The 49,187-nt window shown below is 65.0% G+C and carries 35 protein-coding genes and 2 pseudogenes; 18 read left to right on the top strand and 19 right to left on the bottom strand.

Annotated elements, in window-relative coordinates:
* Positions 1-933, top strand: a pseudogene (locus tag ACIP21_RS28130) (hypothetical protein); the annotation flags it as partial.
* Positions 930-1,718 carry a DUF6708 domain-containing protein gene (locus tag ACIP21_RS28125; RefSeq protein ID WP_400694789.1) on the top strand — a complete coding sequence of 263 codons (789 nt, stop codon included), beginning with the start codon at positions 930-932 and terminating at the stop codon, positions 1,716-1,718. The pseudogene ACIP21_RS28130 and the gene ACIP21_RS28125, both read left to right, overlap by 4 nt.
* Before the next feature lie 85 nt (positions 1,719-1,803).
* Here the strand turns inward: ACIP21_RS28125 and ACIP21_RS28120 are convergent, their stop codons facing one another.
* Positions 1,804-8,148 (bottom strand): amino acid adenylation domain-containing protein, encoded by a 6,345-nt coding sequence (locus tag ACIP21_RS28120; RefSeq protein ID WP_400694788.1) that lies wholly within the window; start codon positions 8,146-8,148, stop codon positions 1,804-1,806.
* 417 nt (positions 8,149-8,565) lie between these two features.
* Here ACIP21_RS28120 and ACIP21_RS28115 point away from each other — a divergent pair, with 417 nt between their 5' ends.
* From ACIP21_RS28115 to ACIP21_RS28100, 4 genes are all read left to right on the top strand, one after another.
* Positions 8,566-9,336 (top strand): LuxR C-terminal-related transcriptional regulator, encoded by a 771-nt coding sequence (locus ACIP21_RS28115; protein WP_400694787.1) that lies wholly within the window; start codon positions 8,566-8,568, stop codon positions 9,334-9,336.
* A 17-nt stretch (positions 9,337-9,353) separates the two neighbouring features.
* Positions 9,354-10,832: an efflux transporter outer membrane subunit gene (locus ACIP21_RS28110; protein ID WP_400694785.1), complete on the top strand. Its 1,479-nt coding sequence runs from the start codon at positions 9,354-9,356 to the stop codon at positions 10,830-10,832.
* Between the two features lie 54 nt (positions 10,833-10,886).
* A complete protein-coding gene (locus ACIP21_RS28105) occupies positions 10,887-11,777 on the top strand; it encodes a universal stress protein (protein WP_400694784.1) in 891 nt (296 codons plus the stop codon).
* Positions 11,778-11,995: 218 nt separating this feature from the next.
* The gene (locus ACIP21_RS28100) at positions 11,996-14,131 is read left to right on the top strand and encodes a TonB-dependent siderophore receptor (RefSeq protein WP_400694782.1); all 2,136 of its coding nucleotides are present in this window, start codon (positions 11,996-11,998) and stop codon (positions 14,129-14,131) included.
* Between the two features lie 99 nt (positions 14,132-14,230).
* On the opposite strand, the gene ACIP21_RS28095 is transcribed toward ACIP21_RS28100, so the two are convergent.
* On the bottom strand, positions 14,231-14,752 hold the full coding sequence (locus ACIP21_RS28095) for an acyloxyacyl hydrolase (protein ID WP_400694780.1): 522 nt from the start codon (positions 14,750-14,752) through the stop codon (positions 14,231-14,233).
* A 217-nt stretch (positions 14,753-14,969) separates the two neighbouring features.
* Positions 14,970-15,836, bottom strand: a complete 867-nt coding sequence (locus tag ACIP21_RS28090) for a LysR family transcriptional regulator (protein WP_400694793.1) — start codon at positions 15,834-15,836, stop codon at positions 14,970-14,972.
* Between the two features lie 107 nt (positions 15,837-15,943).
* Here ACIP21_RS28090 and ACIP21_RS28085 point away from each other — a divergent pair, with 107 nt between their 5' ends.
* A complete protein-coding gene (locus ACIP21_RS28085) occupies positions 15,944-17,329 on the top strand; it encodes an aldehyde dehydrogenase family protein (RefSeq protein ID WP_400694778.1) in 1,386 nt (461 codons plus the stop codon).
* A gap of 122 nt (positions 17,330-17,451) precedes the next feature.
* Here the strand turns inward: ACIP21_RS28085 and ACIP21_RS28080 are convergent, their stop codons facing one another.
* On the bottom strand, positions 17,452-19,365 hold the full coding sequence (locus tag ACIP21_RS28080) for a hypothetical protein (protein WP_400694777.1): 1,914 nt from the start codon (positions 19,363-19,365) through the stop codon (positions 17,452-17,454).
* A gap of 182 nt (positions 19,366-19,547) precedes the next feature.
* The gene (locus ACIP21_RS28075; RefSeq protein ID WP_400694776.1) at positions 19,548-20,447 is read right to left on the bottom strand and encodes a helix-turn-helix domain-containing protein; all 900 of its coding nucleotides are present in this window, start codon (positions 20,445-20,447) and stop codon (positions 19,548-19,550) included.
* Positions 20,448-20,598: 151 nt separating this feature from the next.
* Between ACIP21_RS28075 and ACIP21_RS28070 the strand changes: the two genes are divergently transcribed.
* The 6 genes from ACIP21_RS28070 to ACIP21_RS28045 all read left to right on the top strand — a co-directional run bounded on the left by ACIP21_RS28070 (position 20,599) and on the right by ACIP21_RS28045 (position 26,925).
* The gene (locus ACIP21_RS28070) at positions 20,599-21,957 is read left to right on the top strand and encodes a glutamine synthetase family protein (protein ID WP_400694775.1); all 1,359 of its coding nucleotides are present in this window, start codon (positions 20,599-20,601) and stop codon (positions 21,955-21,957) included.
* 187 nt (positions 21,958-22,144) lie between these two features.
* Complete coding sequence (locus tag ACIP21_RS28065; RefSeq protein ID WP_400694774.1) at positions 22,145-23,233, top strand: polyamine ABC transporter substrate-binding protein; 1,089 nt, start codon at positions 22,145-22,147, stop codon at positions 23,231-23,233.
* Positions 23,234-23,247: 14 nt separating this feature from the next.
* The gene (locus tag ACIP21_RS28060) at positions 23,248-24,543 is read left to right on the top strand and encodes an NAD(P)/FAD-dependent oxidoreductase (RefSeq protein ID WP_400694772.1); all 1,296 of its coding nucleotides are present in this window, start codon (positions 23,248-23,250) and stop codon (positions 24,541-24,543) included.
* Positions 24,544-24,943: 400 nt separating this feature from the next.
* A complete protein-coding gene (locus ACIP21_RS28055; protein WP_400694770.1) occupies positions 24,944-25,621 on the top strand; it encodes a DUF3313 domain-containing protein in 678 nt (225 codons plus the stop codon).
* Between the two features lie 249 nt (positions 25,622-25,870).
* Positions 25,871-26,452, top strand: coding sequence for a DUF1842 domain-containing protein (locus ACIP21_RS28050; protein WP_400694768.1), 582 nt, complete (start codon positions 25,871-25,873; stop codon positions 26,450-26,452).
* Positions 26,453-26,469: 17 nt separating this feature from the next.
* Positions 26,470-26,925, top strand: a complete 456-nt coding sequence (locus ACIP21_RS28045) for a DUF1842 domain-containing protein (RefSeq protein WP_400694767.1) — start codon at positions 26,470-26,472, stop codon at positions 26,923-26,925.
* A 45-nt stretch (positions 26,926-26,970) separates the two neighbouring features.
* Here ACIP21_RS28045 and ACIP21_RS28040 read toward each other — a convergent pair whose 3' ends face one another.
* Positions 26,971-28,347 carry an L-serine ammonia-lyase gene (locus tag ACIP21_RS28040; RefSeq protein ID WP_400694766.1) on the bottom strand — a complete coding sequence of 459 codons (1,377 nt, stop codon included), beginning with the start codon at positions 28,345-28,347 and terminating at the stop codon, positions 26,971-26,973.
* A 146-nt stretch (positions 28,348-28,493) separates the two neighbouring features.
* Here ACIP21_RS28040 and ACIP21_RS28035 point away from each other — a divergent pair, with 146 nt between their 5' ends.
* Positions 28,494-29,444, top strand: a complete 951-nt coding sequence (locus ACIP21_RS28035; RefSeq protein ID WP_400694764.1) for a LysR substrate-binding domain-containing protein — start codon at positions 28,494-28,496, stop codon at positions 29,442-29,444.
* Here the strand turns inward: ACIP21_RS28035 and ACIP21_RS28030 are convergent.
* The 13 genes and pseudogenes from ACIP21_RS28030 to ACIP21_RS27970 all read right to left on the bottom strand — a co-directional run bounded on the left by ACIP21_RS28030 (position 29,438) and on the right by ACIP21_RS27970 (position 43,569).
* Positions 29,438-30,859 carry an undecaprenyl-phosphate glucose phosphotransferase gene (locus ACIP21_RS28030; protein WP_400694763.1) on the bottom strand — a complete coding sequence of 474 codons (1,422 nt, stop codon included), beginning with the start codon at positions 30,857-30,859 and terminating at the stop codon, positions 29,438-29,440. The two genes, ACIP21_RS28035 and ACIP21_RS28030, sit on opposite strands and share 7 nt — an antisense overlap.
* 167 nt (positions 30,860-31,026) lie before the next feature.
* Entirely contained in the window at positions 31,027-31,812 is a 786-nt protein-coding gene (locus ACIP21_RS28025) for a WecB/TagA/CpsF family glycosyltransferase (protein WP_400694761.1), read from the bottom strand.
* Positions 31,812-32,999 (bottom strand): glycosyltransferase family 2 protein, encoded by a 1,188-nt coding sequence (locus ACIP21_RS28020; protein ID WP_400694760.1) that lies wholly within the window; start codon positions 32,997-32,999, stop codon positions 31,812-31,814. Before ACIP21_RS28020 ends, ACIP21_RS28025 begins: the two co-directional genes overlap by 1 nt.
* Complete coding sequence (locus tag ACIP21_RS28015; protein ID WP_400694758.1) at positions 32,996-34,198, bottom strand: glycosyltransferase family 4 protein; 1,203 nt, start codon at positions 34,196-34,198, stop codon at positions 32,996-32,998. The genes ACIP21_RS28020 and ACIP21_RS28015 overlap by 4 nt, the downstream gene beginning before the upstream one ends.
* Positions 34,199-34,210: 12 nt before the next feature.
* Positions 34,211-35,596: a glycosyltransferase family 4 protein gene (locus ACIP21_RS28010; RefSeq protein ID WP_400694791.1), complete on the bottom strand. Its 1,386-nt coding sequence runs from the start codon at positions 35,594-35,596 to the stop codon at positions 34,211-34,213.
* 722 nt (positions 35,597-36,318) lie between these two features.
* A pseudogene (locus tag ACIP21_RS28005) lies at positions 36,319-37,234 on the bottom strand (DUF535 family protein); the annotation flags it as partial.
* A 7-nt stretch (positions 37,235-37,241) separates the two neighbouring features.
* Entirely contained in the window at positions 37,242-38,219 is a 978-nt protein-coding gene (locus tag ACIP21_RS28000; RefSeq protein WP_400694756.1) for a glycosyltransferase family 2 protein, read from the bottom strand.
* Positions 38,220-38,224: 5 nt separating this feature from the next.
* Positions 38,225-38,761, bottom strand: coding sequence for a serine O-acetyltransferase (locus tag ACIP21_RS27995; RefSeq protein WP_400694754.1), 537 nt, complete (start codon positions 38,759-38,761; stop codon positions 38,225-38,227).
* A 7-nt stretch (positions 38,762-38,768) separates the two neighbouring features.
* Entirely contained in the window at positions 38,769-39,725 is a 957-nt protein-coding gene (locus ACIP21_RS27990; protein WP_400694752.1) for a glycosyltransferase family 2 protein, read from the bottom strand.
* Positions 39,718-40,335, bottom strand: a complete 618-nt coding sequence (locus ACIP21_RS27985) for an acyltransferase (RefSeq protein ID WP_400694751.1) — start codon at positions 40,333-40,335, stop codon at positions 39,718-39,720. The genes ACIP21_RS27990 and ACIP21_RS27985 overlap by 8 nt, the downstream gene beginning before the upstream one ends.
* A 101-nt stretch (positions 40,336-40,436) precedes the next feature.
* The gene (locus ACIP21_RS27980) at positions 40,437-41,903 is read right to left on the bottom strand and encodes a GMC oxidoreductase (RefSeq protein ID WP_400694749.1); all 1,467 of its coding nucleotides are present in this window, start codon (positions 41,901-41,903) and stop codon (positions 40,437-40,439) included.
* Complete coding sequence (locus ACIP21_RS27975) at positions 41,900-42,094, bottom strand: twin-arginine translocation signal domain-containing protein (protein WP_400694747.1); 195 nt, start codon at positions 42,092-42,094, stop codon at positions 41,900-41,902. The genes ACIP21_RS27980 and ACIP21_RS27975 overlap by 4 nt, the downstream gene beginning before the upstream one ends.
* Positions 42,095-42,192: 98 nt before the next feature.
* A complete protein-coding gene (locus ACIP21_RS27970) occupies positions 42,193-43,569 on the bottom strand; it encodes an oligosaccharide flippase family protein (protein ID WP_400694745.1) in 1,377 nt (458 codons plus the stop codon).
* Between the two features lie 97 nt (positions 43,570-43,666).
* Here ACIP21_RS27970 and ACIP21_RS27965 point away from each other — a divergent pair, with 97 nt between their 5' ends.
* From ACIP21_RS27965 to ACIP21_RS27950, 4 genes are all read left to right on the top strand, one after another.
* Positions 43,667-45,193 (top strand): O-antigen ligase family protein, encoded by a 1,527-nt coding sequence (locus ACIP21_RS27965; RefSeq protein ID WP_400694744.1) that lies wholly within the window; start codon positions 43,667-43,669, stop codon positions 45,191-45,193.
* A 5-nt stretch (positions 45,194-45,198) separates the two neighbouring features.
* The gene (locus ACIP21_RS27960) at positions 45,199-47,787 is read left to right on the top strand and encodes a glycosyl hydrolase family 5 (RefSeq protein WP_400694742.1); all 2,589 of its coding nucleotides are present in this window, start codon (positions 45,199-45,201) and stop codon (positions 47,785-47,787) included.
* A 65-nt stretch (positions 47,788-47,852) separates the two neighbouring features.
* Positions 47,853-48,815 carry a UDP-glucose 4-epimerase GalE gene (gene galE, locus ACIP21_RS27955; protein ID WP_400694740.1) on the top strand — a complete coding sequence of 321 codons (963 nt, stop codon included), beginning with the start codon at positions 47,853-47,855 and terminating at the stop codon, positions 48,813-48,815.
* 115 nt (positions 48,816-48,930) lie between these two features.
* Positions 48,931-49,187 (top strand): transposase (locus tag ACIP21_RS27950; RefSeq protein ID WP_400694738.1); only part of this gene is annotated, 257 nt, incomplete at its 3' end.

The raw sequence follows: 49,187 nt of genomic DNA, 5'->3' as shown, positions 1-49,187 counted from the left end.
CAGCTGTTACGGCCCCCGGAAGTGCTGCCGGGAGGGCCTGCGACCACTTCGATAGGGGGGCAATTCGCAAGATATGGGGGTGTCGTTGCGTCACTCGCGTTTGCGATGGATGCGAAGCAGTACCAAAACGCTGGCCGAAGGAGTTCACAGCAAGGTGATTCCAATTCTGCGTTAGCTTATTATTTCGCGGGTTCAGTAAGTGCATTTAATGTACTGTTCGCTGGACATGCTGCATTATTCACGAGCGCTCTCATAGGAACACTAGGTATTGCTATCACCTTAGGCTTGATAGCCTACGGCCTAGCCGCACTGGCAAAAAAAATGGAGTCTACCCTTCTTGAGTTATGGGCTCGCCAAAGCAGATGGGGTTTACCTGTAGACCGACGTCATTGGACTAAGCAAGATCATATCGACGAAGCGATCGGCGCGTTAAATGCTGCGGTGCTCGGAGTTGATGCCAGCGCAAAAATCAACATTACGTTTCAAAACACAAACACTATCCGAACCAGAACATCTATCGGTTCCATCTTTCACGCCGATGCAGCGGTGCCTGCCGGTTTCACATTAGATTACAACCTCACCCTACCTAATTTTGACCCCAAGGTGTCGCGGTACAGTTGGCAACTGACAGTCTTTACTTCCACTGCGGGCGGTGCCATCACATTAATTTCAGCGAACGATTCCGACGCAACCCCACGCCTGATTGCGAACACAACAACAAAGGATATTTTTCCGAGCGAAGTGAATGAGCCGCCAACTATAAAGCTAAGTGGCGACACGCTTAGAATTAACGGCTCCATTCTTCTATTCGATGACCACATCATCAACGCCATCGAAATCACACTGACTTACTGGCCGGACGCAGATGACGAGAACGGGTACGCACAAGTCACTAGCCGAGAAGACAAGATAAGTAAGGTAAGGCAGTTATGAACACGCCACTGCTGAACCCACCCTGCCCTGGCTGGCAGGAAGATTTACCGCCCCCCTTTACACCCCCTCTAATTGCAGCAAGCCTTGGCAAGCACAACCCAAACCATCAAGACGATATATACTTGGAAATCCCGCGAAGCCAACTTCGAGCTCGTGGAATATTATTGCTCCTTTCATTATTTCCAGCAGGAGTGGTTCTAGCGTCACCCTGGTTGATTTTAGATAGCATCAAACTCGGAATGCCTTGGTTTACTTTGCTGGGCATCGGAATCTTACTGTTAGGTATATCGACCACAACGCTTGGCATCCGCACCGACACCGCTTTACCACGCGACGAACCGATAAGGTTCAACCGCGCGCGTCAAAAAATATATGCCTACAACTTCCGGTGCCAATGGTGGAAGCCATTTGGAAAATGGCAAGTCGTCCCAGTGTCCTACGACTGGAGCCAAGTCCGCGCCGAACGCTGGTGGCAACACGGCGGCTCCATCTTCCAATGGGGCGTGATGCTCTCCATCGTCGAACCCGGCACCCACAATGTGATCGACCGCTTCAACTTGACGTTCATGGGCGCCGACGCACACGCCTGGGCCTATGTCTGCACTTACATGCAAAAGGGGCCCTCCGCTCTTCCAGCACCCGGCCCACCGAAAGATCACAACGACGTCCTCTGGTGCGAATTCGCGCTACGTCTGGCCCCAAAAGTCGAGTGGCCTGCAGACATGGACCGGGAGTCCAGGTCTGCGCCTTCCGCAATCGAGGCAGGATGGCGGCCCTTTTGCTAGGCCTGGCGCCGCTCGCGCGGCGCATCGCGAGCAAGGCTCGCTCCTACGGGAGGGTCGCCAGGGGGCGTGTGGCATCGGCACGCGTTTAAATTCTCCGGCGCTTGCCAAGGCTCGGGATGGTGGTCTGCGCAATCTCTACCTTCACCTGCTCACGGCTGGTACTCGCCGCCAATCCGGCCAAGGTCGGCTGGCTGAACAAGGTCCGCGCATCCACATGCAACCCCGCCTGACGCATGCGCGCCACCAGGCTCACCGCCAGCAACGAATGCCCACCCAGTTCGAAGAAGTTGTCTTCACGCCCAACCTGCTCGATCTTCAGCACCTCCGTCCAGATCTCGGCCAGCGCGCGCTCCAGGTCGCCCTGCGGCGCCTGGTAGACGCGACTGATCACCGACTCGGCACCCGGCTCGGGCAACGCCTGGCGATCGAGCTTGCCGTTCGGGCTCAGCGGCCAGTGCGCCAGGGTCACGAACGCCTGGGGCACCATGTACTCCGGCATGCGCGCCAGCACGTGGCTGCGCAGCGTTTCCAGTGCCGGTGCCGGACAACCTTCACGGCAAGTGAAATAGGCCACCAGGCGCTCTTCGCGCATCAACACCACGCTTTGCCCGATGGCCGGATGTGCCACAAGCGCCGCCTCGATCTCGCCCAGTTCGACCCGCAGCCCCCGCAACTTGACCTGGAAGTCGTTACGGCCGAGAAACTCCAGCTCACCGTCCTGGCGGTACCGCACCAGGTCACCCGTGCGATACAGCCGGTCGCCCTCGACAAAGGGACTGGCGATGAAGCGTTCGGCCTGCAACACCGGCAACCCCAGATACCCCCGCGCGACACCGACACCGCCAATGTGCAACTGCCCCACGGCACACAGTGGCACCGGGCGGTCATGGGCATCGAGCACGTACAGCCGCGTATTGGCGATCGGCCGACCGATCGGTGGCGCCTGTTCGGGCAGCGGCTCATCGGGCTGCAAGGTCCAGGCGGTGCTGTCGACCGTGGCCTCGGTGGGCCCGTAGACGTTGTGCACGCGCACCCTGGGCAGGCGCTGGCGAACAGCCTGGAGCAAGGCCAGGGTCAGCTCGCCACCCCCGCAGAAGATATCGGTCAGGCTGGTGCAGTGGACCACGCCCGGCACTTCGAGAAATGCATGCAGCAGCGCTGGCACGAACTTGACCGTGCTCACCCGGTGATCCTGGATCAGTTGCACGAGATACGCCGGATCGCGGTGCCCGTCGGGACGCGCCAACACCAGGCGCAGGCCGGCGGTGAGTGGCCAGAACAGCTCCCACACCGAACCGTCGAAACTGAACGGCGCCCGCTGCAGCAAGGCATCGCCCGGTTGCGGCGGGCAGAGCGTCGAGCCCCAGTGCATCAGGTTGCACAGGCCACGGTGCTCGATCATCACGCCTTTTGGGGTGCCGGTGGAGCCGGAGGTATACATCACGTAGGCCAGTTGCGAGGGGCCCAGGCCTGCCACCTGCGGGTTTTCCGTGCCGTTCGCCTGCCAGTCACCGCAATCGAGGTCGAGCAGCGGCGCGTTCATGCCATCGAACAGGCCCCGCGTGGCGCCATGGCTGAGGACCACCCTCGGCGTGCTGTCGGCCAGCATGAAGCGCAGGCGCTCGGCCGGATAACCGGGGTCGAGGGGTACATAGGCAGCGCCGGCCTTGAGCGTCCCGAGCAGCGCGATCATCATCGCCACGCCCCGCTCGACACAGATCGCCACCCGCGCACCGGGGCCGACGCCCAGGCCGATCAGATGGTGGGCCAGGCGGTTGGCCTGGGCATTGAGTGTGTAGTAATCGAGGCTGGCGTCCTGCGCCTGCAAGGCGATTGCCAGCGGCGTACGCTGCACCTGGGCTTCGAACAGTGCAGGCAATGTGCTGGCCAATGGGCTTTGCGAGTCTTCGGTCTGGTTGAAGGTAAGCAGCAGGCGCTGCGATTCGTCGGCCGGCAGGCTGCACAGCGCGGTCAACTCGATATCCGCCCCTTCGGCGAACTGGCCCAAGGTCGTCAGCAGGTAGGCCAACACCCGCGCCGCGCCGATCGCACGCGGCGCGCGCAGGCCCAATTGCAGGGTATCGCCCTGATCGTCGACGCTCAGCACCAGGCCATGGCTCAGCACCTCGCTGGCCTCGAGCAAGGTCACGCCCGGCAGCACCTCGCCCTGGGGCAAGCTGCCCTGGCGGAAGTTGATCAGGCTATGGAACAGCGGTGTGGCGGCGGGCAGGCCACTGCAGCGCTGGGCCAGCAGCAGCGGCGCGTCTTCGTGGCCCAGCAAGGCGGCAAGGCGCTTGTGGGTCTCGGCCAGCGCATCAGCCACGGTGAGCCCGGCCAGATCGATGCGCAGCGGCAGGCTGTTGATGAACATGCCCATGGCCCGGTCGGCGCCCTTGCCGGCCATGGCCCGGCCCAGCAGCACCGTGCCCAGCACCACCTCGTCGCGGCCGGACAGGCTGCCAAGCACTTGGGCCCAGGCCAGGTGCAGCAGGCTGGCGAGGCTCGCGCCCTGTTGCCGGGCCAGGCGTCGCAGCCGCGCGCTCAACCGGCTGTCGAGCACCACGGTGTGGCTGTGCAGGTCGCGTTCGTCGACCACGGTGCCACCCAGCCCAGGGATCGGCGCAGGCGCTTCGACCCCGGCGAATTGCGCGCGGAAGAAGGCCTCATGGCGGGCCTGGCGTCCGGCGTCGCTGCTCAGCGCCACATAATCCCGATACGCCACCGGCGCGGGCAACTGCTCGCCACGCCCTTGCATGAAGGCCTGCAACTCGCCCAGCAATACTTGCAGCGAGACCGCGTCATTGACCAGGTGATGGAAACGCAGCAGGCCCAGCCAACGACCCTCAGGGGCGTCTTCGGCAGTGACCAGCGCCATCATCGGTGCCCGGCGCAGGTCCAGCGGCTCGCGTTGCGGGTCATAGGCCTTGCACAGCTGCGCGGCCAGACCGTTCCTGGGTGAGCGTGCGGCCCACTGCTCGACGAGCAGCGTGGCGTGGCGCCAGACCACCTGATGGGGCTGCGCCAGCCCTTCCCAGGCCAGGCTGGTACGCAAGATGTCGTGACGGTCGATCACCTGCTGCAAGGCATCGGTGAAAGCCTGCAGTTGCCTGCGACAGCTGAAGGCGAACAATACCCTTTGCTGGTAAGGGTCCTGGGCATCGGTCACATGGTGGTACAGCAACCCTTGCTGCAAAGGTGCCAGCGGGTAGATTTCCTGCACGTTGGCGGCACCGCCCGGTACCGTTGCGACGATCTGGTCGATTGCCGCCTGGTCAAGCTCGGTGAGCGGCAGCATCTGCGGCGTGATGCGCTGGCAGCCCGGCACCACGCCATTGGCTGGGACCTGCGCTGCGTCGCCGACTATCACGGCGGCTGCCAGGCTGGCCAGGGTCGACTGGCCGAACAGCACCTGAACGTCGGCCTGCAGGCCCTGCTGGCGCATGCGCTCGATCAGTTGCACGGCCAGCAGCGAGTGGCCGCCCAGTTCGAAGAAGTGGTCTTGGCGCCCTACCCGTTCGACCTGCAGCAGTTCCGCCCAGAGCGCTGCCAGGCGCTGTTCGGTCTCGCCCTGCGGCGCCTCATGTTGCTGGCGCACCTTGGCCGTTGCGTCTGCGGCCGGCAAGGCGCGGCGGTCGAGCTTGCCGTTGGCCGTGAGCGGCCAGCCGGCCAGCCTGATGTAGGCAGCCGGGAGCAAGGCGCTGGGCAGGCGCTCGCGCAGGTGTTCGTGCAGCGCGCGCGGCGTCAGTTCGGCGGCGCCGATGTACCAGGCCTGCAACTGCTGGTCGCGCAGCAGCACCAGCGACTCGCGCACGCCGACATGGCTGCACAAGGCCGCCTCGATTTCGGCAAGTTCCACCCGCACGCCGCGGATCTTCACCTGGTCGTCGTTGCGCCCCAGGTATTCCAGGGTGCCGTCGGCGAGCCAGCGCACCAGGTCGCCGCTGCGGTACATGCGCGCGCCGGGTATCTGGCTGAACGGGTCATCGAGAAAGCGCTCGGCAGTCAGTTCCGGACGTTTCAGATAACCACGGGCCACACCGCTGCCGCCGATGTACAGCTCGCCAACGGCGCCGATCGGCAGCAGTTGCCGCTGTTCGTCCAGCACGTACAGCCGGGTGTTGGCGACCGGCCCACCGATATGCAGCGGCTGGCCGGCCTGTACCTCGCCGGAGGTGGCGACCACCGTGGCTTCGGTGGGGCCGTAGTTGTTGATCACCCGATAGCGCCGCTCACGGGCCAGGCGGCGCAAGCGGTCGCCGCCGATCAGCAGGGTCTTGAGGGTCGGGTGCAACTCGCCCTGGGCAAAGGCATGCTCGGCCACCGGCGTGGGCAGGAAACTCACGTCCAGCGGCTGGGCACGCCACCAGCGCAACAGGGCGTCGATGTCCTCGCCACCGTCATGTACCGGCGCCAGGTGCAGGGTCGCGCCGCTGCACAGGGCTGGCCAGATTTCCCAGGCCATGGCGTCGAAACCGAACCCGGCCAGGCTCGACTGCTGGCGCCCCGGGCCGAGGTCGAAGGCTTCGCAGTGCCAGTCGACCAGGTTGGCCAGCATCCGGTGCTCGACCATCACGCCCTTGGGCAGGCCGGTGGAACCGGAAGTGTAGATGACGTAGGCCAGGTTGTGCGGGGCGACCTCGACCACGGCGCTGCCCGCCCCGTGCCAGTCCAGGCGGTCCAGCTCCAGCTGCGGCAGCCCGTGGGCTGGCAGGCGCGCGCTCAACCGGGAAAGCGTCAGCACGGCGACCGGCGCGCTGTCTTCAAGCAGGTAGGCCAGGCGTTCCGGCGGGTGCGCCGGGTCGATCGGCACATAGGCGGCACCGGCCTTGAGCACCGCCAGCAGGCCGACCAAGGTGCTCAAGCCGCGCTGGGCGACCACCGCGACACGTTGCTCGGGGCCCGCGCCCAGGCCGACCAGGCGCTGGGCCAGCAGGTTGGCGCGACGGTCCAGTTCGCCATAGCTGAGGCGTTCGCCGGCATGCAGTGCAGCCAGCGCTTCGGGATGCAGCCTGGCCTGGGCCTCGACCCGTCGGTGGATCCGTTGCTCGCCTCGCGCCGGCGCAAGGGCGGCGCGGTTCCATTGCTGCAACCGGGCGTGTTCGCCAGCCGTTGCCAGGTCGAAGGCGGCAATGCCCAGGCCGGGGTTTTCCAGGCCTTGCTGCAACACATGCAGGAGGCGTTCGGCCAACGCGGCGACTTCGGCCTCGCTGAACCAGGCCAGGCTGTGCACCAGGTGCAGCCAGGCCTTGCCGCTGTTCGGGTTGCTGCGCAGGTGCAGGCTCAGGGGCGTGGGTTCATGGCGGTTGCAGACCATCACCGTATGGCCGCAGGCGTCATCGAAGCGCAGCGCATTGCTGTCCTCTTCGTAGGACACCATCAGCTCGAACAGTTGCGGCCGCGCCTCGCGCAGGGCGCCAAGCGTGCGGTTCAGCTCGCTGAGGGCGAAGCGCTGGTGGCGGAAGTCGCGCTTGAGCGCGTCGCCGATGCCACGCACCAGTTCGGCGAAGGACAGGCTGCGGGCAAAGTCCATGTGCAGGGCACTGACCTGGGTGAACAACCCCAGGGTCGACTTGAAACGTGCGTTGGCGCGGTTGCGCACCGGCAACCCGACCACCCACGCGTCGCGCTGCCAGGTGCGCGTACAGCACACATGCAGGGCCGCCAGCAGCACGTGGTAGGCCGAGGCCTGCAGCTCGCGCCCCAGATCGTGCATGCGCGCCAGCAGTCTGGTGTCGAATGGCAGGTCGAGCACCGCGCTCGGCTCGCCAGCGGTCGCACTCCCCCGTTCACGCGGTGCCAGCAAGGCATCGGGCAGTTGCCGATACTGGGCCAGCCAGTAATCGCGGTCGCGGCCATGGCGGGAGGAACCCTGGTACTGGGCGTCGTCCTCGATGAAGGCGCGGTAGCCCGGTGCCGCATCAGGCAAAGGCAGCCCCTGGCCCAGGCAGCCATAGTAGTCGGCAATCTGCTTGAACCACAGGTCGACACCCCAGCCGTCCAGCACCAGGTGATGGGCCTGCAGGGCCAGCAGGTAGCGTTGCTCACCCAGGCGGAGCAACTGCGTCCCCCACAAAGCGCCACCGTCCAGGGCAAAGGTTTCTTGCATCCGCGCCTTGATCATGGCCTGGGCCGTTGCCAAGGGGGCCGCTTCATGACGCAGGTCATGCTCGCTCAATGCGACGTCCAGCGTGTCGGCGAAGTATTGCCGCGGCACACCGCCGCCGCCATCGACCGCCACCAGCACCGTACGCAACCCTTCGTGCAGCGCGATCAGGTGCGCAAGCGCCTGGCGCATCCGCGCCACATCCACCGCGCCGTCGATTTCCACATAGGCGCCAATGTTGTAGAGCGGCGAATCGCCGTGGCTGATCTGGTCCAGCCAGATATCGCGCTGGGCAACGGTCAGGGCAAAGGTTTCGACGGCAGGCATGGCAGGTGAGGTCCTTCTGAGCTTGATCCTCCGCGGATTCAAGCACCGCCGCCCGACCCTGTATGGCCCGTTAAACCCGGACAACCGCGCTGCGCATCAATAGCTGCTGAAAAATCTGTAGGAAATCCACCATAGATGGGTGCCCGAGATGGCGTACCTCGGTACCACTCAGTCGAGAAATGACGCGATCCGTCAGGGTAATGACGTCAAAGACTGACCATCGACCGCTGTCGAGGCTGAGGCGCGCTCAACAAGCCCGACTTACCAGGTAGGAATCGATGGCATTTTCTGTCCCGGTTTTCCATTACAGACGCGCCACTGCAAGCGGGCTTGAATAGCGCCACCCCTTATCCGCCCATCGGAGGACTCGACCGCGAGACCACCCGCCGTAACGCTTTGAATCAAGGAAGACAGGATATGAAGCTGACCGACAGCCTCGCACACCGACCCGACCCTCAGCTGTACCTGCAACTGGGCGAACTGGTCGCCAGCACCGGCGCTCAAGGGTTTGCCGAGCAGATGTGGCGCCTGGTCGATGCCCTGATGCCGATCCACAGGCTCGACCTCAGCGAATGGACACTCGACCCGCGCCTGGCCTGCGTCAGCCGCATCCGCGTGCTCGGCAGCGCCGGCCTGGCGCAGCCGTTACCGGCCAATGACAACCTGCGCCATCCCCTGTTGCAAAGCATCATGCAGATGGATGACCCACTGCTGATCGAATTCAAGGCGCCGCTGGACGCCCAGCAGCCTCACCAGTGCCACCTGGTGTCCTGCAGCGGCGACCGGCGTTGGCTGATCTGCTTCCATCGGTTGCCCGAGCAACGGGCATTTTCGCTGGCCGAACTGTCGCAGCTCAAGAGCCTGTCCGACACCCTGCTGCCGTTGGTCGAACACCATGGCCAGCTGCTGGGTCAAGGGCTCACGCGGCGCTTCGGCTCGCCCCTGGCGGACCCAGAAGCCGGCACCTTGCGCCAGTCGTTCGGCGAGCGCCTGGCGCAGGAGGAGGTGCGGCTGTCCACCCGCGAGCAGGAAGTGTGCCTGGGCCTGCTGACCGGTGGCACCGTGCCGGAGATGGCGGTGAAGCTGAACGTGAAGAACAGTTCGATCGAAACCTACCTCAAGCGCGCCACCGCCAAGCTGGGCGTCAGTGGCCGCCACGGCCTGGCCAAATGGATGGCTGGCGCCTGACTGCACGAGACTGCGAAATGCCGCGACATGCCCTTACCCTGTGCGCCGTGCTGTTGTGCGGCTGTACCCTCGCCCCCGATTACCAGCGCCCCGCCGCGCCGGTACCCGGCCAGTTTCCGCAGGGCCCGGCCTATCAGGGGGATAGCCATGCACACCAAGGCGCGCAGGACTGGCGTCAGGTGTTTCAGGACCCGCTGCTGCGCCAACTGATCGACAGCGCCCTGCTCAACAACCGCGACCTGCGCACGGCGGCGCTGAACGTCGAGGGCTACCGCGCCCAGTACCGCATCCAGCGCGCCGATCTGTGGCCGAAGGTATCGGCCGATGCCCAGGGCAAGCGCCAATACCTGCCACGCAGCATGACCGGCACGGGGGACGGCGTGATCTCCTCGACCTACGCCGCGACCCTGGGCGTCAGCGCCTACGAGCTGGATCTGTTCGGCAGGCTGCGCAGCCTCAGCGACCAGGCGTTGCTGACCTACCTGGGCAGCGAAGCAGCCCGGCGCAGCACCCAGCTGAGCCTGGTGGCCAGCGTCGCCAGCGCCTACCTGACCTGGCGCGCCGACCAGGAACTGCTGGTGCTGGCGCAGGAAACCCTGGCCTCCGACGAACGCAGCCTGCGCCTGACCCGCGGCCAGCGTCGCGCCGGCACGGTCTCGGCGCTGGACCAGATCCAGGCGCAGACCAGCGTCGACAGCACCCGGGCGGCGGTGGCGCGCTACAAGCGCCAAGTGGCCCAGGACCTCAACCAACTGACCCTGCTGGTGGGCGCGCCGGTGGCCGATGACCTGGCCGCGCTGCCCCTGGCCGCCGAGCAGATCGCCGGGCTGCCGGCGGGATTGCCTTCGGACCTGCTGCGCCGCCGTCCGGACATCGCCCAGGCCGAATACCAGTTGCGTGCGGCCAATGCCAACATCGGCGCGGCACGGGCGGCGTTCTTCCCGAGCATCAGCCTGACGGCCAATGCCGGCAGCACCAGCCCCGAACTGAGCGGTCTGTTCGATGCCGGCAGCGGTACCTGGCTGTTCCAGCCGCAGATCAGCCTGCCGATCTTCACCGCCGGCAGCCTGCGGGCGAGCCTGGACTACGCGAGGCTGCAGCAGGACATCGAGGTGGCGCAATACGAGAAGGCCATCCAGGCCGCCTTCCAGGAGGTGGCCGACGGGCTCGCGGCGCGGGCGACCTATCAGCGCCAGTTGCAGGCCCAGGGCGATCTGGTGGCGTCGAGCCAGCGGTACTACGACCTGGCCGAGCACCGTTACCGGATCGGCGTGGACAGCAGCCTGACCTTTCTCGATGCGCAGCGTTCGCTGTTCACCGCGCAGCAGGGGTTGATCAGCGACCGGCTGGCCCAGCTGGTGGCGGAGGTGAACCTGTACGCGGCGTTGGGTGGAGGGTGGCAGGAGACCGGGGAACCCGGCGGGGACGCACATCAGGCTGGGCCCGCTCCTGCAGCCATTACCGTGGGAATGGGCGGCAAAGCGGGTCTAGACTGAACAGACCAGATCACATGGCATGGACCGGGGGGCTGCCACACGTGGAGGTGTGCGATGAGCCAGTTCAAGCGTCTGTTCGTCATGCTCGGCCCGCAGATGCGCCATACCCCGGCGCTGCAGCGCGCGGCGGCGCTGGCCGAGTCCAGTGGAGCCCTGCTGGATATCAACGTGTTGGTCGACGATGTCGACACCTTTGGCCTGATGAGCGATGGCCACGAGCGCGAGCGGCTGCTCGCTGACAACCGCCAGTGGCTCGCCGACGCAGCCGAGCAGCTGGGCAACGCCGGGCTGGATGTGTCGACCGAACTGTTGCTGACCCGCACGCCGCTGGGCAGCGCCCTCGAACGCATCGAGCAACTGGGCTGCGACCTGCTGGTCAAGGATGTGCAGCACGAACCGGTGCTCAAGCGCCTGCTGGTCACGCCGCTGGACTGGCAGCTGCTCAAGGAAAGCCCGGTGGCGGTGCACCTGGTCAGCGATATCCGCCTGCCGCTGCCCCGGCAGATCGCTGCAGCGGTGGACCTCAACTGCGTCGGTGTCGGCGAGCACCTGGACGACCCGGTGATCCATTGCGCCCATGCCCTGGCCTTGCAATGCAACGCCGAGCTGCATTTGCTGCACGTGTGTGACGCGGCCAGGACCCACATCGCCGACTTCGGCGCCGGCACGGTGACCATGCCGGGTTTCGAGGGCAGCGTGCGCACGGCCCAGCGGGCGGCGTTCAACCGGCTTGGCGACCACCACCAGATCCCCCTGGAACGGCGCCATTTCGTCGAGGGCGCGGCAGTGCGGGCGATTGCCCAGTTCGTCAGCCATAGCCGCATGGACGTGATAGTCATGGGCAACCACCGGCATGATGCGATGCAGACATTCCTGGGCGGGACCACGGCGCATGTACTGGAGCATCCGCTCTGCAACGTGCTGGCGATCAAGGCGGTTCGCTAACCTGGGCGGGCCTCTTCGCGGGTAAACCCGTTCCCACAGGGATCTTGTGCAGCTCCTGCAGGAGCGGGTTTACCCGCGAACAGGCCGGCACTGTCGACCTCTTGGTATCTGGTACACCAGTACCGCTTAAAAAGAATGCATTTGATAATAATTCGTAGTAACTTCGCAACGTTCCGCCACCCTCTCCTTCAGCACCCCATTCCAGGACCGTACCGTCGATGCGTCGCACATTCGTCTCGCTTTGTGTGCTTCATGCTGTCTCCCCGCTGGCCTTCGCCGAGCCGGAATCGCCCAGCGACCCGGCCCGGATCGAACTCCAGGCCCTGAACATCAACGGCAGCGCCGACAGCGAGCGCGCCGATGGCCCGGTCGAGGGCTACAAGGCCAACCGTTCGGCCAGCGCCACGCGCACCGACACTGCCCTGCACGAGACCCCGCAGTCGGTCAGCGTGGTGCCCAAGGATGTGCTCGAGGACACTGGCGCCACGCGCCTGCAGGACGGCCTGGACTATGCCGGCGGGGTTGGCCGTGCCAACAACTTCGGCGGCCAGGGCCTGACCACCTTCACCGTGCGCGGCTTCACCACCGGCGAGTTCTACCGCAACGGCTTCCCGATCAACCGCGGCTACCCCAACGCCCCCGACGCCAATACCGTCGAGCGCCTGGAAGTGATCCGCGGCCCGGCCACCAGCCTGTACGGCCGTGGCGACCCCGGCGGCACCTTCAACGTGGTCAGCAAGCAGCCGCTGAGCGAGCCCAAGGTCACCCTCGGCAGCCAGTTCGACGACCAGGGCATGCACCGCGCCACCCTCGACGCCACCGGGCCGCTCAACAGCGACGGCTCGCTGGCCTATCGCCTGAACGTGCTGGGTGAAGGCGGCGACAGCTTCCGCGATGATGTCGAAAGCGAGCGCTACGACGTCGCACCCGTGATCAGCTGGCAGGTCAACGACGCCACGAAGGTCATCTTCGAGGGCGACTTCATGCGCAACAACCACCCGCTCGACCGTGGCCTGACCCGCCTGCCCGGCCAGCGCGGCAGCGCCTCGCGCGACACCAACATCTGGGAAAAAGGCAGCGACAACCTGCTGCACAACGACAACGACATGGCCCAGCTGCGTTTCGAGCACCAGCTCAACGACGACTGGACCCTGGGCGGCGGCATGCAATGGCTTGACGGCACGCTCAAGGGCAACGCCGTGGAAGCCAACGGCCTGCAGGCCGACGGCCGCACCCTGGGGCGCAACTTCAACTACCGCAAGCTGGAGTGGACCGACCGCGACTACCAGCTCAACCTCACCGGCCACTTCGACACCGGCGGTTTCGCCCACACCCTGCTGACCGGCATCGAGTACGAAGACTACGACTACAACTCGATCATCCAGCGCTCGGCTGCCGGCAACGCTGCCTACCCGATCGACCTCTTCGACCCGGTACTTGGCCAGGCGCGCCCTGCCCTGACCCGTACCACCACCCACGACAAGGAAAACCTCAAGACCTGGGCAGCCTTCGTCCAGGACCAGGTGGCCCTCACCGAGCGCCTGAAGGTCCTGGCCGGTGTGCGCTTCGAGCGTTTCGAGCATGACTACGACAACAAGCTCAACAATGCCGGCGACTTCAACAAGGGCGAGAATGGCGTGACCCCGCGCTTTGGCCTGCTCTACGACCTGACCGACACCGTGGCCGTGTACGCCAACACCGCCCGTTCGTTCAAGCCCAACAGCGGCGCCAGCCTGCAAGGTAGCGGCTTCGACCCGGAAAAAGGCAAGTCATACGAACTGGGTGTGAAGTGGGAGGCGCTCGACCGCCAGCTGAGCATCGACGCGGCGATCTACCACATCGTCAAGGAAAACGTGCTGACCCGCGATCCGAACGACCCGACCGGCACCTACAGCGTGGCGGCGGGCGAAGTCCGCAGCCGTGGCCTGGACATCAACATTGCCGGTAACCTGACCCCGCAATGGCGGATGATCGGTGGCTATGCCTATGTCGATGCCGAGGTGACCAAGGACAACACCCTGCCCACTGGCACGCGCCTGGCGAACATCCCGCGCAGCAGCTTCAGCCTGCTGAACACCTACGAGTTCCAGGACGGGCTGGCCAAGGGGCTGGGCCTGGGAGTTGGCGTGAAGTATGTGGATGACCGCGCCGGGCAGACCGCGGCGAGCACCTACACCATGGAGCGCTACAGCGTGGTCGACCTGCTCAGTTACTACAAGGTCAACGAGCATGTGCGCTTGAACCTGGACGTGAAGAACCTGTTCAACAAGGGGTATGACGAGGGCGCGTTCAACACCTACGTGTATCCGGGGGCGCCTCGGACGGTGCAGGCTGGGGTTTCCTATACCTTCTGAATGGGCGGGGCCGCTTGGCGGCCCAATCGCGACCAAGGGTCGCTCCTGTGGGGGAGCGAGCCTTGGTCGCGATTGGGCTGCAGGGCAGCCCTCGAATCCTCAGAAGCCCTTGCTGTAGAACAGCGAGTACGACTCGATACCGTCGTTCGGCTGCTTGATGCCGGCGTTGGAGTAGTGGATCGCCCGGATCCCGACCTTCTGCTCACCCGGCAGCTTCAGACCGAAGCCGATGCGGTCCTCGAAGTTGAACGATGAGCCGAGGCGCTGGTCACCCACCTCGGTCTTGGAGAACGCCGCGATGCCGATGCCGGCCTCGAGGTACGGGGTGTAGGTGAAGCCGCTGAACTCATAGGTAAACACCGGGCTGAAGGACAGCGAGTGGGCGCCGCTGGCGTCGCCGCCTTCCCAATAGGTGTAACCGGCATCCCAGTAGCCGCTGAGGAAACCGGTACTGCTTTCCAGCCATTTCTTGTCCCAGTCGAACGACATGCCGATACGGTAGGTCATGTCGCCTTGGCTGGTGGCACCCACGGCACCGGAAATCTGCGCAGCCTGGGCCAGGTCGGTCCCGGTGCAGGCCAGCACGATAGCGGCCAGCGAAGCAGCTAGACGGGTTTTCATCAATGACTTCTCCTGATGGTCAACACCGGCATGCCATCGCACCAGAGCGATGGCGTGCCGGTAAGTGGGGGCTCGGGCCCCTCGATTTTTACGGGTGACCAGTACATCCATCTGGTCACAAGACGTAATACTTTTCTGATTATTGTCCAGAAAATCAGAAAGATGAAAGTTAATTGCCACTAATGGCCAATTTCCCCTGCACAGGCCCAGCTGTCGCTCAGCCCGCTCGACGCTCTTCGAGAAGCTTCACGAACATGCTCAGGCTGCGTGACACGGTGCCCCGGCGCCACACCAGCCAGGTCTTGAGGTAGCGGAAGTCTTCCTGCATGGGCCAGGCGCTGACCGTGCTGCAACCGGGCATGTTGTCGAGCATGCTGCGCGGCAGCATGGCCAGGCCGGCGCCGGCGCTGACACAGGCAAGCATGCCGTGGTACGACTCCATCTCGTGGATCTTGCCCGGCACCGCCTGGTCCTGGACGAACCAGTTCTCGAAGTGGTGGCGGTACGAGCAGTTGGCGCGGAAGGCGTAGATGCTCGCGCCGTTGACGTCCTGGGCACGGGTCACCGGGGCATGGTTGAGCGGCGAGATGACCACCATCTCTTCCTCGAACACCGGCATGCCTTCGAGCGTCGGGTGCAGCAGCGGGCCATCGACGAACGCAGCGACCAGGCGCCCGGACAGCACGCCTTCGAGCATGGTGCCCGATGGGCCGGTCGAGAGGTCCAGGTCGACCTTGGGATAGCGCTGGTTGTAGGCCGCGAGCAGGGCCGGGATACGCACCGCCGCGGTACTTTCCAGCGAGCCCAGGGCGAAGGTGCCCTGGGGGTCCTCACCTGCCACGGTCAGCCGCGCCTCGTGCACCAGGTCGAGAATGCGCCGGGTGTACTCGAGAAAGTTCCAGCCAGCAGGCGACAGGCGCAGGCGGCTTTTCTCACGGATGAACAACTCGACGCCAAGGTCTTCCTCCAACTGCTTGATCCGCGTGGTCAGGTTCGACGGTACCCGGTGGATGTGCTGGGCGGCAGCACTGATGCTGCCCTGCTCGGCCACGGCCTTGAAGATTTCCAGTTGCACCAGGTCCACAGTCATTCTCCAAACGTGAATGTTTCGCTCATTATTATTCAGTTTTCAATAAACCCATAGCCCACTAGTCTGGCGTCACTGATGAACAACAACGAGAGTGCCTTGCCATGAGTGCGATCAGCAGCCTGACCCACGCCATCTCCCTCGACCCGCACAGCGGCGAGCAGATCGGCGCCTACCCGTTCGACACCGACGCCGCACTGGAAGCGGCGCTGCAACGCGCCAAGGTCGGCTACCGCCAGTGGCGCCAGGTGTCGCTGGGTCAGCGCAGCGAGTACCTGCTCGCCCTGGCCAGCACCCTCGAAACCAAGGCCGAAGCCTTCGCCCAGATGATCAGCCGGGAGATCGGCAAGCCGATCAGCCAGGCCCGTGGCGAAGTCGCCAAGTGCGTCGGCCTGTGCCGCTGGTATGCCGAGCACGGCCCGGCGATGCTCGCGGCCGAACCGACCCAGGTCGAGAAAGCGCGCATCGAATACCGCCCGCTGGGCCCGATCCTCGCGGTCATGCCGTGGAACTTCCCGATCTGGCAAGTACTGCGCGGCGCCGTGCCGGCCATCCTCGCCGGCAACACCTATGTGCTCAAGCACGCCCCGAACGTGATGGGCAGCGCCTACCTGATGGGCGAACTGTTCAAGGACGCCGGCCTGCCTGAAGGCGTGTTCGAGGTACTGAACGTGACGCCGGACGGCGTCACCCGCGCCATCAACGACCCACGCATCGCCGCCGTGACCCTGACCGGCAGCGTGCGCGCCGGCATGGCCATCGGCGCGCAGGCCGGCGCCGCGCTGAAGAAGTGTGTGCTCGAACTGGGCGGTTCCGACCCGTTCATCGTGCTCGCCGACGCTGACCTGGACGCTGCCGTGCAAGCGGCCGTGATCGGCCGCTACCAGAACACCGGGCAGGTCTGCGCCGCGGCCAAGCGCCTGATCATCGAAGAAAGCATCGTCGAGGCCTTCACGCACAAGTTCGTCGAAGCCACACGCAAGCTGAAGGTCGGCAACCCGCTGGAAGACGACACCTACATCGGCCCGATGGCCCGTTACGACCTGCGCGACGAGCTCGATGGCCAGGTCCAGGCGACCCTCGCCGAAGGCGCTACCTTGCTGCTCGGGGGCAACAAGATCGACGGCGTGGGCAACTTCTATGCACCGACCGTATTCGCCAACGTCACCCCTGAAATGACTGCCTTCAAGCAGGAACTGTTCGGCCCGGTGGCGGCGATCATCACTGCCCGCGACGCCGACCACGCGGTGGAACTGGCCAACGACAGCGAGTTCGGCCTGGCGTCGACCATCTATACCGCCGACTACGCGCTGGCCGAACGCATGACCGCAGGGCTGGATACCGGCGGCGTGTTCATCAACGGTTACTGCGCGTCCGATCCCCGCGTGGCGTTCGGTGGCGTGAAGAAGAGCGGTTTCGGGCGCGAGCTGTCGCACTTTGGCGTGCGCGAGTTCACCAATGCCCAGACGGTTTGGCTGGATCGTAATTGATCTGATGCCTCTGGGGCCGCGCTGCGGCCCTTTCGCGAGCAACGCTCGCTCCTACGGGCGAACGCGAATCCCTGTAGGAGCGAGCGTTGCTCGCGATGGGCTGCAAAGCAGCCCCAGCACTCTCAGCCCCGGACCTGGTCCTTGACCCAGTCCAGCATCCCCCCCGGCACGATCAGCTCATGCCGCGCCCGCGAACAGGCGGTATACAGCCCCGCCAGCATCCGCGCCCGCTCGTTGCGGTTGCCCGCCGAACTCGGCGCCACCATCAGCTCAGGCGACACCATCACCCGGGCAAACTCCATGTTCTTCACATCCCGCACCCGCCCCAGGAACAGCTTGGGCGCCTTGTCCCAGCGATAACGGCTCTTGGCCTTGGCGAAGTGCTCCGGCGTGTAGCCCTTGCGCAGCATGCCGGCCACGGCGGCAAAGGCCTTGTCGTCGCCCTTGTCCTGCTCCAGCGCCTGCCAGTTGGGGTAGCGGAACAGCATCGGATGGCGAGCACGGGTGCCATGGCGATACAACTCGATGCAGTCCTCGACGAACAGCTCGAAATCCTTGCGCGCGCTTTTCAGCAGCACGAATGGCACGCCCTGGTGGGTAAGACGCTGGAACCAGCCGAACAAGCCCCACTCGTCGTCGACGATCAGCGCGGTCGGCTGCTCGGGCACCGTGACGCTGTCGAAGAAGCTGACCCGTGTGTAATGCTCGGCACTGCCGCTGAAGGCGGCCTGGATCGCCGCCGGGTGCGCCTGGATCAGCGGGTTGAGCACGCTGTCCATGGCCGGCCCGGCGCGCAGGGAATGGTCGATGCAGCGTTGGCGGATGAAGCTGCCGTGGTGCGGGCTGAGGCCATTGAGGTTCTGCAGCTCGTCGCCCAGGGCGATGACCGACTGCGGGCTGCGGTCGAGCACGGCGAGCATCGGCGCCGACAGCTCATGGGCTTCGTCGACGATGACGTGGCGGTAATGGCTGTCGATCACCTCGGCGGTCAGCGACAACAGCTTGACCCGATGGTAGTCACGCACCGGCAGCTGGATCTCGCGTGCCGAGGGGCGGGTCAGTTCCTGCCAGTACAAGCGGGCCTTTTCCAGCAGCACCTCCTGGTCCAGTGGGCTTGTCCCCGGCCCGGCCCATGGCAGGTGATGCAGCTGTAGCTGGCTATCGCCGGAGCGGCAGAAGCTGCGTACCGCCTTGACGCACAGGGCCACCACATCGCGCGCGGCCAGCGGCCCGATGTCGGGGATGTTCAGCCAGCGCACCACCTGTGACTCCTGCGGGCGCCAGGACAGCTTGGTGCGATAGGGATCGCGCAGGCGCCAGCCGTTGCTGGTGAGGTCGCGGTTGAGGATCTGGTCGGCCAGTTGGCCGAACGTCAGCGCGGTGTAGGCCGCCGCGTCCTTCACCCGCGCCTGCAAGGCGCGCAGCTGGCCCTCGGTCAGGGCCAGCAGCAAGGTGCGCTGGGGGTCGAGCAGGCGGGCGAACTGGTGGATCAGGAAGGTCTTGCCGGTGCCGGCAAAGCCTTGCACGGCAACCGACTCATCGACACCGCACAGAAACTCGCGCAGCAACCGGTTCTGCTGGTCGCTGAGCATCAGGTCGCTGGCCAGCGACGGCAGGTACACCGGATGCAGCGGCGTCGCGCGCTGGCGGTAACGGTCGGCGAACTGGAAATTCCACTGGCCTTCGTCGTCGAGGAATTCGTCAGCCTGGTACTCGACTTCGGCCGACACCAGGCCGACGCCGTTCTCGCCCAGCATGCCAAGGCCCATGGCGAACGCTTCGCGGTCGAAATGCTGCGCCACCTGCCCCTGGAAACCCCCTGGCGCCGCGTCTTCGACTTGGTTGGCGATGCGCACGATCTCGGCGAAGCGGCGCTCTTGCGCATCCGCCGAAGCACTGGCCGGCTGGCGTGGCAGGTTCTGCACGAACAGCACCGCCGCAGCCTCCAACAGGCTGGCAGCCGGGAACAAGTCAGTGGCGATGGGCAGGCTGGCCAGGCGGTCGGCCTGGTCGCTGGACAAGGGCAGGTAGAACATCGGGACCTCGGGTGGAAACTGCCGGGCACGATAGCAATTTTCTACCGGGAATGCTGGGTTGTCTGTACTGGCCTCTTCGCCGACAAGCCCGCTCCCACAGGTACTGCGCAGCCTTCAGGACCTGTGATATCTCTGTGGGAGCGGGTTTACCCGCGAAGAGGCCGGCACAGGCAATCCGACCCTCAGCCCCTGCCCCGCTTCAAGGTCTCACTCGGAAACTCCTTGAACAGCTGCCGGTAACTCTCTGAAAACCTTCCCAAATGCCAGAACGACCAGCGCATGGCCACCTCGGCCACGGTCACCTCGCCACCGCGCAGCAAGTCTCGCCGCGCACCATTGAGCCGGCGCAGGCGCAGCCAGTGCGCCGGCGGCATCCCGGTAAACGCCTTGAACGCCTGCTGCAACTGGCGCAGCGACACACCGGCCACATCGGCCAACTCCACCAGGTTCAAGGTTTCTTCCGGGCAATCGGCTGCCCATTCGCTGACCCGCTGCATGATCGCCCGCTCCTCGCCGCGTCGCCCCAGCGCCCCGCCCTGCAGGCGCTGGCAGGCGTTGTCGAGGATGAACAGGCAGTCTTCGAGCAACTGCTCGGCCAGCGCCTGCCCCTGCAGCGGGCAGTCGGCCTGGCCGAGACGGGTCAGGGTCGCGCAGAGCCAACTGCCGAACAGCGCATTCTGCCCGCTGCCCAGCGGCACCATGAACAACCCTTCGAGCCGCTGCGGGTCCAGGCCGTGGCGGGCCAGAAACGCCTGGTCGAACACCACCGCCACCTCCTGGTAGTTCTCCGGGGTGATCCAGATGTTGCGACTCTGCTCATTGAGCAGGTACAGGCTGTTCTCGCTCTGGTCGAAGCAGAACGCCAGCGAACCACTCGGCGCGCGGAAAAACTGCTCGACGCGGGTATTGAGCCGCTCCTCGTAGACCTCCACGCCATCGAGCCCCAGGCAGCGCAGGTGGCCGTTGAAATGCCCCGGTGACATCTGCCGGTACTGCTGCTGCCAGCCAGGGGTGGCACGCACTTGCTCGGTCACGTCAAAGGTGTGGAAAGCCTGGACTTGCAGGGCATTGGCGGTGGTCACGAAGGGTCCTATTTGCACTCTTTTGGTGCATTGGTCGCCGGAGAAAGTGGATAGATGGCCGTGCGGGCCTGCGGCCAAGATAGTCGCCAGTGCGTCACCTGGGAAGCGTCCCGATTCGCCTCCCACACAAAAACCCAACCAAGAGGTCTGTATGAACGCCCCCTTCGATCAGCTGTCCACCTGGCTGAAAGAACACCGGATCACCGAAGTCGAATGCGTGATCAGCGACTTGACCGGCATCGCCCGCGGCAAGATCGCGCCGACCGCCAAGTTTCTCCACGAGCGCGGCATGCGCCTGCCAGAGAGCGTATTGCTGCAGACCGTCACCGGCGACTACGTCGACGATGACATCTACTACAGCCTGCTCGATGCCGCCGACATCGACATGGTCTGCCGCCCCGACCCGACGGCGGTGTACCAGATCCCCTGGGCCATCGAACCGACCGCGATCGTGATCCACGACACCTTCGACAAGCAGGGCAACCCCATCGAGCTGTCGCCGCGCAACGTGCTCAAGAAGGTGCTCAAGCTCTACGCCGACAAAGGCTGGCAGCCGATCGTCGCGCCGGAGATGGAGTTCTACCTGACCCAGCGCTGCGAAGACCCGGACCTGCCCCTGCAAGTGCCGCTGGGCCGCTCGGGCCGCGCGGAAAGCGGGCGCCAGTCGTTCTCAATCGACGCCGCCAACGAATTCGACCCGCTGTTCGAAGACGTCTACGACTGGTGCGAACTGCAAGGCCTGGACCTGGACACGCTGATCCACGAAGACGGCCCGGCGCAGATGGAGATCAACTTCCGCCACGGCGACGCGCTGGACCTGGCCGACCAGATCACCGTATTCAAGCGCACGATGCGAGAGGCGGCGCTCAAGCACAACGTCACCGCCACCTTCATGGCCAAGCCGATCACCGACGAGCCGGGCAGCGCCATGCACCTGCACCAGAGCGTGGTCGACATCGCCACCGGCAAGCCGATCTTCGCCAACGACGATGGCAGCATGAGCGAGCTGTTCCTGCACCACATCGGCGGCCTGCAGAAGTTCATCCCCAAGCTGCTGCCGATGTTCGCGCCCAACGTCAACTCGTTCCGCCGCTTCCTGCCCGACACCTCGGCACCGGTGAACGTCGAGTGGGGCGAGGAAAACCGCACTGCGGGCCTGCGCGTGCCGACTTCCAGCCCCGAGGCCATGCGCGTGGAAAACCGCCTGCCGGGCGCCGACGCCAACCCGTACCTGGCGATCGCCGCCAGCCTGCTGTGCGGCTACATCGGCATGGTCGAACGGATCGAGCCCAGCGCGCCGGTGCAGGGCCGCGCCTATGAACGCCGCAACCTGCGCCTGCCGATCACCATCGAGGACGCGCTGCAGCACATGGAAGACTGCGAGACCGTGCAACAGTACCTGGGCCAGCAGTTCGTCCAGGGTTACGTGGCGGTCAAGCGCGCCGAGCACGAGAACTTCAAGCGCGTGATCAGCTCGTGGGAGCGCGAGTTCCTGTTGCTGAGCGTCTGACCTTGCAGGAGCGAGCCTTGCTCGCGATGGGCTGCAACGCAGCCCCGGCAATACTGGCTGCGAAGCTGAAAACCTGGGGCCGCTGCGCGCCCCATCGCGAGCAACGCTCGCTCCTGCGATGTTGAGCAAGAGGCTACGAAATTCCCGTTACACCGAACCCGAAGAACAAGACCAACGAGGTGTCGACATGCGTCAACTGCAAGCCCTGATCCCCACCACGTTCGCCCTGCTGTTCGGCGCCGCCGCCCAGGCCACGCCGACCGTCAGCGTCTACAACTGGACCGACTACATCGGCGACACGACCCTGGCCGACTTCCAGGCCAGCAGCGGTATCAAGGTCGTCTATGACGTGTTCGACTCCAACGAAACCCTGGAGGGCAAGCTGCTGGCCGGGCGCACCGGCTACGATGTGGTGGTGCCCTCCAACCACTTCCTCGCCCGCCAGGCCCAGGCCGGCGCGTTCCTGCCCCTGGATCGCAGCAAGCTGCCGAACTGGCAGCACCTGGACCCGAAACTGCTCAAGCAGCTCGAACAGAACGACCCCGGCAACCAGTACGCCGTGCCCTACCTGTGGGGTACCAACGGCATCGGCTACAACGTCGACAAGGTCAAGGCGGCGCTGGGCATCGACCATATCGATTCCTGGGCGACGCTGTTCGAACCGGAAAACCTGAAGAAGCTCAAGCAATGCGGCGTGGCCTTCATGGACTCGCCAGACGAACTGTTCCCGGCCATGCTCGACTACCTGGGCATGGACCCGCGCAGCGAAAAGCCGGCTGACTATGCCAAGGCCGAAGCGCGCCTGCTCGAACTGCGCCCCTATATCACCTACTTCCACTCCTCCAAGTACGTCTCGGACCTGGCCAATGGCGACATCTGCGTGGCCTTCGGCTATTCCGGCGACGTGTTCCAGGCTGCCAACCGCGCGGTGGAAGCGAAAAACGGTGTGAAGATCGCCTACAGCATTCCCAAGGAAGGCAGCAACCTGTGGTTCGACCTGCTGGCCATCCCCAAGGACGCCCAGAACCCTGAACAGGCCCTGGCCTTCATCAACTACCTGCTCGACCCGAAGGTGATCGCCCAGGTCAGCGCCACGGTCGGCTACGCCAACGCCAACCCGGATGCCAAGGCCTACATGGATGCCGCACTGGTCGACAACGCTGAAATCTACCCACCCCAGGACGTACTCGACAAGCTCTACATCTCCAGCACCCCGAGCCCCAAGATCATGCGGGTCATGACCCGCTCCTGGAGCAAGATCAAGTCCAACCGCTGAGCCGAGACCGCGCCATGCCTTTCGACACCCAACACACCGCCTCGTACTACGCCGCCACGGCGCGCCACGCGGCGCCCTATCCAAGCCTCGATGGCGAACTGACCGCCGATGTGTGCGTGGTCGGCGGCGGCCTGACCGGGGTGAACACGGCCCTGGAACTGGCCGAACGCGGCCTGTCGGTGGTCCTGCTGGAAGGCCGACGCATCGGCTGGGGCGCCAGCGGGCGCAATGGCGGCCAGCTGATCCGCGGCATCGGCCATGACGTCAGCGGCTTTGCCCGCTACGTCGGCCAGGATGGCGTGCGCTACCTCAAGCAGGCCGGCATCGAGTCGGTGGCCCTGGTGGCGCGTCGCATCGAGCAATACGCCATCGCCTGCGACTTGCGCTGGGGTTTCTGCGAACTGGCCAACACCCCTGCGCAGTTCGCCGCCTTCAAGGGCGAGCAGGAAGAGCTGGCCACACTGGGTTACCGCCACGAAACGCGCCTCATCGCCCCCGAGCAGATGCATGAAATCGTCGCCAGCGACCAGTATGCCGGCGGCCTGGTGGACATGGGCTCGGGCCACCTGCATCCACTCGACCTGGTCCAGGGCGAAGCCCGCGTCGCCCATGGCCTGGGCGTGCGTATCTGCGAGCAGAGCCCAGTGTTGGGCATCGAGCACGGCAGCACGGTGACCGTGCACACCGCCCGCGGCAAGGTGCGTGCGCAAAGCCTGGTGCTCGGCTGCAATGCCCACCTGGACGGACTGGAGCCGCGCCTGAGCGGCAAGGTGCTGCCCGCCGGCAGCTACGTGGTGGCGACCGAACCGCTGCCCGAAGCCCTCGCACGTCAGTTGATCCCACAGAACATGGCCATGTGCGACCAGAAGGTCGGCCTGGACTACTACCGCCTCACCGCCGACCGCCGCCTGCTGTTCGGTGGCGCCTGCCATTACTCGGGGCGCGACCCCAAGGACATCGGCGCCTACATGCGGCCAAAGGTGCTCAAGGTGTTCCCGCAGCTGGCCGAAGTGCGCATCGACTACCAGTGGGGCGGCATGATCGGCATCACCGCCAACCGCTTCCCCCAGGTCGGGCGGCTGAGCCAGCATACGAACGTCTTTTACGCCCAGGGCTATTCGGGGCATGGCCTGAACGTCACCCACTGGACCGCCAGGCTGCTCGCCGAAGGCATCGCACTGGGCCACAGCCGAGGGTTGGACGTGTTCAGTGCGGTGCCGCACCTGACGTTCCCAGGCGGCAAGGCGTTGCGATCGCCGCTGCTGGCGCTGGGAATGCTGTGGCATCGGTTGAAGGAGGTGCTGGGCTGACCGAAGCTTGCGCCGCGCTCGCCGCAGCGCACGGCGCCGGCAACGAGGCCATTCAAATAAAGAACTTTAAATATATACACTAAACATATGATTTATAAATAAAGTACCCGAAATCCTAGAAAAGACATCAAGAGCTTAAAGAATTGCCTGCAAACCCTTGATTGAAATCACATTTAGCAGCTTCATTGCCATCGCGCGAAGTCCCTGCGTCTCAGCACCTTCATGAATGGTCTCCTTACCATGCCCGTTACGGGCATGGTTTTCCAAGGTTGACCACTGGGATCTAGCCGGCGCATTCCCGCATCCATTTAGGAAACCTGAGTTCCTCAGCGGCCACTGGCCAAGTGCCTAGCACCTGCTAGCGTTGTTCTGGCCGCCTCATCATGGAAGCATCACCATCATGAAATCATTGCCTCGCATCACCCTGTTGTGCGCTGCTTTGCTTGCCGTGGCTGCCTGCTCCAGCAACAGCGTGGCCCCCAAGGACTACTCGGGGTTTCTCAAGGACTACAGCCGGCTGCAGCCGGCCAAGAGCCCGTCCGGCGCAGCGGTGATGCGCTGGGTCGACCCCAAGGTCAACCCCAACCAGTACACGCAGGTGTTCATCGAACCCAGCCAGTTCTATCCCAAGCCGCAACCGACGCCGGTGATTTCGGCGCAGACGCTGCAGGAGATCACCCGCTACTTCAATGAAGCCCTGCGCCGTGAACTGGGCAGCGTGCTGACCCTGGCCAAGGCACCTGGCCCTGGCGTCATCGTCGTTCGCCCGGCGATCACCGCGGTGTCCACCCGCAATGAAGGGCTCAAGCCCTACGAGGTGATCCCCATCGCGCTGATTTCCGCTGGCGTCAACACCGCCATGGGCGGGCGCGACCAGGAAGTGGATGTCGGCGTGGAGGCGGCCTTCCTTGACGGCGCCAGTCAGCAGGTGCTGGCCCAAGTGGTACGCAAGGGTGCCGGCAAGGCGCTGGAGAACGACCAGCAGAAACTGACCCTGGACGACGTCAAGCCGGTACTCGATGGCTGGGCCAAGGACATGCGTACCAGCTTCGCAGCCCTCAAGAACAAGCCCCGGTAAACGCCGGATCCGCCACTCGTCGGAGATAATGCAAAAACGCCATCACTGCCCGGCCGCCCTGCTTTACTCAATCGGGCTGCCAGGCAGGTGGCACCGCAGACCAGGGATGGCTGCACAAGCAGGCTGCCAACAGCCGCTCGCTCCGGGCATGTCGACACCCCCGCCCGATTCCCTCTTCTTCCCGCCTTCGCCGCCCGCCATCGCAGCTGTGTATCGGTTTCTCATTCATCGAATGCAATGGAGGCAATCATGTCTGATTCACTGCTCGCACCTCTGGTAGGACTGTTCCCGGTGTCCTACCTGATCGGCAACAACCAGCCCGGCGCCCAGCGCCTGCAACTGGACCTGCTGGTGTTCACCCCGGACCGCACCGTCAACGGTGCGGCCCAGCTCTCCCAGACCACCAACCCGCCGCTGGACCTGCACCTCGATGTCTGGGGCAGCTACAGCTACCTGACGGTCCTGCCGCCGAGCCAGGGCAAGATCCTGGTCACCGTGCAGGGCAACCAGGGCGGGCCGCATGCCAATTCGCCGGTGCAGTTCAAGTTCCGCGCACTGCTCGACCAGAACTGGCAACACGGCGTGGCCGATTACGAGTACTACAACGGGCAACGCTGGGTAAGTGTGGACAATGTGCCCGTCACCCTGGAAACACAGCGCATCCAGCAACTGGCCAACGTCGACCTGCAGACCGAGCTGCACAACGCCACCCTGGAAGCGGTTATCGCCAACGGTGACCCTGCGCAGCTCAAGCAGCTGGCCAATGGCGGCCTGGACCAGGCCATCGCATCGACCAAGAGCCCGGCCGCCAAGGCCGCCAAGAAAGCGTGAGCGGCAAGGAGAACAACATGGCCATCGGACTGTTTCATACCCGCCTGAACGTCAGCAACGGTTTGCTCGGCGCCCCGACCCTGACCCTGGACCTGCTGGTCAACACCGTGAGCAAACGGGTGTCCGGCAAGGCACGCGCCTCACAGGCCACCCATCCGCTGCAGATCTTCCACGCCAATGTCTGGGGTGACTACAGCGAACTGCAGTTCTCACCCGCCGGCGCGCCGTCGATCGTCCTCAGCCTGGACGGCAGCCCCAGCGGCCCGCTCAGCCAGATCGCGCAGACCTTCCACCTGCACGGCCTGCTGGAAGCCGACTGGAGCAATGGCTCGGCCAGCTACCGCTACTTCAGCAACGGCCACTGGATCGACCAGCACGGTCGCGTGCGCAAGGCGCCCGATGTCACCCATCAGGACCGGCCGCAGATTGCGCAACGCCTGAAAGCCGCGATCAGTCAACTGCACGGCGAGTAACCCGGCAACGCTCGCCGGCAAGCCCGCTTGCCGGCGAACCGCCGTTCAACACTCGACGAACGCAACCGCCAGGCCGCCGCGCGACGTTTCCTTGTAGTTGGCGTGCATGTCGGCCCCGGTATCGCGCATGGTGCGGATCACCCGGTCGAGCGAGATGAAATGCTCGCCATCACCGCGCAAGGCCATCTGCACGGCATTGATCGCCTTCACCGCGGCAATCGCATTGCGCTCGATGCAAGGCACCTGGACCAAGCCCCCGACCGGATCGCAGGTCAACCCGAGGTTGTGTTCCAGGGCAATCTCTGCCGCGTTCTCAAGCTGCGGCGCAGTCGCACCCAGCACTTCGGCAAGGCCCGCTGCGGCCATGGAACAGGCCGAACCGACCTCGCCCTGGCAACCGACTTCGGCACCGGAGATCGACGCGTTCTTCTTGCACAGGATGCCGACCGCGGCAGCCGCCAGCAGGAAGGCCACCACATCGTCGTCGCAAGCGTCAGCGTTGAACTTCATGTAGTAGTGGAGCACCGCCGGGATGATCCCCGCCGCCCCGTTGGTAGGCGCGGTGACCATGCGCCCGCCGGCGGCGTTCTCCTCGTTGACCGCCAGCGCGAACAGGTTGACCCACTCCATGGCGCTCAAGGTCGAACCGATGACGTTGGGCTTGCCGACCTCGAGCAGGCTGCGATGCAGGCGCGCGGCACGGCGCTTGACGTTGAGCCCGCCCGGGAGGACGCCTTCGTTGCGCAAGCCATTGTCGACGCAGTCACGCATGGCCGCCCAGATCCGCAGCAAGCCTTCGCGCACTTCGGCTTCCGGGCGCCAGGCGCGCTCGTTGGCCATCATCAGCTGGGCCACGCTCAGCCCGTTGGCCTTGCACAGGGCCAACAGTTCGGCGCCGCTGGAAAACTCGAACGGCAGGCTGACGGCGTTCGCCTCGGCCTCGGGCGCATCGATCTCGGCCTGCTCGACGATGAAGCCGCCGCCGACGGAATAGTAGGTCTGGTTGAACAGGCTGCCCTGCCCGTCCATGGCTTCCAGGCACATGGCATTGGGGTGATAGGCCAGGCTTTCGTCCAGCAGCCGCATGTCGCGGGCGTAGTGGAAATCCAGCGGCTGGCTGCCGTCGAGCATCAGGCAGCGCTCTTCCAGCACCTGGCGAATGCGCGGCTCGATGGTGGCTGGGTCGATGCGGTCTGGCCACTGGCCCATCAGCCCGAGCAGGCAGGCGCGGTCGGTGGCGTGGCCCACGCCGGTGGCCGACAGCGAGCCGTACAGACGTACCTCGACACGCCTCGTCCGGGCCAGCAGGCCACGCTCACGCAGGGCCTGGGCAAAGGTCGCCGCGGCGCGCATCGGGCCTACGGTATGGGAGCTGGAGGGGCCGATGCCAATCTTGAAAAGGTCGAAAACACTGATAGCCATGCTAATGCCTGAGCGCATCAGCCGCTGAAGCGGCTGCACGCAGATCTGGATAAATTGAACGGGACTGCTGATTTGAGCGATACTGCCGCGCTGGTTGGCAGATGACCAACGAAACTTCCTAAGCCAGGCTTTAGCGGTGCTAAACGATGCGACGACAACTCAATGGCCAGATGTTCGTCTGGTTGCATGTATTCGCCTGTGCGGCGCGGCACCTGTCGTTCACCCGCTGCGCGGAAGAACTGCACATCACCCCGGGCGCGGTCAGCCAACAGATGCGCCAGCTCGAAGAGCGCCTGGGCTACAAGCTGTTCCTGCGCAAGGCACGCGGCGTCGAGCTCAGCGCCGAAGGCCAGCGCCTGGCGCAGACGGTGGCGGAAGCCTACGGCAGCATCGAGGCCGAGCTTGTGCGCCTGGATGCCGGCGAAATCCGCGGCACGCTGCGCCTGCGTTCGATCCCCTCGTTCCTGGCCAAATGGTTGACGCCGCGGCTGCCGCGCTTTCAGCAACGCTACCCGGACATCGAACTGCGCCTGGTGGCCGAAGACAGTGCCCAGGCCTTGCACCTGGGCGATTTCGACCTGGCCATCGACCTCAATGACGGCAGCTACCCCGGCATGCTCTCCACCCCGCTGCTGGACGAACAGATCTTCCCGGTGTGCTCACCGGCCCTGCTGCGCGGCCGGCCGCCCCTGCACGGGCCGGCCGACCTGCAGCATTACCCGTTGTTGCACGACATCACCGCCTGGCGCGGCAGTTCGGAGTACGCCGAGTGGGAGTTCTACCTGGAGGGCATCGGTGCAGGTGGGCTGGATGTGCGCCGCGGGCACACCTTCAACCGCAACCATCTGACCATCGAGGCGGCGATTGCCGGCATCGGCGTGGCCATCGCCCGGCGTACCCTGCTCAATGACGAACTGGAGCGTGGCGCATTGATCGTGCCGTTCGGCGTGCCGATCGCCAACCACAAGCGCTATGTGGTGCATTACCCGCCAGGGGGGCTGAGCCAACCCGGTGCCCGGGCCGTGCACGACTGGCTGGTGGAGGAAGCGCAGGTGTTCCGCGAGCTGCATCCGCTGGTGGCGGAACCGCCTCAGTAAGCCTGCTTGCCGGTAAACGCGTTGAGCGTGCGCACCAGGATCACGAAGTCGAGCCACAGCGACCAGTTGTTGATGTACTCGATGTCCGAGTCGACCCGCTGGATCATCTGCGCAACCGTCTTGGTCTCGCCCCTGAAGCCCCGCACCTGGGCCAGGCCGGTCATGCCGGGCTTGATGTTGTGGCGGGCGAAGTAGTCGACGATGTCCTGGGAGTACAGCGAGTCGTGTTGCAACGCGTGCGGCCGCGGCCCGACCAGGGACATCTCGCCGGTCAGCACATTGAACAGCTGCGGCAGCTCGTCCAGGCTGGTGCGGCGAATGAAAGCCCCTACCCGGGTCAGGCGCGGGTCGTTCTTCTCGGCCTGCTTGACCACGCCGCCCTGGGGCTGGTGAACGCGCATGCTTCTGAACTTCCAGATACGGAACGACTCGCCGGTCCAGCCGGTACGTTCCTGACGGAAGAACACCGGGCCCGGGCTGTCGAGCTTGATGGCCAGGGCAACGGCCAGCAACACCGGCGAGGCACACAACACGATGAGCCCGGCCAGCACGCGATCCTCGAGGTTCTTGAGGAACAGGCTCATGCCGGTCAACGGGGTTTCCGACAGGGTCAGCACGGGGATACCGGCGATTTCGCGGACACTGTGGTTGATCAGGCGCAGCGAGAAGATGTCCGGCACCCAGTTGACTGCGATGCACTTGTCGAGCAGCTTCAGGTAGACCTCGTTGATCACTTCCGAGCCGCCCAACGGTGTCACCAGGTACACCGTGCGAATGGCATGCTGGGTGACGAATTCATCCAGCTTCGATATATGCCCCAACAGCTTGAGTCCGGGTTTGTCAGCGGCACTTTGCGCATCCGACTCGGCAACTTCATCGAGGCTGACGCAGCCTACGATTCTTTCGCCGAACCAAGGGTTGTTGCTGATTTTCTGATAAAGGAAGTTGGCCAGGTCGCCCTCGCCGATGATCAAGGCATTGTCCAGCCGGGCATGTGCGGTGAACCGCTTCTGCACTTCGCGCACGGCAATGTGCAGGAACAACTGGGCGATGTAGCCGAACACGAACAGCAGCCCCACCACCATCCGCGAATAGGTTTCGCTCTGCTTGGTGAGAAAGGCCAGCACCACCAGGAAGCAGAACGTCGCCGACCAGGCCTTGAACAGGCGGAACGCCTTGATCGACAGCCCGACGTTGGTCCGGTAGATGGCGTAATGGTCGTAGATCACGGCCAGTGCGCCGATCAGCAACAACAGCATGATGACGTAATCGGAGGTGATGTAGCCGATCTGGTCGTAGATCAGGTACCAGGCGACCCCGGTCACCGCGATACCGTCGAGACCGGCCTGGATGGCGTTGCTGACACTGCTTCTGCGCTGAAGCAAGGAACGGCTGCTTCTCGGTTCGAACACCATTGTCAGGCCTCATAAAAGTTGGCGCAGCACCTGTTTTTTCACTCAACCCAAACGATCAGCTCACACTTTTTTTACATTATTCCTAATATTTCCAGGGCCTTATCAACCCCCGGCAACATTGTTATGACTGTAGCAGCCATGGGCCATCGTCGTGGGGCAAATTGGTATCAGCGTGATTTCTGCCGGCGCTGCTGCGACGTATCGATGGCGCCTGCAGGCATTGCCCTGCTGAATCGCCAGGTGCGCAGCAGAAACAGCGGGTTGCCGATGACATAGCGCATGAACAAGCGCCTGGGCTCCATCAGCAACCGGTACACCCACTCTGCCCCCAGCCGCCGCAACCAGCTGGGTGCCCGATTCACCTTGCCACCGATGAAGTCCAGGACTGCCCCGCCGCAGACGATCAGGCATGGCCCCGCGCTGGCCGCCAGGCGGGCGGCGACCGCCTCCTGCTTGGGCATGCCCATGCCCAGCACGATCAGTTCCGGCTGCAGCGTCTGTGCCAGCGTCAGGTAACGCTCGACATCGGCAAAGCCGTCGTGGGTCGAAATGGGCGTGACGCCATACAGCGCCTGGCAGCGCCTGGCCGCCTCGCCCAGGGCCGGCTCACGCGTGCCCCAGAACGCTACGCGTCGGCCCTGGTAGGCATCGAGCAGTTTGGGGATGAAGTCGGTGCCATTGAGGTTCAGGCCAGGCTCCAGCCCCAGCCGCCGGCACAGGATTGCCACGCCCGAACCGTCGCGCAGCAGCAGGTCGGCGCTGGCCAGGGTCTGGCTGAAAGCGGCATTGCCCGTTGCCATGTTGAAGGCGTGGGCGTTGACGAACGCCAGCACCGTCGCGCGCTCAGGCGCGCAGAGCGTGGCCAGCAGGCGGCGCTCCTGCTCCTTGTCGACAACCACCTGCAAGTTGTCGATCACGCTGCGCCAGCGTGATTGCCAGGCCGGTGCGCCCATCAGTCGCCCTCCCGCCTGGAGCGTACCCACTCCACCTGGCGCCGGATCAGGAAGCCCAGGTACAGGGGAATTTTCCTGGCGGCGTAGAACGGTGCGTAGATCAGTACCGAGAACGGGATCACCTCGCGGGAGAATCGCCCCCAGGCCAGCACCACTGCCGTCAACAGCAGGCTCAGGGCAACGCTGGAAAGCGCCGCCGGCAACCATACGCCCAGCCACAACCCAGCCAACCAGGACAGCGTGAACGTGGCCGCCAGCACCAGGCTCAGCAAGGCCAGGGGCGGCACCAGCAGGTCGAGCGCCATGGCCAGCAACGGCACATTGCCCCGCGCCAGCGCGCTGCACACCAACCTCGGCCCGTCGCTGAGCAGCACGCCCAGGTGCCCGTGCTCCCAGCGGGTGCGCTGGTTGGACAGGCCTTCCTGGCTGAGCGGGAACAGGCTGATCACTTCTGCCTCGGGGCAGAACAACGGGGGCTTGCCCGCGCGGCAGAAGTCCAGCCCCAGCTTGAGGTCCTCGACCAGATGCCCGGTGGCCAGGTTGGCCGTCGCCAGGTCTTCCCAGCGAAACGCCATGCCGGTGCCCATCAGCTGGCAGGGCAAGCCCACTCGCCGCATGCCCCGTGGCCGCACCAGGTTCTTCATGCGCCAGGCAAACTCGGCCACCTGGACTTTCAGCCCGGCGCCGGGAGGCGCGCGCATCAGGTCCAGCGCTTGCACCGGTCGCCCGCTGTCGACACACCCGCGGGCCAGGTAATCGAACGAACCGGCAGTCACCTTGCAGTCGGCGTCGATGATGATCACCACCTGCGGCGGCGATTCGGCCAGCTGCCGCACACCATGGTCCAGCGCGTAGCCTTTGCCGCGCAACTGCGCATGCTGACGTTCCGCCACCTGCGCCCCAGCCGCGCGGGCCAGGGCTGCAGTGTCGTCACTGCAGTTGTCGGCCACCACCAGCACCCGGTCGTCCTCGTGCAGCTGTGCCTGGATGCTGGCCAGTGTCGCGCCGATCACCGCCGCCTCATTGTGCGCCGGCACCAGCACTGCCAGGCGCGGACGCGTCCCGTGCGGGGCCGGCAGCGCGCGCGCAGGCAGGCAGGCGAGCACGACCTGGGTGAACAGCAGCAACACCGGCAACAGCACCAGCAAGGCCAGCACCGATAACAACCCTGTCAACAGCGTGATCATGCGCAGGCCTCGAAATAGCGCGCCAACTTGGCGGCTTCGGTATCGATATCGTGACGTTCCAGCACCCGTTGGCGGGCCGCCTCCCCCATGCGTTGCAGCACCTCGACCGGCTGCGCCAGGCAGTCGGCCATGGCTGTCGCCAGTTCGTCCACCGCGCCTGCCGGGAACAGCCAGCCGTTGTCGCCCGGGCGCACCAGCTCGGGAATGCCCGCCACGTAGGTGGTCAACACCGGGCGGCGCAGGGCCATGGCTTCCATGATCACCACCGGCAAGCCTTCGGCAAAGCTCGGCAACACCAGCGCTCGCGCCGCGAGGATCTCTTCGCGCACCTGGGCGCTGCTGATCCAGCCGCTGATGCGCACCTGGGCCTGCAAGCCATGGCGCGCGATCAACGCCTCGATCTGCGGGCGCATCTCACCATCGCCGGCCAGCACCAGCTCGAACGGTATGGCTTGCGCGGCCAGCTTGCGTGCGGCCTCGAGCAGCAACAGCTGGCCCTTCTGCTCGCACAGCCGCCCCACGCACACCAGGCGCGGCGCCGCAGGGATGGCAGCGGCCGGAACATCGTGGAAGCTGCGCTCCAGGCCACAATGCACGACCCTGACCTTGGCCCAGTGCTCATGGGCCACCCAGCGATACAGCTGGCTACGCCCATAGGAGCTGACCGCCGCCACGAACGCCGCCCGCCGCACCTTCTCGCCCACTTGCAGGAACTGTGGCTTGTCGAACTCCTCCGGGCCGTGCACGGTGAAGCTGAACGCCGGCCCACCCAGGGCGTTGGCCAGCATCACCACCTCGGTCGAGTTGGTGCCGAAGTGGGCATGCACGTGCTCGGCGCCAGAGGCCTGCAACCACTGCACCACCTGGCAGGCCTCGGCCAGGTAGACCAGGTGGTACGGCAGTGGGCGGTCGGCGCGCAGGCCCATGCGCGCGGCCAGCCACAGGGTCGCGAGAAAGCGCCGTGGCTGGGCGCACAGCACCTGCCACAGCGGTTTGAGCAGACCCTTGACCCCCGCCTGCAGCACGTACTGGGTCTTGTCGCGTTCGGCGAGGTCTTCGCTGTCCTGCAACTCGCCATCCCAGCCCCGCAGGGCTATGCGTTGCACCACCATGCCCTGGCGCTCCAGGGCGAGAATCTCCCGGCGGATGAAGCTGTGGCTGACTTTCGGATACTGATTGATGAAATAGGCAATGCGCATTGGATATCCAGATCAAAACCCGCGTGAATCAAGCATCGATGCGTTCACCCGCGACGGCGGCGAGCCCTCGTCGACACCTGGCCTTAGCACCTCTTCATAAAAGCCCAGCAACTCCAGGGCCTGGTCACTGCACAAGGTAATGCCTTGCTTGAAGCTGTTGCGGTGCTGCTGGTAACGCGCCGGATGTTCGAGAATTTCGACCACCGCCTCGCGCAGGTACTTTTCATCCGAACTCAAGGGGATCAGCGTGCCGTTCACCCCGTCGACGATATCCTCGACCACCCCGCCGGCATGGGTGCTGATCACCCAGACATCGCGCACCAGGGCCTCACGCACGGCCAGGCCGAAGGTTTCCTTGGATTGCGTGGGAAACAGCAGCACGTCGATGCCGGCGAAGAATTCATCGATGTTCGCCTGGGTGTACCCGGGCACGATGCTGACCGCGCCCGGGACCTTCAGGCTGTGCCGGTTGAACGAGCGAAAGCCCAGGTGCAAGAGGTTGTCGACCACCTTCAGCTCGTAATCCGAACGGCTCAAGGATGCGAATGCACGGGCGATGACATCGATGCCCTTGATGCTGGCATTGCCACCGACGAAACCGAAGCGGATGGCTTTGCCGGGTTGCCGGCGGTAGTCGCCCCCCGGCGGCAGGATGCCGTTGCGGTTGACTCGAATCCTCGCCGGGTCGAAGCCATTGGCGATGTACAGGTTGCGGCAGAACGCACTGGGCGCCAGCAACAGGTTCGCCCTGTGCAAGGTGCCGGTCAGCAGCGCCTGGCGGTAGTCGTTGAGTGCCGGGTCATCCACGCATTGGTTGCATACCTGCAGGTCGACGGTGGTCTGGCCGCAGTACTGACTGTGCCGGTCGATCATGAACTGTCGCCCGCAGATCCACCAGGTGTCATGCAGCGTCACCACGAAGGGGATTCGCGCTTGCAGGCAACGCTCGGCCACCTGCACGCCCAGCCCCTGGATCGAATGCAGGTGCACCAGGTCCGGGGCAACGCGCGCCAGTACGGCATCGAAGACAGCCAGGGTCGCCGGGTTGTCGAAGTCCTCCAGCGCCGAACGATGATCCGGCAGCCCCATGCCCAGCACCACGGCGCCATGCGCCTCGTAGCGGTACAAGCGGTAGGGTTCGACATCGTATTGCGGCAAGGTGGTCAGGATGAACTGCTGGAACGCAGACGCGGCCACCACCAGCCGTGCCATCTGCTCGGCAACCACGGTCGCGCCGCCGAAGCTGCGTGGCGCGAAGAAGATGTTGGCCGCCAGCACCCGCCGCGAACGCTCGCCGCCCAGGGCCGGGAACACGTGGGCGAGCTGTTCGCGGCCGTGCTCATCGGCATCCGCTTGATTATCCAGCACGGCGACATGCCGGGCGCCCAGGTCGCTCATCGCCATGGCCAGGCTGGGCGTTGATGCCAGCGCGCGATCACAGGACAACAGCGCCAGCTGAAACTGCGCCACGGCGACCATCACCGCCAGTACCTCGTCGTCGTTCAGACCGACCATGTCGTCGCGCTGCCGATAGGAAGGCGGGTCGAAGATCGGCTCATCGCTGTCCCAGAACGACGTCACCTTCAGCCGCCTGGCCTCCTCGATCAACTGGACCACCCTGGCCACCCCTGGCACGCGGTGCAGGACCACGCTGCCGCAGATCTGCAAGGCACTGAGGCAGGCGCCGTGCTCGCGCCAGTCGAGCACCTGGCAGGCATGACCTTGCGTGCCGAGCATGTGTTGCAGGCTGGCCAGGCGCCCGCTCAACGGCTGCGTCGGGTCGAACTCGCCGATCAGCAGGACCTCGCGCGGGAACAGCTCGCTGGCCGGCACCCCGGGATCGGCCAGGGGCAGACTCTTGCGCTTGCTGTCGGCAGGCTTCCAGAACAGGCTGGGGCCTTGCCTGAGCAGCTCGCGCACGGCCTTTTTCAAGGTTGGATACAACCCGGCCTTGCGCAGGTAGGCGATGAACCGCTGATCCGCCCGCGGCTCGGCCCTGAGCTGGCGAAGCAGGGCCGCCAGCCGGGCATGCAATGCCGCCGACCGCGACTGCGGCAGGCCAGGCTGGCGAATGACCATCGCGCTGCCCAGGCGCGCGCGATGCGCCTGCACCTGGTGCTCATGTTCACTGCCAGGCAGCGCCACGGCCAGTTGCGCGAACAGCGCGTCGAGCATGGCCTGGCGGCGGCGGTACATGGCGCGCTTCTTCGGCGCGATGTCCTCGGCTGCGCGCTGCGCCGGCGCCATGGGGATGCTGAAGAAGTCTTCGCGCTCCGACGCCAGCGCGCCACTTTCGCCCCAGATCACGTCGTAGTTGGCGGCCAGGGCCTGGGCCTTGTCGGCGCCGAAATACGCATGCCGATGATGACGGTATTCGTCGGCCACGGCGTAAATCCGCGCGACGCCCAGGCGGCGAGCCATGCACTTGAGGGCTTCGATCACCAGGCTGCGCGGGCGCAGCCCTTCGAAATCCTTGGTCAGGTCACGGTAGATGTTCAGCGATGTCTCGCTGTCGACGCCCTTGTGGATGCCTTGCACGGCGCCCACGAACAGGCACAGCTCGCCGGCGGTGCGGCCCAGGGTGAAGGCCACCGAGGCCACCCGCAGCTCGCCCTGGAACAGGTTCAGCACCAGTTCCCCCTCGCGCTTGAACCAGATCGGCCGGTCCAGCACCAGGGTGCAGCCCGCCGAGATCTGCGACAGGTCGCACAAGGTTCGGCTGTCCTCGCGGCCCAGCAGCAACAGCAAGGGAAACTGCCGGGTCACCACCTCGTAATGGCTGGCCAGCACGTCCAGGCGCGTGGGCGCGTCCCAGTGCTTGCTGATGTAGGGCCACTGCACCACGCCGATGCAGTCATAGCCCAGGGCGGCAAAGCCGTCGTCCCCCAGCGCCCGGGACATACGCTGCAGGAATGCCTGCAGTGCCGGCCAGTGCCGGACCACCATGACCAGCAGTTTGCGCAGGTTGTTCAGTGCCCGCAACGAATACCCCGGTTGCAGGCTCAACAAGGTGCGCGCCAAAGATCGGAGGCTCATCGACATGTCACTTGTACTCGATCAATGCAGTCTTGCTGGCAGTGAACCTGTCCAGCGCGAATTTGACCTGGCCGACCATTTCGGGAAACTTCGCCAGCACCAGGAACGTACCCTGCAACCAATTTTCGCGCCCCGAACGGCCGCCGCGGCGGGCCAGGCGCACAGCCTGCAACGGGTAGATCAGCAGCAGCAACAGCCCCCAACCTTCCAGCCAGGCACAGGCCAGCAACGTCGCCAGCGGCAGCCCCAGCCCCCACAGCCAGGCGCGTCGCGACTCGCGCCGCCAATGCCGCTCGGGCGGGTCGCCATGCAGGTAGGCGCCCTCGGCAAAGGCATAGCCACCGCGCACGCTACGCCGCCACCACTGGCTGAAGCGGGTCATGGCCGCGTCGTGCAAGGTCATTTCCTCGCCCAGCCGCCAGACCTTCCAACCCCGGGCACGCAGGCGCACGCACAACTCCGGCTCCTCGCCGGCAATCAGCCCCGGGCGAAAACCCGAAACACCCTGGAAGGCCTCGACGCGCATCAGCGCGTCCCCTCCGCAGGCCTTGGCCTCGCCCACCGGGGTGTCCCACTCCAGGTCGCACAGCAAGTTGTATACCGAGCGTTCCGGGAAGCGCTCGCGGCGCCGCCCGCAGACCACGGCAACGTCGGGGTGCTGCTCGAGAAACGCCTGCCCCCGCGCCAGCCAGCCCGCCACTACCTCGCAGTCGCCATCGACGAACTGCACGTACTGCAGCGCCGGCGCCGCCTGCAGCAGCCTGGCGAAGCCTTCGTTACGCGCGCGCGCCGCCGTGAACGGTTGCGTCATGTCCAGCGCCACCACGTCGACGCCCTGCCCCAACGCTTTCTGCACGGAGCCATCGGTGGAGCCCGAGTCGACGTAGACGATCTGCTGGGCACTGCCTGCCAGCGACGCCAGGCAGCGCTCCAGACGAAGGCCTTCATTGCGGCCGATGACCACCACGCCAATGCCTGTCACCATGGGCCTCACTCGACTCCCTGGGCGGTGCATGCCGTGCCATGCGGCGCCCGCTGCTTGATGATGGCCGGCACGCCTACCGCCAGCGAATTGTCGGGTACATCGATGAGCACCACGGCGTTGGAGCCGATCACCACGTTGTTGCCAATGCGGATGTTGCCCAGCACCTTGGCCCCGGCGCCGATGTCGACGTTGTCGCCGATCACCGGCGCAATCGGCTCGCTGACGTTCTTCAGGCCGACCACCACGCCATTGCGAATGCGGCAGTCATCGCCGAAGCGCGCATAACCGCTGATGACGATGCCGCCGAAATGGTCGATGACGAAGTTGCGCCCGACCACCACCTCGCAGGGCAGCTCGATGCCGGTGATGATCTGAACGAACTTGAACAGCACCTTGTAGATGAACGAGAACACTTTGCGCAGCAGTGCCGGGCGCACGCCGTAGCGCCAGCGGCCGAAGCGGTACACCAGCATCACCCAGAAGCCCTGGGCGCCCCAATCGCCGCCGTAGGTGCGCAGGTCCGCACGGATATTCTCGAACATGGCTCACCTACCGTGTGGGCTGGGTTGCGTAGCGGGTCTTGGACAGGATCGACCAGGTGGTGCCGGCATGCCGCCAACACGCCTTGATGGCCCCCCAGCCCCGCCCCTTGAGCGCGGCCTTGAGCGCCAGCACCAGGTCGCCCAGGCATACCAGGGCCATGTGCAAGGCCAGCCCGGCCAGCCCGTGGTGCTTGCGCAGATACAGCAATTCGCTTTCGATCTGATAGGTCGAGATCTGCCGACTGGCAGCCTCCAGCTCGGCCACCGACCTGGAGCTCTCGCCGCCGATGTGCACCACCGTGGTATGCGGGTAGAACATGACCTTCCAACCGGCTTGCTTGACCCGCTTGCAGTGATCGACTTCCTCGTAATAAAGAAAGTAGCGCGGGTCGAACAAGCCGACCTGGTCCAGCACTTCGCGGCGCACCAGGTAGAAGCAGCCCGGCAGCCAATCGCACTCGCGCACCGAGCCGTGGTCCCAGTTCATCTCGTCGACCATCTGCAGGCCCGGGAAGAACCGGGCAAGGCCGGTGCGCGCGACAAACAGGTTCAACGGTGTCGGGAAGTAACGGCAGGACGGCTGCAGGTCGCCGTCACGCCCTTCCAGGCGCACGCCCAGCACCCCGCACTCGGGATGGGCGTCCATGTAGGCGAGGGTCTTTTCCAGGGAATCGCTGGCGACGAAGGCATCGGTATTGAGCAGCAGCGCATAACGGCCTTGCAGGTGGGCCAGCAACTGGTTGTTGGCGCGGCCAAAGCCGACGTTCTGCTTGTTGCTCAGCAGCAGTGCCTCGGGGCACACCGTGGCCATGCGGGCCACCGAGTCATCGGCCGAGGCATTGTCGACCACCAGGTAACTGGCCAGCCGTTCGCTGTCGGCCCGGCGCAGCGCATCGAACATCGGCTGCAGCAACCCGGCGGTATTGAAATTGACCACCATCACGTCGACCGGCTTGTTATCCATGGTTGCCGTCCCCGAAGAAATATTGCTGCCTCACCGCCGTCAGCTTGGGCTCCAGCTCGGCGTCGTAGGCCCCTTGGCGTTGCTTGACCAGGTCGATCCAGGGGTAGGCGTTGCAGCGCGCCTCGACCCGTTCGATCAGCTGTTCGGTGGTACAGATGACCTTGGCCGGATTGCCTCCCACCACCGTGCCGGGTGGCACGTCCTTGGTGACCACGGCGCCGGCCGCCACCACGGCATCCGGGCCGATGGTCACGCGCGGCATGATGATGGCGCCGTGGCCGATGAAGCAGTTGTCGCGGATATCGATGAAGCCGACCGAGTCCAGGTGCTTGCCATAGCGCACTTCGATCAGTGCCACCACCGCGTCATGGCCGATCAGCGTGCAGTCCGACAGGCCGACGTAGCTGCCGATCCGCAGCAGTTCCGGGTCGGTGATGCAGCAGCCCGGGTTGATGTGCACATTGCTGCCCACCGAGTGGAACTTGCCCCAGCGCGACAGATACAGCCCCCATTCACGGGCGTTGGGGCTGCACAGTTTCTTGTACATCGAGCCGCCGCGCCCGGTCGCGTTGACATAGTGGGTGATCGCACTCCGTAGCCATCCATACATACTGCCTGCCTCGCGAATGAAACCTTCCTGGAATGTCCCTGAGGCGAACCGGTCTCGTTCTTGTAAGTGCCTGACCGTTCCGCGCTCAACCCCTTGCCGCTTCATGCCACCCTGCCGCTGGCCGCCCTCATCTTCTGGTCCAGGTGGTCGACCAACCGCAAGGCGAACTGCAACAGCGGCATGGTCGGGTTGGAGGCGCCGCCGGTGGCGAAGATACTGCTGCCGGCGACGTACAGGTTGTGGGTGCCGAACACCTTGCAATCGGTGTCGACCACGCCGAAGTCCGCCGAGGCGGCCATGCGCGTGGTGCCCATGTGGTGCGCGTGCGGCGAGATCTTCAGCGGCACGCTGCTGTCGTAGACGAAGTCGTTGAGCTTGACGAAGCCCATTTCGGCATCGGCGAACTGCTTGGCCAGTTCGGCGCCGATGCATTTGATGGTGTGGCGGTCAGCCTCGTTGACGACCCAATGGACATTGACCTTGGCCATGCCCAGCGCGTCTTTTTCCGCCAGCAACGAGACACGGCTCTGCGGATCGGGATACTGCTCGATCATGGTGCTGATCACGCCATCGCCGGGGCAACTGAACTTGGCCACGAAGTCGACCTTGCTGGCCACGCCCCATTCGCAGGCGAGGTTCTCCAGAAACTGCTTCACCTCGGCGGTACGGCCATAGGTCACCACCTGGTCGAGGATGGTCATGGTCACATTGCCCTTGCCGGCGTGGTATTCGGCGACGAAGGCGTCGGTGGTGTAGTACTGGTGCGGTTCCTTGTATTGCTCGCCCTTGAGGATGAAGGTGCCCATTTCGATGTTCAGGTGCTCGATGAAGCAGCGCCCTACCAGGCCGTCGGGGCTGACCACGCCGGCCTCGCGCAGCGACTGGCTGTTGAGCAGTTGCCGGGCATTCTCGATCGCCCCGGTGGCGAGGATGAAGTTCTTCGCCACCAGCCGTTGCTGGTGGTTGTCGTAATCCGACACCTTGATCGCCCCGAGGCTGGCCGAAGCCTTGTCGAACTCGAGGTCGATGCAATTGCAATTGATGAACACCTCGAGCCCGGGAGTGGCGTCGAGGGCATCGGCGTACTTCTGGGCAAAGCGTGTGGGCGTACTGAGCAGAAAGCGGTCGGCATCGAAATCGCCGCCGTCCATGGTCGAGTTCACTGCGCGGAATTCGCCATCCTGGGGCAAGTCGACGATGGCCATGGCCGCAGGCAGGTAGGGTTCGATCTCCGAATACGGGATCGGCCAGCCCGGCATGTCGACCGGCGGTTGCACGGAAAAATCCGACGCCGTGAACGGTCGACAGCGGCCGGCCCAGTGATTGGAGGTGCCGCCCAGGTAACGCAGGCGGGTTTCGTCGGCATAGAGTTCAAGGCCTGATGAACGGGTTTTATACAGGTCCTGCGAGCGTGGATCGAACGCGTGGCCACCGCCTTCGACCAGCGCCACGCTCCAGCCGGCCGCCGCCAGGCGCAGGCCCAGGGTGATACCCGCCGGGCCCGCGCCGACAATGCAGAAATCATAGGCATCGCGCAGGCTCTTCTGCGCCTGATAATCCTTGATCATGCCTGGCCGTTCCGAAAGTACTGGGAAGGCAATACCCACCCGTTGATCACCACGAACCCGCCGGGCTCGGCTGGCGGGCGTGATGCCTGGAGCCCTGCGCCGAATGCTGCGGCTCCCGCGCCCAGCAACACACAGTTACGCAGAAAGCCCCGGCGGTCCAAAAGCGGCGTAAAGAACGTAAGCTTCCCCATGATCCCCAGTTCCCTGCCGATTTTCTAAGAATCCTAGCCACTTATCCGCGATGCGCTACCCTGCCCATCCGCTTGTCGCCGTTCATGACGCGATCATGTCAGAGCCAGTGAAAGAACCAGGTCAGCAACTGACCACAGAGCGCGCCGACCGCCACCATCGGCAACACCACCAGTTCACGCTTGAGGTTGAGCAGGCCCAGCTTGCGATTGACGTAGACGATCAGCACCAGGGTCGGCAAGGGATGCAGGGCAACCCCCCAGATCGCCAGGTGAGGCCCGCCGATCGCCAGCAGCAGCGGCAGCGCAAGCCACAGGGACACCAGGCGGATGATGTTGTCCATGGCCTGGTACTTGGTATGCCCCAGGGCGATCCACACCTGGTGGGTCAAGGTATAGCGCAAGGTGAGGAACGACAGCGAAAGAATCGCCAGCATCGGCCCGGCCTCGGCATAGCGCTCGTCGTACATCCAGCCGATGAGCAGCGGGCTCGCGGTCAGGAAGCCGCCGCAGACGAACAGCGTCACCACGTCGACCAGCAGCTTGAAGCGGTCGTACAGGGTACGCAGGCGCGCATGGTCGCCATCCCGGGTGGCCTCGCTGAACGCCGGCAGCGCCACCGCGCCGAACAGTTTCATCAAGCCGTTCTGGATCGAGCCGAGGATGAGTATGGCGATCGAGTACACGCCCAGCTCCGCCGCCGGCATCTTGGCCCCGAACCAGATACGGTCGCCATACATGGCCAGCACCCCGACGATCGACGACAACAGGATCCAGCGGCCGAAGTTGACCAGTTCGTCGAGGGCCGTGCGGTCCCATTGCAGGCGGTTTTTCGGGCCGTCGAGCACGGTATGGCTGAGCACGGCGCCGGCCAGCGCGGAAATCACGCTGGCGGCCACCAGCGACCAGATGGAGCGGGTGAACCAACCGATCACCAGCATCACGACCAGGCCGGCAACCTGCGAGCCCAGGTCCACCAGCACCACGCGCTTCTGTTGGAAGGTGCGCACGGCGACGTCGATCTTGGTCGACTGGAAACCCCAGATGATCGCCTGCAGGCCGGTGATCGCCAGCACCAGCGGCAGCTCCGGCGCCGCATAGGTGGAGCCCGCCGGCCACAAATCGGCCAACTGGGACAGCCAGGCACCCACCGCCAGCAGCAAGGTCAGGCCGAACAGCAGCAGGCCGCGCACGATCTGCACGGTCCAGGCGGTGTTGAGAAACAGCGGGTCGTCGCCGCGCGGGCTCTGGATGATGTTTTGCCGCAGGCCGACGTCGGACAGCAACTGCAAGAGAATCGAAGCGGTGGTGGCGATGACCATCACCCCGAACATTTCCGGTAACAGCAAACGGGCCATGATCAGGTTGCCGCCCAGGCGCATCACCTGCGAGGCCAGCAGCGACACCACGTTCCACGCCCCGGCGCCCAGCGCGCGCTTGCGCAGACTTCCGGCAGCTGACACATCAATCGACGGCATCGTCATGATCTCTGACTGAAATGGCTAGAAGTCACTATAGTTTCAATTAGCCATGCCGCTAGCCGTCGTCCACCGAAGGATTAGGTGCCCAGAGCCCATGCCTGAACAATTTCGTGCGTTGATCGTGATTCTGTTCCTCGCCAGCGTGGTGTTCTTCCTCGCCCGCCGGCCCGCCAGCGACCTGATCCCCGACCGCGACTTCAAGCGGCGGCGCAACCTGTGGCTGCTGGTGACCCTGGTGGCGTTCTTTTCCTTCAGCTTCTGGGTGTATGCCGCCGCCGCGGTGATCACCCTGTTCCTCGCCCAGCGCCGCGAACACAACGCCATGGCGCTGTTCTTCATGCTGCTGTTCGCCATTCCGCCGGCATCGGTGGAGATCCCAGGGTTCGGGGTGATCAACTACCTGATCGAGGTCAACCATGTGCGCATCCTCACCCTGTGCGTGCTGCTGCCCGCGGCCCTGGCCCTGAGCCGGCAGGCCGACACCCCGCGTTTCGGCCGCACCGCCCCGGACAAGTGGCTGCTCGCCGGCCTGGTGCTGATGACCCTGCTGTACCTGCGCGACACCACGGTGACCGACAGCCTGCGCCAGGCGGTCAGGCTGTACATCGACGTGTACTTGCCCTACTACGTCGCCAGCCGCGGCCTGAAGACCGTGCAGGACTTCAAGGATGCCCTGCTCGCCTTCGTGATTGCCGCCTTTCTCCTGTCGATCATCGCCATGGCCGAGTTCGCCCGCCACTGGCTGCTGTACAACGGCCTGATCGCGGCGCTGGGCGTGGAGTGGAGCATGTCCAGCTACCTCAGCCGTGGCAGCTCGCTGCGCGCCAGCGCCACCACCGGCCAGGCCATTGCCCTGGCCTACGTGATCAGCGTGGCGATCGGCCTGTACCTGTTCGTCCAGGGCCATGTGCGCAGCCGCCTGCAACGCTACCTGGGTGCCCTGCTGCTGGCCGCCGGCCTGGTGGTGCCGCTGTCGCGCGGGCCATGGATCGGCACCGGGGTGATCATCGCCGTGTTCATCGCCACCGGCAAAGGCGCGGTCAAGCGCCTGACCCTGCTGGCCTGCGCCGGGCTGCTGGCACTGCCGATGCTGACCGTGGTGCCGGGCGGCGAAAAGGTCATCGACCTGCTGCCGTACGTCGGCAATGTCGACAAGGAGAACATTACCTACCGCGAGCGCCTGCTCGACAACTCCTGGCTGGTCATCCAGCGCTACCCGTTGTTCGGCTCGTTCGACTTCCGCAACGCCCCGGAAATGCAGGCCATGATCCAGGGCGAAGGCATCATCGACATCGTCAACAGCTACATCAACCTGGCCCTGCGCTTCGGCCTGGTCGGCCTGGCGCTGTTCGTCGGCTTCTTCTTCAGCATCATGCTGGGCATCCACAAGGCCATGCGCACGTTCCCCGACAAGGACGACGAGCAGCGAAGGCTGGGCAGGGCACTGCTGGCCACGCTGTTCGGCATCATGGTGATCATCTTCACGGTCAGCAGCATCACGGTGATCCCCGTGGTGTATTACTCGGTGGGCGGCCTGGGCATGGCCTACATGCAGATGGTGCGCAGGCACAGGAGCAACGAAGCCGCGGCACTGGCCAACCCCACTCTTCAAGCCAGGTAGCCCGGATGACTCGACCCTTGCTGCGCCCGATGCTGCAGGCCTCGCTCTTGCTCGCCCTGCTGATGCCCCTGGCCGGCTGGGCCTCGCAATGGGCCATCAGCGTCGATGAGCGCAGTGGCCTGCCCAGCGTCACGCGAGGCGGCGGCCCGGCCATGGTGGCCCGCTTCGATTTCTGGGGCAGCGATTGGGGCTGGACCGGCTTCGCGACCGGGTTCAAGGTCGACGCCCCCTGGCGCTACACCCTCACCGGCAAGAACAAGCAGCTCGACTTCGACCTCACCGCAGCCATCGCCAAGGGTCAGGACCAGACCCTGACCTGGGATTTCACGCTCGATGCCCACAGCCGGCAAAGCGCAGTGATGGGCGGCGGCATGGTGTTCCAGTTCGACCCGGCACTGTTCCAGGACATGGGCCAACCGACCCTGCTGCCGGGCAATCGTGGCTGGGCCTGGGGCAACGGCGCCAGGCACATCGAGATGCGCTTCGAGCCGGGGCTGGCGAAACTGTATTTCGAGCGTGGCGACCCCAGCGAAGTGCGCGCCTTCATCTACACCGACCCGATCCTCCCGGGCCAGAAACAGCTCAAGGCGAGCCTGAGCGTGACCGGCGACATCGACCTCGGCCCGACGCCCAGCGAGCGCTTCGGCCTGGCCGACCCGGCCAGTTGGCCGGATGACCGATTGTCCTGGCGCACCTCGCCGGTCGACCTGTCGTTCCTCAATGCCGGGGAAAAGCCGGCCGGCAAGCGCGGTTTCGTCAAGGCCGTCGGTGAGCAGCTGCAATTCGCCGACGGCACCCCGGTGCGTTTCTGGGGCACCAACCTGGCGGCATTCGCCCTGTTCGACACCCCTGACGAGGAGATCAAGCTGCAAGCCAAGCGCCTCTCGGCCCTGGGCTTCAACCTGGTGCGGCTGCATCACCATGACTCGCCCTGGGTGCTCACCAACGTCTTTGGCGAGGTCGCCAAGCTGCGCAATACCCAGCAGTTGAGCGCCGCGTCGCTGAAGAAGCTCGACTGGTGGATCAAATGCCTCAAGGACGAAGGCATCTACGTATGGCTGGACCTGCACGTGGAGCGCGTGGTCAGCGCCGACGACAACATCTACGCCTTCGACGAACTGGCCAAGGGCGAGCCATACACTGGCATCAAGGGCTATGCCTACGTCAACGTCACCTTGCAGCAGGCCATGAAGCGCTTTGCCGAGCAGTACCTCACCCACGTCAACAGCTTCACCGGCCTGGCCTACAAGGACGACCCCGGCATTGCCGCCGTCCTGCTCACCAACGAGAACGACGTCACCCAGCATTTTGGCAATGCCCTGCTGCCAGACAAGGGCGTGCCCAAGCACAACCTCCTCTACATGAACCAGGCCAGGGCCTTCGCCGCACGCAGCGGGCTGCCCGCCGACAAGACCTGGCGGGCCTGGGAGCCCGGCCCCGGCAAGCTGTTCCTCAACGACCTGGAGCGCCGCTTCAACGTCGACCTGATCGGCCACCTGCGCAGCCTGGGGGTGCAAGTGCCGATCGTCACCACCAGCACCTGGGGCGGCAACGGCCTGGCCGCCCTGCCTGCGCTGACCGCCGGCAACCTCGTCGACGCGCACGGCTACGGCGGCATCGGCCAGCTGGAAAAGAACCCGCTGACCAGCGACGGCATGATCAACTGGCTGGGTGCGGCCCAGGTGCTGGGCCTGCCGATGACGGTCACCGAGTGGAACGCCGAGCCCTTCCCGCTGCCCGACCGCCACTCGCTGCCCCTGTACGTGGCGGCCACCGCCAGCCACCAGGGCTGGGCCGCACTCATGCAGTACGCCTACAGCCAGGAGGCGTTCAGCGAAGGCTGGCGGCGGGCCGACAACTGGAACGCCTACAACGACCCGGCGATGCTCGCCACCCTGCCCGCCGCCGCCCTGCTCTATCGCCGCGGGGACGTGCGCCTGGCCAGCACCCGCTACGTGTTCGCGCCGACCGCCGAGACGCTGTTCGGCCGGGTCATCACCCCGGCCAACTCGGTGATGCTGCGCACGGCCATGGAAAAGGGCCGGCTGCAGATCGCCATGCCAGCGACCGCCGAGCTGCCGTGGTTGCAACCCGGCGTGGTTCCCGCAGGCGCACAGGTGCTGACCGACCCCGACCAGGCGCTGCTGGCGGCCGATGCCAGCGAGTCGGTCAGCGACAGCGGCGAGATCCGTCGCAACTGGCAGCAAGGGCTGTACACCCTCGACACACCACAGACCCAGGCCGCCACCGGTTGGCTGGGTGGGCGCCCGATCACCCTGGGCGATATCGAGGTGCAGCTGCGCACGGCCTATGCCAGTGTCGTGGTCCAGAGCCTCGACGCCAAGCCGCTGGCGCAGTCGCGCAGCCTGCTGGTCTCGCTGGGCAGCCGTGCCGTGCCCAGGCCGGAAGACATCACCCCGTTCCATGTCGAACCGCTGCAGGGCACCTTGAGCATCAAGGCACCGGCCGGCCTGAAACTCTACAGCCGCACGGCCGAAGGCAAGGAGCAGCAGCAACCCGCCCCCTACCAGGACGGCCGCTACCTGATCACGCTCGACGGCCAGCACATGGCCAACTGGCTGTTCCTGAAATAGCCATCTAGAGTCAAAACAGCCTGCTCGCAGGGCATTCGACGCGACGTCTGTTCCAGGAGGATTGGATGAAGTATCTGGTTGTCGGGGGTGCAGGTTATATCGGTTCGCACATGGTCAAGCACCTGCTGCGCGCCGGCCACGAAGTGGTGGTGGCGGACGTGGACGCGGCAGGCCCCGGGGTCGAACGGGTGAACCTGGACATTGCCGATCACCACGCGCTGGATGCCCTGTTCAGCGACTGCCGCTTCGATGCGGTGTTCCACTTCGCGTCCTACATTCAGGTCGGCGAATCGGTCGCCGCGCCCGCCAAGTACTACCGCAACAACGTCACGGCAACCCTCAGCCTGCTCGATGCCATGGTTCGCGCCGGCATCCGGCAACTGGTGTTTTCCTCCAGCGCTGCCGTGTATGGCGACCCTGCCTACACCCCCATCGACGAGCAGCACGCCAAGGCGCCGATCAATCCCTACGGGCGCAGCAAATGGATGGTGGAACAGATACTCGAGGACTACGATCGGGCCTATGGCCTGAAATCGGTGTGCCTGCGCTATTTCAATGCCGCCGGGGCCGACCCCGAGGGGTTGCTCGGCGAGTGCCATGAGCCGGAAACCCACCTGATCCCGTTGATCCTGCAGGCCGCCTCCGGGCGACGTGAAGCCATCACGGTGTTCGGCCACGACTACGACACGCCCGATGGCAGTTGCATTCGCGATTACGTGCACGTGACCGACCTGGCCTCGGCCCATGCGCTGGCTGTGGCGTACTTGCAGGCTGGCGGTGCGAGTACGGCGTTCAATCTGGGCAATGGGGTGGGTTTTTCGGTGCAGGAAGTGATCGACACAGCCCGCGTGGTGACGGGAAGGCAGATCCAGGTGATCGAGGCGCCACGGCGCGCCGGCGACCCGCCAAGGCTGGTGGCGGATGCTGGCAAGGCCATGGCGGTGCTTGGCTGGCAGCCGGCATTCAGCTCACTTGAAGAGATCGTTCGCCATGCCTGGCAGTGGGAGCTGAAGTATCCCTGGAAGTGATGGGTTGCCAGCCATGGCCTCTTCGCGGGTAAACCCGCTCCCACAGAACCAAGGGCTGCGCGATCCCTGGACTGCCCCCCAAAAGTTGGACACCAATCCAACCCTTGGGGGATCTATGGAGAAGTACACCGAGCAATTCAAGCTCACAGCGATCACAGCTTACCTGGATGGCAACTACGGTTTCCGAAAGGTGGCTCGACATTTCGGTATCGACTTCAGCCTGCTCCGGCGCTGGGTTGCCAGTTATCAGGTCGGTAAGGGTATCTGCTCAGGCTCTCCTGGGCGGCGTTATACCAGTGATTTCAAGCAGCAAGTGCTCAGCTACATGCTCGAGCATCGGTTTTCACTGCGCCAGACCGCTGCGCACTTTGG

This window comes from Pseudomonas sp. NPDC089401 (genome assembly GCF_044749485.1).
GTDB lineage: Bacteria > Pseudomonadota > Gammaproteobacteria > Pseudomonadales > Pseudomonadaceae > Aquipseudomonas.
Note: the sequence above shows the minus strand (reverse complement) of the source record. Positions and strands in the feature narration are given on the sequence as shown.

Bases quoted from the DNA above. Each gene is read 5' to 3' on its own strand.
- ACIP21_RS28025 (WP_400694761.1), bottom strand. From the start codon at position 31,812: ATGGGCGCACCGGCCTGGCAATCACGCTGGCGCAGCGTGATCGACAAC.
- ACIP21_RS28060 (WP_400694772.1), top strand. From the start codon at position 23,248: ATGCCTTTCGACACCCAACACACCGCCTCGTACTACGCCGCCACGGCG.
- ACIP21_RS28020 (WP_400694760.1), bottom strand. From the start codon at position 32,999: ATGATCACGCTGTTGACAGGGTTGTTATCGGTGCTGGCCTTGCTGGTG.
- ACIP21_RS28115 (WP_400694787.1), top strand. From the start codon at position 8,566: ATGAAGCTGACCGACAGCCTCGCACACCGACCCGACCCTCAGCTGTAC.
- ACIP21_RS27980 (WP_400694749.1), bottom strand. From the start codon at position 41,903: ATGATCAAGGATTATCAGGCGCAGAAGAGCCTGCGCGATGCCTATGAT.
- ACIP21_RS28010 (WP_400694791.1), bottom strand. From the start codon at position 35,596: ATGAGCGACCTGGGCGCCCGGCATGTCGCCGTGCTGGATAATCAAGCG.
- galE (WP_400694740.1), top strand. From the start codon at position 47,853: ATGAAGTATCTGGTTGTCGGGGGTGCAGGTTATATCGGTTCGCACATG.
- ACIP21_RS28100 (WP_400694782.1), top strand. From the start codon at position 11,996: ATGCGTCGCACATTCGTCTCGCTTTGTGTGCTTCATGCTGTCTCCCCG.
- ACIP21_RS27985 (WP_400694751.1), bottom strand. From the start codon at position 40,335: ATGTATGGATGGCTACGGAGTGCGATCACCCACTATGTCAACGCGACC.
- ACIP21_RS28035 (WP_400694764.1), top strand. From the start codon at position 28,494: ATGCGACGACAACTCAATGGCCAGATGTTCGTCTGGTTGCATGTATTC.
- ACIP21_RS28015 (WP_400694758.1), bottom strand. From the start codon at position 34,198: ATGCGCATTGCCTATTTCATCAATCAGTATCCGAAAGTCAGCCACAGC.
- ACIP21_RS27995 (WP_400694754.1), bottom strand. From the start codon at position 38,761: ATGTTCGAGAATATCCGTGCGGACCTGCGCACCTACGGCGGCGATTGG.
- ACIP21_RS28080 (WP_400694777.1), bottom strand. From the start codon at position 19,365: ATGTTCTACCTGCCCTTGTCCAGCGACCAGGCCGACCGCCTGGCCAGC.
- ACIP21_RS27960 (WP_400694742.1), top strand. From the start codon at position 45,199: ATGACTCGACCCTTGCTGCGCCCGATGCTGCAGGCCTCGCTCTTGCTC.
- ACIP21_RS27990 (WP_400694752.1), bottom strand. From the start codon at position 39,725: ATGGATAACAAGCCGGTCGACGTGATGGTGGTCAATTTCAATACCGCC.
- ACIP21_RS27975 (WP_400694747.1), bottom strand. From the start codon at position 42,094: ATGGGGAAGCTTACGTTCTTTACGCCGCTTTTGGACCGCCGGGGCTTT.
- ACIP21_RS28095 (WP_400694780.1), bottom strand. From the start codon at position 14,752: ATGAAAACCCGTCTAGCTGCTTCGCTGGCCGCTATCGTGCTGGCCTGC.
- ACIP21_RS28085 (WP_400694778.1), top strand. From the start codon at position 15,944: ATGAGTGCGATCAGCAGCCTGACCCACGCCATCTCCCTCGACCCGCAC.
- ACIP21_RS28040 (WP_400694766.1), bottom strand. From the start codon at position 28,347: ATGGCTATCAGTGTTTTCGACCTTTTCAAGATTGGCATCGGCCCCTCC.
- ACIP21_RS28125 (WP_400694789.1), top strand. From the start codon at position 930: ATGAACACGCCACTGCTGAACCCACCCTGCCCTGGCTGGCAGGAAGAT.
- ACIP21_RS28030 (WP_400694763.1), bottom strand. From the start codon at position 30,859: ATGGTGTTCGAACCGAGAAGCAGCCGTTCCTTGCTTCAGCGCAGAAGC.
- ACIP21_RS28050 (WP_400694768.1), top strand. From the start codon at position 25,871: ATGTCTGATTCACTGCTCGCACCTCTGGTAGGACTGTTCCCGGTGTCC.
- ACIP21_RS27965 (WP_400694744.1), top strand. From the start codon at position 43,667: ATGCCTGAACAATTTCGTGCGTTGATCGTGATTCTGTTCCTCGCCAGC.
- ACIP21_RS27970 (WP_400694745.1), bottom strand. From the start codon at position 43,569: ATGCCGTCGATTGATGTGTCAGCTGCCGGAAGTCTGCGCAAGCGCGCG.
- ACIP21_RS28070 (WP_400694775.1), top strand. From the start codon at position 20,599: ATGAACGCCCCCTTCGATCAGCTGTCCACCTGGCTGAAAGAACACCGG.
- ACIP21_RS28055 (WP_400694770.1), top strand. From the start codon at position 24,944: ATGAAATCATTGCCTCGCATCACCCTGTTGTGCGCTGCTTTGCTTGCC.
- ACIP21_RS28045 (WP_400694767.1), top strand. From the start codon at position 26,470: ATGGCCATCGGACTGTTTCATACCCGCCTGAACGTCAGCAACGGTTTG.
- ACIP21_RS28000 (WP_400694756.1), bottom strand. From the start codon at position 38,219: ATGGTGACAGGCATTGGCGTGGTGGTCATCGGCCGCAATGAAGGCCTT.
- ACIP21_RS28105 (WP_400694784.1), top strand. From the start codon at position 10,887: ATGAGCCAGTTCAAGCGTCTGTTCGTCATGCTCGGCCCGCAGATGCGC.
- ACIP21_RS28110 (WP_400694785.1), top strand. From the start codon at position 9,354: ATGCCGCGACATGCCCTTACCCTGTGCGCCGTGCTGTTGTGCGGCTGT.
- ACIP21_RS28065 (WP_400694774.1), top strand. From the start codon at position 22,145: ATGCGTCAACTGCAAGCCCTGATCCCCACCACGTTCGCCCTGCTGTTC.
- ACIP21_RS28120 (WP_400694788.1), bottom strand. From the start codon at position 8,148: ATGCCTGCCGTCGAAACCTTTGCCCTGACCGTTGCCCAGCGCGATATC.